The organism is Thiocystis violascens DSM 198 (assembly GCF_000227745.2).
Taxonomy (GTDB): Bacteria; Pseudomonadota; Gammaproteobacteria; order Chromatiales; family Chromatiaceae; genus Chromatium; species Chromatium violascens.
Genome location: NC_018012.1, coordinates 4,114,224 through 4,171,894, shown reverse-complemented (window position 1 = coordinate 4,171,894; position 57,671 = coordinate 4,114,224). Strand labels below are relative to the sequence as shown.

Annotated in this window: 47 protein-coding genes and 1 tRNA gene (2 of these 48 cut by a window edge); 23 read left to right on the top strand and 25 right to left on the bottom strand. The window is 63.0% G+C overall.

What is annotated here, in order from left to right:
• The 3 genes in view from mreD to THIVI_RS18520 are tightly spaced (at most 17 nt apart) and all read right to left on the bottom strand, a layout consistent with a single transcriptional unit that may run on beyond the window.
• Positions 1-15, bottom strand: the start of a protein-coding gene (mreD, locus tag THIVI_RS18530; protein ID WP_014780060.1) for a rod shape-determining protein MreD. The gene continues 474 nt to the left of window position 1, outside the view; only the first 15 of its 489 coding nucleotides appear in the window; the start codon lies at positions 13-15; its stop codon lies beyond the left edge, outside the window.
• Positions 15-983, bottom strand: a complete 969-nt coding sequence (gene mreC, locus THIVI_RS18525; protein WP_014780059.1) for a rod shape-determining protein MreC — start codon at positions 981-983, stop codon at positions 15-17. The genes mreD and mreC overlap by 1 nt, the downstream gene beginning before the upstream one ends.
• Positions 984-1,000: 17 nt before the next feature.
• On the bottom strand, positions 1,001-2,047 hold the full coding sequence (locus THIVI_RS18520) for a rod shape-determining protein (protein ID WP_041447755.1): 1,047 nt from the start codon (positions 2,045-2,047) through the stop codon (positions 1,001-1,003).
• Between the two features lie 305 nt (positions 2,048-2,352).
• On the opposite strand from THIVI_RS18520, the gene gatC reads away from it, so the two are divergent.
• The 4 genes from gatC (at position 2,353) to THIVI_RS18500 (ending at position 7,389) form a co-directional block, all read left to right on the top strand.
• On the top strand, positions 2,353-2,640 hold the full coding sequence (gene gatC, locus THIVI_RS18515) for an Asp-tRNA(Asn)/Glu-tRNA(Gln) amidotransferase subunit GatC (protein ID WP_014780057.1): 288 nt from the start codon (positions 2,353-2,355) through the stop codon (positions 2,638-2,640).
• Positions 2,640-4,094, top strand: a complete 1,455-nt coding sequence (gene gatA, locus THIVI_RS18510) for an Asp-tRNA(Asn)/Glu-tRNA(Gln) amidotransferase subunit GatA (RefSeq protein ID WP_014780056.1) — start codon at positions 2,640-2,642, stop codon at positions 4,092-4,094. Before gatC ends, gatA begins: the two co-directional genes overlap by 1 nt.
• A gap of 10 nt (positions 4,095-4,104) precedes the next feature.
• Positions 4,105-5,112, top strand: a complete 1,008-nt coding sequence (locus tag THIVI_RS18505; RefSeq protein WP_014780055.1) for a TIGR00341 family protein — start codon at positions 4,105-4,107, stop codon at positions 5,110-5,112.
• 258 nt (positions 5,113-5,370) lie between these two features.
• Entirely contained in the window at positions 5,371-7,389 is a 2,019-nt protein-coding gene (locus THIVI_RS18500; RefSeq protein ID WP_052315066.1) for a diguanylate cyclase domain-containing protein, read from the top strand.
• Here the strand turns inward: THIVI_RS18500 and THIVI_RS18495 are convergent.
• The 3 genes from THIVI_RS18495 to THIVI_RS18485 form a co-directional block, all read right to left on the bottom strand.
• A complete protein-coding gene (locus THIVI_RS18495) occupies positions 7,337-8,527 on the bottom strand; it encodes a PQQ-dependent sugar dehydrogenase (RefSeq protein ID WP_014780053.1) in 1,191 nt (396 codons plus the stop codon). The two genes, THIVI_RS18500 and THIVI_RS18495, sit on opposite strands and share 53 nt — an antisense overlap.
• A gap of 37 nt (positions 8,528-8,564) precedes the next feature.
• The gene (locus tag THIVI_RS18490; RefSeq protein ID WP_014780052.1) at positions 8,565-8,999 is read right to left on the bottom strand and encodes a gamma-butyrobetaine hydroxylase family protein; all 435 of its coding nucleotides are present in this window, start codon (positions 8,997-8,999) and stop codon (positions 8,565-8,567) included.
• A gap of 255 nt (positions 9,000-9,254) precedes the next feature.
• On the bottom strand, positions 9,255-9,482 hold the full coding sequence (locus THIVI_RS18485) for a YMGG-like glycine zipper-containing protein (protein ID WP_245537309.1): 228 nt from the start codon (positions 9,480-9,482) through the stop codon (positions 9,255-9,257).
• A 326-nt stretch (positions 9,483-9,808) separates the two neighbouring features.
• On the opposite strand from THIVI_RS18485, the gene hcp reads away from it, so the two are divergent.
• Entirely contained in the window at positions 9,809-11,098 is a 1,290-nt protein-coding gene (hcp, locus tag THIVI_RS18480) for a hydroxylamine reductase (RefSeq protein WP_014780050.1), read from the top strand.
• 182 nt (positions 11,099-11,280) lie between these two features.
• Here hcp and THIVI_RS18475 read toward each other — a convergent pair whose 3' ends face one another.
• On the bottom strand, positions 11,281-12,390 hold the full coding sequence (locus THIVI_RS18475; RefSeq protein ID WP_041447215.1) for an IS5 family transposase: 1,110 nt from the start codon (positions 12,388-12,390) through the stop codon (positions 11,281-11,283).
• Positions 12,391-12,530: 140 nt separating this feature from the next.
• Positions 12,531-12,911: a Rieske (2Fe-2S) protein gene (locus THIVI_RS18470; protein WP_014780049.1), complete on the bottom strand. Its 381-nt coding sequence runs from the start codon at positions 12,909-12,911 to the stop codon at positions 12,531-12,533.
• A 78-nt stretch (positions 12,912-12,989) separates the two neighbouring features.
• Here THIVI_RS18470 and THIVI_RS18465 point away from each other — a divergent pair, with 78 nt between their 5' ends.
• Positions 12,990-13,352: a hypothetical protein gene (locus tag THIVI_RS18465; RefSeq protein ID WP_014780048.1), complete on the top strand. Its 363-nt coding sequence runs from the start codon at positions 12,990-12,992 to the stop codon at positions 13,350-13,352.
• A gap of 101 nt (positions 13,353-13,453) precedes the next feature.
• Here the strand turns inward: THIVI_RS18465 and rimI are convergent, their stop codons facing one another.
• Positions 13,454-13,945: a ribosomal protein S18-alanine N-acetyltransferase gene (rimI, locus tag THIVI_RS18460; protein ID WP_014780047.1), complete on the bottom strand. Its 492-nt coding sequence runs from the start codon at positions 13,943-13,945 to the stop codon at positions 13,454-13,456.
• Positions 13,946-14,195: 250 nt separating this feature from the next.
• Here rimI and nifJ point away from each other — a divergent pair, with 250 nt between their 5' ends.
• From nifJ to THIVI_RS18440, 4 genes are all read left to right on the top strand, one after another.
• Positions 14,196-17,783 carry a pyruvate:ferredoxin (flavodoxin) oxidoreductase gene (gene nifJ, locus THIVI_RS18455; RefSeq protein WP_014780046.1) on the top strand — a complete coding sequence of 1,196 codons (3,588 nt, stop codon included), beginning with the start codon at positions 14,196-14,198 and terminating at the stop codon, positions 17,781-17,783.
• Between the two features lie 200 nt (positions 17,784-17,983).
• Positions 17,984-19,000 carry a dihydroorotate dehydrogenase-like protein gene (locus THIVI_RS18450; RefSeq protein ID WP_014780045.1) on the top strand — a complete coding sequence of 339 codons (1,017 nt, stop codon included), beginning with the start codon at positions 17,984-17,986 and terminating at the stop codon, positions 18,998-19,000.
• 402 nt (positions 19,001-19,402) lie between these two features.
• Positions 19,403-19,711: a DUF485 domain-containing protein gene (locus THIVI_RS18445; RefSeq protein ID WP_014780044.1), complete on the top strand. Its 309-nt coding sequence runs from the start codon at positions 19,403-19,405 to the stop codon at positions 19,709-19,711.
• On the top strand, positions 19,708-21,429 hold the full coding sequence (locus THIVI_RS18440; protein ID WP_014780043.1) for a cation acetate symporter: 1,722 nt from the start codon (positions 19,708-19,710) through the stop codon (positions 21,427-21,429). Before THIVI_RS18445 ends, THIVI_RS18440 begins: the two co-directional genes overlap by 4 nt.
• A 190-nt stretch (positions 21,430-21,619) precedes the next feature.
• Here the strand turns inward: THIVI_RS18440 and kdsB are convergent, their stop codons facing one another.
• From kdsB to THIVI_RS18415, 5 genes are all read right to left on the bottom strand, one after another.
• Positions 21,620-22,390 (bottom strand): 3-deoxy-manno-octulosonate cytidylyltransferase, encoded by a 771-nt coding sequence (gene kdsB / locus THIVI_RS18435; protein ID WP_014780042.1) that lies wholly within the window; start codon positions 22,388-22,390, stop codon positions 21,620-21,622.
• Positions 22,383-23,405, bottom strand: coding sequence for a tetraacyldisaccharide 4'-kinase (gene lpxK, locus THIVI_RS18430; protein ID WP_014780041.1), 1,023 nt, complete (start codon positions 23,403-23,405; stop codon positions 22,383-22,385). Before lpxK ends, kdsB begins: the two co-directional genes overlap by 8 nt.
• Before the next feature lie 262 nt (positions 23,406-23,667).
• Positions 23,668-25,431 carry a lipid A export permease/ATP-binding protein MsbA gene (gene msbA / locus THIVI_RS18425; protein WP_014780040.1) on the bottom strand — a complete coding sequence of 588 codons (1,764 nt, stop codon included), beginning with the start codon at positions 25,429-25,431 and terminating at the stop codon, positions 23,668-23,670.
• Entirely contained in the window at positions 25,428-25,904 is a 477-nt protein-coding gene (locus THIVI_RS18420; protein WP_014780039.1) for an ExbD/TolR family protein, read from the bottom strand. Before THIVI_RS18420 ends, msbA begins: the two co-directional genes overlap by 4 nt.
• On the bottom strand, positions 25,901-26,530 hold the full coding sequence (locus THIVI_RS18415) for a MotA/TolQ/ExbB proton channel family protein (RefSeq protein WP_014780038.1): 630 nt from the start codon (positions 26,528-26,530) through the stop codon (positions 25,901-25,903). Before THIVI_RS18415 ends, THIVI_RS18420 begins: the two co-directional genes overlap by 4 nt.
• A gap of 363 nt (positions 26,531-26,893) precedes the next feature.
• Here THIVI_RS18415 and soxX point away from each other — a divergent pair, with 363 nt between their 5' ends.
• From soxX to THIVI_RS18395, 4 genes are all read left to right on the top strand, one after another.
• Positions 26,894-27,277: a sulfur oxidation c-type cytochrome SoxX gene (gene soxX, locus THIVI_RS18410; protein WP_014780037.1), complete on the top strand. Its 384-nt coding sequence runs from the start codon at positions 26,894-26,896 to the stop codon at positions 27,275-27,277.
• 26 nt (positions 27,278-27,303) lie between these two features.
• Positions 27,304-28,143, top strand: a complete 840-nt coding sequence (gene soxA / locus THIVI_RS18405) for a sulfur oxidation c-type cytochrome SoxA (RefSeq protein WP_014780036.1) — start codon at positions 27,304-27,306, stop codon at positions 28,141-28,143.
• Between the two features lie 78 nt (positions 28,144-28,221).
• Positions 28,222-28,770: a hypothetical protein gene (locus THIVI_RS18400; protein WP_014780035.1), complete on the top strand. Its 549-nt coding sequence runs from the start codon at positions 28,222-28,224 to the stop codon at positions 28,768-28,770.
• Positions 28,771-28,827: 57 nt separating this feature from the next.
• Positions 28,828-29,502, top strand: a complete 675-nt coding sequence (locus THIVI_RS18395; protein WP_014780034.1) for a rhodanese-like domain-containing protein — start codon at positions 28,828-28,830, stop codon at positions 29,500-29,502.
• Between the two features lie 61 nt (positions 29,503-29,563).
• Here the strand turns inward: THIVI_RS18395 and THIVI_RS18390 are convergent, their stop codons facing one another.
• Positions 29,564-30,178, bottom strand: coding sequence for a hypothetical protein (locus tag THIVI_RS18390; RefSeq protein ID WP_014780033.1), 615 nt, complete (start codon positions 30,176-30,178; stop codon positions 29,564-29,566).
• Positions 30,179-30,583: 405 nt separating this feature from the next.
• Here THIVI_RS18390 and THIVI_RS18385 point away from each other — a divergent pair.
• Positions 30,584-30,668: transfer RNA gene (locus tag THIVI_RS18385), tRNA-Leu, on the top strand.
• Positions 30,669-30,673: 5 nt separating this feature from the next.
• On the opposite strand, the gene THIVI_RS18380 is transcribed toward THIVI_RS18385, so the two are convergent.
• From THIVI_RS18380 to THIVI_RS18370, 3 genes are all read right to left on the bottom strand, one after another.
• On the bottom strand, positions 30,674-31,207 hold the full coding sequence (locus THIVI_RS18380; protein ID WP_041447752.1) for a SixA phosphatase family protein: 534 nt from the start codon (positions 31,205-31,207) through the stop codon (positions 30,674-30,676).
• Positions 31,208-31,304: 97 nt separating this feature from the next.
• The gene (locus tag THIVI_RS18375; protein ID WP_014780031.1) at positions 31,305-32,180 is read right to left on the bottom strand and encodes a fructosamine kinase family protein; all 876 of its coding nucleotides are present in this window, start codon (positions 32,178-32,180) and stop codon (positions 31,305-31,307) included.
• Complete coding sequence (locus THIVI_RS18370; RefSeq protein WP_014780030.1) at positions 32,177-32,782, bottom strand: HNH endonuclease; 606 nt, start codon at positions 32,780-32,782, stop codon at positions 32,177-32,179. The genes THIVI_RS18375 and THIVI_RS18370 overlap by 4 nt, the downstream gene beginning before the upstream one ends.
• 530 nt (positions 32,783-33,312) lie before the next feature.
• On the opposite strand from THIVI_RS18370, the gene THIVI_RS18365 reads away from it, so the two are divergent.
• From THIVI_RS18365 to msrA, 4 genes are all read left to right on the top strand, one after another.
• Complete coding sequence (locus tag THIVI_RS18365; RefSeq protein WP_014780029.1) at positions 33,313-35,646, top strand: primosomal protein N'; 2,334 nt, start codon at positions 33,313-33,315, stop codon at positions 35,644-35,646.
• Between the two features lie 314 nt (positions 35,647-35,960).
• Positions 35,961-37,745: an arginine--tRNA ligase gene (gene argS, locus THIVI_RS18360; protein ID WP_014780028.1), complete on the top strand. Its 1,785-nt coding sequence runs from the start codon at positions 35,961-35,963 to the stop codon at positions 37,743-37,745.
• Between the two features lies 1 nt (position 37,746).
• The gene (locus tag THIVI_RS18355) at positions 37,747-38,379 is read left to right on the top strand and encodes an SPOR domain-containing protein (protein WP_014780027.1); all 633 of its coding nucleotides are present in this window, start codon (positions 37,747-37,749) and stop codon (positions 38,377-38,379) included.
• A 444-nt stretch (positions 38,380-38,823) separates the two neighbouring features.
• Complete coding sequence (gene msrA, locus THIVI_RS18350; protein WP_245537308.1) at positions 38,824-40,053, top strand: peptide-methionine (S)-S-oxide reductase MsrA; 1,230 nt, start codon at positions 38,824-38,826, stop codon at positions 40,051-40,053.
• A gap of 312 nt (positions 40,054-40,365) precedes the next feature.
• Here msrA and THIVI_RS18345 read toward each other — a convergent pair whose 3' ends face one another.
• Positions 40,366-41,856: a hypothetical protein gene (locus THIVI_RS18345; RefSeq protein ID WP_014780024.1), complete on the bottom strand. Its 1,491-nt coding sequence runs from the start codon at positions 41,854-41,856 to the stop codon at positions 40,366-40,368.
• A 270-nt stretch (positions 41,857-42,126) separates the two neighbouring features.
• On the opposite strand from THIVI_RS18345, the gene murI reads away from it, so the two are divergent.
• Together murI and THIVI_RS18335 are read left to right on the top strand one after the other, a co-directional pair.
• Positions 42,127-43,047, top strand: a complete 921-nt coding sequence (gene murI, locus THIVI_RS18340) for a glutamate racemase (protein ID WP_014780023.1) — start codon at positions 42,127-42,129, stop codon at positions 43,045-43,047.
• Entirely contained in the window at positions 43,029-43,583 is a 555-nt protein-coding gene (locus tag THIVI_RS18335; protein WP_014780022.1) for a hypothetical protein, read from the top strand. Before murI ends, THIVI_RS18335 begins: the two co-directional genes overlap by 19 nt.
• Before the next feature lie 190 nt (positions 43,584-43,773).
• On the opposite strand, the gene THIVI_RS18330 is transcribed toward THIVI_RS18335, so the two are convergent.
• Positions 43,774-44,376: a PEP-CTERM sorting domain-containing protein gene (locus THIVI_RS18330; RefSeq protein WP_014780021.1), complete on the bottom strand. Its 603-nt coding sequence runs from the start codon at positions 44,374-44,376 to the stop codon at positions 43,774-43,776.
• Between the two features lie 226 nt (positions 44,377-44,602).
• The gene (locus THIVI_RS23035; RefSeq protein ID WP_014780020.1) at positions 44,603-52,903 is read right to left on the bottom strand and encodes an ExeM/NucH family extracellular endonuclease; all 8,301 of its coding nucleotides are present in this window, start codon (positions 52,901-52,903) and stop codon (positions 44,603-44,605) included.
• A 580-nt stretch (positions 52,904-53,483) separates the two neighbouring features.
• Here THIVI_RS23035 and THIVI_RS18315 point away from each other — a divergent pair.
• On the top strand, positions 53,484-53,807 hold the full coding sequence (locus tag THIVI_RS18315; RefSeq protein ID WP_014780019.1) for a hypothetical protein: 324 nt from the start codon (positions 53,484-53,486) through the stop codon (positions 53,805-53,807).
• Positions 53,808-54,194: 387 nt separating this feature from the next.
• Here THIVI_RS18315 and mtaB read toward each other — a convergent pair whose 3' ends face one another.
• From mtaB to THIVI_RS18295, 4 genes are all read right to left on the bottom strand, one after another.
• Positions 54,195-55,493: a tRNA (N(6)-L-threonylcarbamoyladenosine(37)-C(2))-methylthiotransferase MtaB gene (gene mtaB / locus THIVI_RS18310; RefSeq protein WP_014780018.1), complete on the bottom strand. Its 1,299-nt coding sequence runs from the start codon at positions 55,491-55,493 to the stop codon at positions 54,195-54,197.
• Between the two features lie 15 nt (positions 55,494-55,508).
• Positions 55,509-55,928, bottom strand: a complete 420-nt coding sequence (locus THIVI_RS18305) for a YybH family protein (protein ID WP_041447747.1) — start codon at positions 55,926-55,928, stop codon at positions 55,509-55,511.
• Positions 55,929-56,105: 177 nt separating this feature from the next.
• The gene (locus THIVI_RS18300; RefSeq protein ID WP_014780016.1) at positions 56,106-56,669 is read right to left on the bottom strand and encodes an Hsp20/alpha crystallin family protein; all 564 of its coding nucleotides are present in this window, start codon (positions 56,667-56,669) and stop codon (positions 56,106-56,108) included.
• A gap of 63 nt (positions 56,670-56,732) precedes the next feature.
• On the bottom strand, positions 56,733-57,209 hold the full coding sequence (locus THIVI_RS18295) for a hypothetical protein (RefSeq protein ID WP_014780015.1): 477 nt from the start codon (positions 57,207-57,209) through the stop codon (positions 56,733-56,735).
• On the opposite strand from THIVI_RS18295, the gene THIVI_RS18290 reads away from it, so the two are divergent.
• On the top strand, positions 57,208-57,671 hold the 5' portion of the coding sequence (locus tag THIVI_RS18290) for a Mur ligase family protein (protein ID WP_245537307.1). Its footprint extends 1,012 nt past the window's final position; the window shows 464 of its 1,476 coding nt (coding positions 1-464); its start codon is at positions 57,208-57,210; its stop codon lies beyond the right edge, outside the window. The genes THIVI_RS18295 and THIVI_RS18290 overlap by 2 nt on opposite strands.

Here is a 57,671-nt window from a genome sequence, read left to right as displayed (position 1 = left end):
TTCCGTCGCGCCCATCAGGGACGCTCCGCGGGCGCGGGCGTGTCGGCGGCCAGTGCCGACTGGCTCGGTTTCGCGTCCATGGACCAGACCAGCAGCACCTCCCGGCTACGGTCGAGCCGCGCGGTCGGTTTGGCGATGACGGTCGTGAAGGGGTTGTCCGGATCCTGGCGCACCGTTTTGACCCGTGCGACCGGATAACCGGACGGAAACCGCTCGTCCATCCCGGAGGTCACCAACAGGTCGTTTTCGCGAATATCCGCGTTTTTCGGAATATAGAGCAATTCGAGTTCCTGGCTCGGCCCCTTCCCCGCGGCAATGGTGCGCAACCCATTGCGGTTAACCTCTACCGGCAGCGAGTGATTGGCGTCGGTGATCAGCAGCACGGTGGACGAAAAGGGATTGGCACGGATGACCTGACCCATCACGGCCTCGGCATCCAACACCGGCTGGCCGATAAAGACGCCGGAATTGGTGCCCTTGTTGATCATGACCTGCTGGCTGGAGGGAGCCAGATCCACAGTCAGAATCTCGGCGATCAAGACCCGCTCGCCGACATCGAAGGAGGAGCCAAGCAAGTCACGCAGACGCATATTCTCGGCACGTAGCGACTCGAATTGTTGCAGGCGCCCCTTCAGCATCAGGTTTTCATGTTGCAGGCTTTCGTTCGAGAGCCGCAGTTGCGCCTCGCCAACGAGACGGTTCTGCATCTCGCGGAACGCCTGAGCGGGCAGATTGGCGGCGTACTGCAACGGATACACCGCCACCTCGATCACGGAACGCACCGCATTCAGATGATGGTAGCGATGATCCGCAATGATCAGCCCGAGCGCAAGGAACGCCGCGAGGATCACCCGAACGGTTGGAGAGGGGCCATGGACGAACAACGGTTTGATGGCGGCGTTCCTCGGCAAGATCCCGGATGGTGTCGATCTCGCGGGGCGATAGACGGTTGGCGGCGGGAGGGATGCCGTTCCGACGGCCATGGTACGCGCACGCAAACCTATTCGGTTGCAAAGAGCCCGCTTTCCCGCGCATCGAGCATTTCCAATGCCCTGCCGCCGCCGCGCGCGACGCAGGTCAGGGGATCCTCGGCCAGCACGACCGGCAGTCCGGTCTCTTCCTCGATCAGCCGATCGAAATCGCGCAGCAGCGAGCCGCCGCCCGTCAGCACGATACCGCGCTCGGCCACGTCCGAACCCAATTCCGGCGGGGTCTGCTCCAGGGCCATCTTGACCGCGTGGACGATCATCGAGAGCGGTTCCTGCAGCGCCTCCAGGATCTCGTTGCTGTTGAGCGTGAAACTGCGCGGAACCCCCTCGGCGAGACTGCGGCCCCTGACCTCGATCTCCAGCACCTCATTGCCGGGGAAGGCGGTTCCGATGGTGTGCTTGATGCGCTCGGCCGTCGCCTCGCCGATCTGCGTGCCGTAGTTGCGGCGCACATAATTGGTGATCGAATCGTCGAAGGTATCCCCGCCGACCCGGACCGATTCCGAATAGACGATACCGTTGAGCGAGATCACCGCCACCTCGGAGGTGCCGCCGCCGACATCGATCACCATGCACCCGCGCGGCTCGTGCACCATCAATCCGGCGCCGATGGCGGCCAACATGGGCTCCTCCATAAGATAGACCTCGCGCGCGCCCGCGCCGGCGGCGGATTCCTTGATCGCGCGCCGCTCCACCTGGGTCGAGCCGCAGGGGACGCAGATGAGCACCCGCGGACTGGGCTGAAACATCCGCGACTCATGCACCTTGTGAATGAAGTATTGCAGCATCTTTTCGGTGACCGTGAAGTCGGCGATGACGCCATCCTTCAGGGGCCGGATCGCGGTAATGCTCTGCGGAGTACGCCCAAGCATCTGCTTGGCCTCCTCGCCGATCGCGACCACCGATTTGCCTCCTCCCGTGCGCTCGTGACGAATGGCGACCACCGAGGGTTCATTGAGCACGATTCCCTGCCCGCGGGCGAAGATCAATGTGTTGGCGGTTCCAAGATCGATCGACAGATCGTTCGAGAACATCCCGCGAATGCTTCTGAAAAACATCAGGTGGTTACCTTGCAAGGGGGTGAGGAACGCCAACGTTTGTTCGGGCATCCTCAACGATGAGTCGGTCAGGATTCCAGGAATAAAATCCATAAGGGTAATTGGGCGGCTAATCTAGCAATGCAGGCGAGGATCGGCAAGGTATTGGGGAGACTGTTCCCATGACAGGCATCCCGGAGTCACCGGCACCGGGATCCGGCGCCATCGCTGGGGGCGTCGCGTCGGCGATTACCCCGGCGCGGCGAGTTCCACCACCCGCGACCCTATGCTATTTTGCAGAGCTTTCAGCCAACGCTAGGATCGCCATGTCACTGGATCGTTCCGACATCGAAAAGATCGCGCATCTGGCGCGGCTCGCCATCGCCCCCGAACAGACCGAGCGCTACGCAGCCGATCTCTCCAACATCCTCGATCTGGTCGCCCGGATGGACGCCGTCGACACCGCCGGCGTCGAACCCATGGCGCACCCGCTCCACATGACACAGCGGCTGCGGCCGGACGACGCCACCGAGCCCGATCGGCGCGCGTCGTTTCAAGCCATCGCCCCGCTGACCGAGGGCGGGCTCTACCTGGTTCCGAAGGTCATCGAATAATGCAGAACAAGACGATTGCCCAACTCGCCGCCGATCTGCGGCTGCGCGCCTATTCCAGCGTCGAACTGACGCGGCATTATCTAGACCGGATCGCGCGCTTCGATCCGCGTCTAAACAGCTTCGTCACGGTCGCGGCCGAGTCCGCGCTCGCCGCCGCCGAACGGGCCGACCGCGCGCTCAAAGCCGGCGATTCCGGCCCGCTGACCGGTATCCCGATCGCCCATAAGGATATCTTCTGCACCGCCGGGATCAAGACCAGTTGCGGCTCGCGGATGCTCGACAACTTCATTGCGCCCTACGACGCCACCGTGGTCGAGAAACTGGCCGCCGCCGGCGCGGTGGTGCTCGGCAAGACCAACATGGACGAATTCGCCATGGGGTCGAGCAACGAGACCAGCTTTTACGGTCCGGTCCGCAATCCCTGGGACGAGAGCCGGGTGCCCGGCGGATCCTCGGGCGGCTCGGCGGCGGCGGTCGCGGCCCATTTGTGCGCCGCGGCCACCGGCACCGACACCGGCGGTTCCATCCGCCAGCCCGCCGCGCTGTGCGGCATCACCGGGATCAAACCCACCTACGGGCGCTGTTCGCGCTGGGGCATGATCGCCTTTGCATCCTCGCTCGACCAGGCCGGCGTCATGGCCCGCTCCGCCGCCGACGCGGCCTTTATCCTCGACGAGATGGCCGGCTTCGATCCGCGCGACTCGACCAGCGCCGATGTCCCGGTGCCGGACTATGTCGACGCGCTCGACAACGACCTCAAGGGACTGCGCATCGGATTGCCCAAGGAATACTTCGGGGCCGGACTCGATAGCCGCATCGCCGCCTCCATCCAGGATGCCATCCAGGAGTACGAACGCCTGGGCGCGGAGATTCGCGAGATCAGCCTGCCCAACAGCCCGCTGTCGGTGCCGGTCTACTACGTGGTCGCCCCCGCCGAGTGCTCGTCCAATCTCGCCCGTTTCGATGGGGTTCGGTATGGCCATCGCTGCGAAAACCCGAAAGATCTGGAGGATCTCTACAAACGCAGCCGCGCCGAAGGCTTCGGGGCCGAGGTCCAGCGGCGCATCATGATCGGCGCCTATGTGCTCTCCGCCGGCTATTACGACGCCTATTATCTCAAGGCGCAGAAGATTCGTCACCTGATCGCCGACGATTTCAAACGCGCCTTCGAGCAGGTCGACGTCATCATGGGCCCCACCAGCCCCACGACCGCCTTTCCCATCGGCGCCAAGATGGACGATCCGGTCGCCATGTACCTGAACGATATCTATACGATCGCGACCAATCTGGCCGGATTGCCGGGGATGTCGATTCCGGTCGAGCCGGTGGACGGCTTGCCGGTCGGGCTACAGATCGTCGGCAATTATTTCGAGGAGGCGCGGTTGCTCAATGTCGCGCATCGCTTCCAGCATGTGACGCACTGGCATCAGGCGGCGCCACAAGGGTTTGAGTGAGTCACGCTCCATGCGCATCGTCGAAGTCATCGCTGACGCGAAACATGCCAAAACACTCGCCGGAATGGCGAAATTCTATGGCGCCGAGGATTTCTGGTGGGGCGGCGGCGATGGCGCCGACGGCCGCTGCAGCATCCGGATGCTGGTTCCGGACGACAGCCGCCAGGCGCTCATCGATTCGCTACAGGATCTATTCAAGGCGAACGACCGCGCGCGCATCGTCGTGCAGCCGATCGATACCGTCCTGACGCACCAGCGTCCGGACGAGCAGGAGTTAACCGAACGCAAGGCCCGGAAGGTGGCCGCCACGCGCGAGGAGTTATACACCCAGATCGCCAAGGGCGCGCAACTCGACAGCAATTATCTGGTGCTGACCGCGCTCTCGACCCTCGTCGCCGCGATCGGCATGATCGAGAACAATGTCGCGGTCGTGGTCGGCGCCATGGTCATCGCGCCCCTGCTGGGCCCGAACATCGCGTTCGCCTTTGCCACCTCGCTTGGCGATCGGGAATTGAGTTGGCGTGCCCTGAAGACGAGTGGCGCCGGTCTGATGCTGGCGCTCACGCTCTCTTGTGCCATCGCGCTGCTCCTGCCGATCGACCTTGCGAGCCACGAGATCATGACGCGCACGGATGTGGACTTGAGCGGCGTGGTTCTGGCGCTCTCCTCTGGCGCGGCGGCGGTACTCTCGCTCACCACGGGCATGGCCTCGTCGACGCTGGTGGGCGTCATGGTCGCCGTGGCGCTATTGCCACCGGCCTCCACCATGGGAATGATGCTCGGAGCAGGCCACTGGGAGCAGGCACTGGGCTCCTTCTTGCTGCTTACCGTGAATATCGTCTGCGTCCTGCTGGCCGCCAAGCTGGTCTTCCTGGCCAAGGGCGTTCACCCCCGCTCCTGGACCGAACGCAATCGGGCGAAGCAATCGATGGCCTTCTATCTCTCGCTCTGGGCCGTAATGCTGTTAGTCTTGATCGGGGTCATTCTGCTTCGGTCCACCGCTTGGACCTTTGAGTAGGGTGCGTGATCGAGCGGTGGCAACGCCTCCCCAAGTCACCTCTTCTTGACCGAGATGTTTCCTGCGTATGACAGTAGGAGCCCGCTTGCGGGCGACTTGCGGGCTCGCGGGCGAAGGAGGTTGGCAGACCCACAGGTTTTGGCAGGTCATGTCGCCCGCAAGCGGGCTCCTACGATGGCGGATGACACCAGAATGAGAACGGCTGTGGTGAAGTCTCATCATTGGCGCAGGCCGACAGCGGCGCACTGGCGTTTCGGTTTGTCGGTTTTGCTCGCGACCGGCGCCTTGGTTCTGTCGCCACCGCCGGCGTGTGCGCGCGATGCCGTGACCTTGCAACTGAAGTGGACCCATTGCTTTCAGTTTGCCGGTTATTACGCCGCGCAGGAACAGGGGTATTACCGCGAAGCCGGGCTTGACGTGCGGCTCGAGGAAGGTCTGCCAGGAATCGATGTGGTCGGACGGGTGGTGTCGGGCCAGGCGGACTATGGGATTGGCACCAGTAGCCTGTTGCTCGCTCGCGCCGCCGGAAAACCCGTGGTGGCACTCGCGGTGATTCTCCAGCATTCGCCCCTCGTACTGATCGCTCGCCAACGGCAGGCGGCACAAAGCATCCATGATCTCGCCGGCAAGCGCGTGATGGTCGAACCCGACGCCGATGAAATCCTGGCCTATCTCAAGCGCGAGGGCATTCCTCCCGAGCGTTTGATCCAGATCGATCACAGCTTCGAGATACAGGATCTGATCGACGGCAGGGTCGACGCTCTGACCGCCTATCTGTCGAACGAGCCCGAACTGCTCGACCGTCTGCATGTCCCCTATCAAATGTATACGCCACGCTCGGCCGGGATCGATTTCTACGCCGACAATCTGTTCACCTCGGAGCGGGAACTCCACGCCCATCCCGAGCGGGTCCGCGCGTTTCGCGCGGCGAGCCTGCGGGGCTGGGAGTATGCGCTGACGCATCCCGATGAAATCATCGAGCTGATTCTGACGAAATACGCCGGACGCGATACGCGCGAGCACTACGTCTTCGAGGCCGCACAACTGCGTCCGCTGATTCGCGCGGACCTGATCGAGATCGGTTACATGAACCCAGGGCGTTGGGCGCACATGGCCGAAACTTACGCCGAAATCGGATTGTTACCCGCCAACGTTTCCCTTGATGGATTTCTCTACGATCCCTCTCCCGCAGTGGATCTCAGCGGGCTCTACCTGATTCTTGCGGCGGTCCTAGGATTCACGGGTATTGTCGGTGGCGTGACGGTTTATATTTACCGTGTCAACCGTCGCTTGCGCCACAGCTTGAGCGACCTTCAACAGGCTAACGGTCGGCTGGCGGTGTTATCGACGGCCATCGAGAACAGCCCGACCTCCGTCGTGATTACCGGACCGGACACCCTCATCCAGTATGTCAATCCCGCATTCGTGACCGTGACCGGCTATTCGGTCGCCGAAGCGGTCGGCCAAACCCCCAGAATTCTGCGATCCGGGTTAACCGAACCGACGACGTTTCGGGAGATGTGGAGCCATCTGAAACGCGGCGAGCCGTGGAGCGGCGAGCTGATCAATCGTCGCAAATCCGGAGAGGTTTACTGGGAAGAAGCCCATGTCGCCCCAATCAAAGACCGTGCGGGTCAAACCACCCACTACGTTGCGGTGAAGCTCGACATCACCGAGCGTAAACAGGCCCATCAGCAACTGGATTATCTGGCGCACCACGATGCGCTGACCCATCTGCCCAACCGCCTCCTGTTCTTTGAGCGCGTCGCGCAAACGCTGGCGCTGGCCAAACGGAACCAGACCAAATTCGCCCTGCTGTTTATCGACCTCGACAAATTCAAGCCGATCAATGACACCCACGGTCATGCCGTTGGGGATCTGGTCTTGCGGGAAACGGCCAAGCGCCTGTCCGGGTGCGTGCGGGAATCGGACACGGTCGGTCGGATCGGCGGGGACGAGTTCGTGGTGTTGCTGCCCCACGTTGGCGGCGCGGAGCATGCGACCATCGTCGCCAACAAGATTCGCCAGGCGCTGAGGCAGCCGTTGACCGTCGCCGAGACCACGCTCTTCATTTCATCGAGTATTGGCATCGCGATCTATCCGGAACACGGCCATGACCAACTCGCCTTGACCGCGCATGCCGACGGCGCCATTTACGCTGCCAAGGCGAGCGGTCGAGACCGCATCCAGGTTGCCGCTGTTGGCAACCCAGCATCGACCCCGCTCAACCATCCGTCGGCAGAATCCGCAATAGAACCCCCTTATCCTGATCGGTGAGGACATAGAGATAGCCGTCCGGCCCCTGGCGCACGTCGCGTACCCGGCTGCCGATGGTCAGTTTCTCCTCGCCGATCACTTGTTCCCCATCGAGATCGATGTGGCGGATCTGGCCGAATTTAAGCGCACCGCTGAAAAGATCGCCCTTCCAGCGCGGGTAACGGTCGCCGGTATAAAAGGCCAGACCGCTCGGCGCCTTCGAGGGCGTCCAGACGATCCTCGGTTCCGGGATGCCGGGGCGGCTGGTTTCGTTGGAAATGCGCGGCCCCCAGTATTCCTTGCTGTAGGTGACCGCGGGCCAGCCGTAATTCCGGCCCGGCTCGATCAGGTTCAGTTCGTCGCCGCCGCGCGACCCGTGCTCGTTGGCCCAGACCCGTCCGCTGGCTGGGTCCAGGGCCATGCCCTGGATATTGCGGTGACCGAATGTATGGATTTCGGGGCGCGCGCCGGGGCGCCCGAGAAAGGGGTTGCCCGGATGCGGTTGACCATCGGACGTGAGACGCAGGATCTTGCCGAAGTGCGTCCCGAGCCGTTGGGCCTGATTGCGGATGTTCTCGCCCGCGAAGGCGATGGGCGGGTTGCCGCCGTCGCCGATACTGAGCAGCAGGCTGCCATCCGCTAGCCAAAGGATGCGCGATCCGAAGTGCTGACCGTCGTTCTTGGTCTCCGCGTTCCTGAAGATGACGTCCAGATCGTTGAGCCGCGTGCCGTCGAAACGCGCCTTGGCCACGGTCGTGCGGTTGGCGTCCTTGGTACCCGTGGCATAGCTCAGATAGATCAGCCGGTTATCGGCAAAATCCGGATGCGGCGCGACATCGAGCAGACCGCCCTGACCCTGGGCGAAGACATCGGGTACGCCAGCGATGGGCGTTGGGTCGAGCACGCCCTCGCGGACGATTCGCAACCGACCGGGACGTTCGGTGATCAGCGCGGAGCCGTCCGGCAGCCAGGCGATGGACCAGGGATGCTCCAGGCCGGTCACGACCACCTCGGCACGCCAGCCAATCGCTTCCGGCACATCGCCGCTGTGTCTCACGCCAGTCGCCCCAGGATCTGGATCTGGAGAAGGCGCACAGTTGACGAGCGGGAGCCAGGACAGGAGCGCGAGAACGAGAAGAAGAGGGGCCGCGAGTTTCATGAATCTACTCCTCGTGTCGCGTCGCGATCCGGACTGATCAAACCGCCGTGGTGCCGGCGGGCAACTCCGACGGCGCCTCGCCCCGTGCCTTGAGTTCGTCGAAGGGGTCGGGATCGCGTCGGGCATGACCCGCATCCCTGAGCTTGGTCAGATACTCGAACCACAACGGCTGCCAGGCGCGGCCGAGCTTGTAGAGATACTGCCAGTCATAGAGACCGGAGTGGTGCCCGTCGTCGAAAAAGAGCTTGATCGCGTACTGGCCGACCGGCTGGATATCCGTGATTTTTACCCGCTCCTTGCCGACCTGGAGTTTGGCCGTCGCGGGCGAATGACCGCGGACCTCGGCCGAGGGCGAATAGACCCGCAGGTATTCGCACGGCAGCCGGAAACGCGCGCCATCGTCGAAGGCAAGTTCCAGCACCCCGGATTGCTGGTGCAGATGGATGTCGGTGGGGAGTGGATGTTGGTCCATGAGCGGGTTTTATCGCAAACCGTGAGTGATGGATGCCAAATGGGGGGCGATCGACGAACCGCAACGCTGGCGATAGCGGCTTTCTCCTAAACCGGACGGGGTCAAGACCCCGTCACGCTCCGGATCGCCGCCGAAACCGACAGCGATCATCGGTTTCTGGATCTGCCAGCGGCTTCATGAAACATTCGGATTAGGCGCAAGCGGGATTGTGCCAACGGAACCCGGCGTCCGAGGCCGACGGGCTCCGCTGTCCGCCTACCACCGCTGCCGCTCTTTGCTCTTCTCGTTGCGATCGTGAACGTACCCGCCCAGCGCCCCGGCTCCCGCGCCAATGAGCGCGCCCTTCCCGGCGTCGCCGCTCAATGAACCGATCGCCGCGCCGGTGGCCGCCCCGAGCGCGGCACCGCTCCCCGTCCGCGAGGCGGTGGTGGTGCCGCAGGCGGCGATTGAGGCGGCCGCCAGCAGGGTTATCGAAATCGTCATCAGTTTCATCGCTTTAGCTCCTATGGACAGACATTGTCACTGCGTCTCGCCGATCGCGCAGGGCGGTCGCGACGCTGGAAAAGGCTGAAAACGACGTTTTTCGCTCTGGACGCGGTTGAACGCAGGTTCAACGGCCATTCACACGCCTCTTCACCATGATTATAAATGCGGGCGCGCCCTGGCATCTCCAACGCCAAGGATTCGGTTCGAAGCAACACACGCCAGAAGTGACTTGACCTTGGTCAAGGCCATCCAACTCCGCTCCCGCGACACTCTCCCCCGCGCGCCGATTTTCCTTGAGCCATTTTTCAGATCCAGAGGTTTCCATGTATTGCAATCAGTGTGAACAAACCTTCCGCCAGACCGCCTGCGTCAGCTCCCCCGGCGTGTGCGGCAAGGACGCGGATGTCCAGTCGCTTCAGGAAACCCTGCTCTACGGACTCAAGGGCATGGCCGCCTACGCCCATCACGCCCGGAGAATGGGTAAATTCGACGAGCAGGTCTCGTCCTTCATCGAGGAAGCCCTGTTCGCGACCATGACCAACGTCAACTTCGACGTGGAGACCCTGCTGGAACTCTGTCTCAAGTGCGGCGAGATGAATCTGCGGGTCATGGAACTGCTCGACGAGGGCCACGTTGAATCCTTCGGCAAGCCCGCGCCGATCAAGGTCAGGGAAGGCACCCAGGCGGGACCGGGGATTCTGGTCTCGGGGCATGATCTGGTGGATCTCTGGAACCTGCTCGAACAGGTCAAGGGCACCGATATCAAGGTCTACACCCACGGCGAAATGCTGCCGGCCCACATGTACGCGAAGTTCCAGCAGCATCCGAACCTGGCGGGGCATTATGGCGGCGCCTGGCAGAATCAGAAGAAGGAATTCGCGGCCTTCCCCGGCCCCGTGGTCGTGACCACCAACTGCGTGCTGATCCCGCCCGACAGCTACAAAGGCCGGCTCTTCACCATGCGCGCCACGGCGGTGCCGGGCGGTCAGCGTCTGGACGAGGATTTTTCGGCGGTCATTGAGGAAGCGCGTCGCTGCGAGCCTTGCGAGGAACACATCGTGGGAGAATCCACGGTTGGTTTCCATCGCACCGTGCTGCTCGACCGGGCCCAGACCATCGTCGATGCCGTCAAGGCCGGCCAGATCAGCCATTTCTTCGTCATCGGCGGTTGCGACGGTGCCGAGAAGGGCCGCAACTACTTCAGCGACTATGCGCAGGCCACGCCGAAGGATTCATTCATCCTGACGCTCGGCTGCGGCAAGTTCCGCATCCGCGATCACGATTATGGCGAGCATCTGGGCCTGCCGCGTCTAATGGACATGGGTCAGTGCAATGACGCCTATGGCGCGATCGCCGTCGCGGTGGCGCTGGCCAAGGCGTTTAACTGCGGCGTGAACGACCTGCCACTGACGCTGGTCATCAGTTGGTTCGAGCAGAAGGCCGTGGCCGTGTTTTTGACGCTGCTGAGTCTCGGGGTCAAGGGCATCACGCTCGGCCCGAATCCGCCAGCCTTCGTTACGCCCAACGTCTTCGCCATTCTGCAGGAACGCTATGATCTGCGGCTCACCGGCGGCGATGCCGAGGGCGATCTGAAACGCGCCATGGGCGCCTGAACCAGCAACCGTCAGATGGAACCGCACAGGCGCAATACCGTGCGGTTTCGCTTGTCGCCAGTACAGCAGCACCTCAGGCGTTCAGGATCAACACGTATCGACTTCAGATAAACATCGTCAGGCGATCAGACCGCCAAGCGCGCGGAGGATTTCCCGTTCGTCCTGAGAGGGTGTAGACAAAATCAAACCGTTGTGGTCAACCGCCGCAGCAGGATGCGCGCCTCCGCCAGCCAAACCCAGGTTTCGGAGACCGCTGGCAGACGGTCATGATGCATGATCAATCGACGGGCACGCTCATTCCACGCATGGGTGCGCTCGACAACCCAGCGCTTCGGCAGCGGAACGAAGCCGTCGGCGTTGGCGATCACCACTCGGTCAGGCGCCCCGTCCACGTGCCAGGAGCCAACGCTTTTGTTGGCTGGATGGCGCACGACTTCCACGCGGATCGCGTGGGTCTGCTCGGTGGTTTGGGCAAATTGACCGGCGTAGGCGCTATCGACAAACAGCGTGTTGATCTGGGGGTACTTGGCGGCCGCGTCAGCGACGGCGCCCGAGGCGGCATCGCGGTCCTGAAGATTGGCCGCGACCACGCTCACCGCCAACACGAACCCCAAGGTATCGACCACCAGGCTGCGCTTGCGCCCCTTGACCTGCTTGCCCGCATCAAAGCCGCTCGGTCCACCCTGCGGCGAGCCGCGGGTCGATTGCGCATCCAGCACCGCCGCCGTCGGCGCGATCTCACGCCCCTCGCGTTCGCGCCATTGCCCCCGCAGTCGATCATGCATCTGCTCAAACTTCCCAGCCGCACTCCAACGGCGAAACGTCTTGTAGACATTCTGCCAAGGCGCGAAATCGTGCGGCAGCATCCGCCACGCGCACCCCGTGCGCACCACGTAGCAACACGCCTCCAGGATGCTCCGGCGCGACACGCGGGGCGGTTGACCCCGCCCGCCCGGCATCTCAAAGAGAGCGGCGACCAAGTCCCACTCCGCATCGGTCAGACAACTTGGGTAGCTTTGGTCGGGGTCGTGGCGACGATGCGCATCCGTATACCCATACCGACGCGGCGTTGCGCGCGCTTGCGCCTCGAGACCACTCTCGCCCCGGAGGCGCGTGACGCCCGCCTCCCGCAAGGACTTGCGAATCGTGGCTTCATGAGCCTCGATTCCCGTCCGTGCCGCGAGTTCCCGGGCAATCTCTGACAGCGTGGAGGTCGGGCGATCCGTGACAATTTGACGCAATACCGCTTGCTCCGCCTCGTGAATCTTGGGGGGACGACCAGCTTTCGACATCAGCGCACACCAGCTCAGTTGTAGACTGGTATACAAATAGCAGCTCAATTATTTTTGTCTACACCCTCTGAGGCTCTCGAGGCCTGTCATGAGCCCAGTCGAATGGGATGGACGGGAAATCCGGGCTCGGCGCTCCGGCCTCAAACCGTCGCCGGCCGCGGCCTGACCCGACGATCCTTGATCCAGATTCCTTCCGCGTCCTCCATCACCCTGACCGGCGTCAGCCGCTGACCGCTGCAGAGCGTACTGAGCGATTCGCCCGTGAGCGGGTCATAGACGATCCCATGCATCGAACAACGCAAAAGTTGACCGGTCTCGTCAAAAATCATATCGTTTTCGCAATCGAGCTCGCGCGGCATGTGCACGCAGAGATTTCGATACGCAAGACACCGCCCCTTGTAACGAAAGACGAGTAAGGAGGTTGGGTCGCCGGCATAGGTCGCATCGATCCGGAGATAGGCGCCCTCAACCAGTTGCTCGCTGTGACCGATCCAAAATCGTTGATCGCGGAGAGTTGACATATTGATCGCGCTTTCCGTTTAAACCGCGTCCGCACGGACACCCCGACTTTTATCGCAATCCGAATCGAGGAGCCAACCATGACCATCAATCGACTCTTTGGCGGTATCGCCGCCGTCGCGCTGCTGCTGTCGGCCTCCGCCGTGTCCGCCGATAACTTCAATGTCTACGGCAATAGCGCCTATAACGAAGTGCTGCGCAGCCAGGCCGATGTCAACCATGCCGCCGCCGGGGCCATCGATCGCGAATCCCGCGCGCGTTCGCGGCTCATGAACAGCAACGCCGATCTGACGGATAATCGGGTACGGGTCATGAATCGGACCGAGGATACCGAGGTGTTTGGCCGCAATACCTCGAATGTCGCCAATGGCATCGGCTCGATCGGCGATGCGGCGCAAAGCATCGGTCACGGGGCCTCCGCCCTGCGCTGGGGCTTCCGCTAATCCTGATGTCACGCCTCCGCCCTGATCGCTGACTGTCGCCCGATCGGTTTGGGCGGACAGGCGTGAGCCAATGGCTCCAGCGCCCCGAAGCCCAGACCGAGTTACACACCTTCGCCAAAATCAGGACTTCGCAATTCCTTCGCCAGCACCGTGGCGTCCTCGCGGCCCTTGCCCGCCGGATAATACTTGCGGCGGGTGCCGATCTCGCAGAACCCTTCCGAGACATAAAGCGCGCGCGCGCCGCTGTTGGAGGCCCGCACTTCCAAAAAGGCGGTGTCGGCCTTGCGCTTGAGCGCGAGCGACAGCAGATGACGCAACAGTGCGCGGCCCAGACCCTGGCGCTGACAGCGCGGATGCACGCAGAGGTTGAAGATGTGACATTCGCCGACGGCAACCGACATGATCCCGTGCGCGACGATGTCCCGAGCGATCTCGCCGACCCAGCAGCAGTAACCGACCCGTAGACAGTCCTGGAAAATCTCGTCGCTCCAGGGGTACGCGTAGGCCGCGCGCTCGACCGCCCCGACCGCGGCAAGATCCTCGCCGCGCATGGGTCTGAGCGCGAACCCTGGGCCTTGTTCCTGAATTGACATCGTTGATACTCACCACGCGACTGAAAATGACCCGCATCATGCCATGATCGATTTATCCGACAAGCCCGCAAAGAGCATCACCAAAAAGGTTTGGTTTCGGGCTATAGTTGCCGCGATTCCTTGACTCCCGCCTGGCCTGAGTTGCTCCAACCATCCATACGACCGCGTTCGGGCAATGCCACCTTCGCCGTGTCGCGCGGCATTTTCGCCTCGCCGGGATCCTTTTTTCCACTTTTTGCGGGACAGATCGATGTCGCATAAGACAATGGCCACCCTCGACGGCAATGAAGCCGCCGCCTATGTCGCACACATGACCAACGAGGTCATCGCCATTTACCCCATCACGCCCTCCTCGAACATGGGCGAATGGGCGGATGAGTGGTCCTCGCTGGGGGTCAAAAACCTTTGGGGCACGGTCCCCGACGTGGTCGAGATGCAGAGCGAGGCGGGCGCCGCCGGGGCCATTCATGGCGCCCTGCAGGGCGGTTCGCTGGCGACCACCTTCACCGCCTCCCAGGGTCTGCTGCTGATGATCCCGAACATGTACAAGATCGCCGGCGAACTCTCGCCGGTGGTCTTCCATGTCTCGGCCCGTTCGCTGGCGGCGCAAGGTCTGTCGATCTTCGGCGACCACGCGGACGTGATGGCCTGCCGGGCGACCGGCTATGCGATGCTCTGCGGCGCCTCGGTGCAGGAGGCGATGGACTTCGCCCTGATCGCGCAGGCCGCGACCCTGGAGAGCCGCCTGCCCTTCCTGCACTTTTTCGACGGTTTCCGCACCTCGCACGAGGTCGCGAAGATCGAGCGGCTGCCGGTCGAGACGATCCGCGCCATGATCGACGATGACTTGGTCAAGGCTTGCCGGACCCGCGCGCTCAACCCGGATCACCCCATTCTGCGCGGCACCTCGCAGAATCCGGATGTCTATTTCCAGGGACGCGAAACGGTCAATCTCCATTACAGTCGAACCCCCGCCATCGTGCAGGGCGTGATGGATCGTTTCGCCAAGCTGACCGGGCGTCAGTACGGACTCTTCGAGTATGTCGGCGCGCCGGATGCCGAGCGGGTGATCCTGCTGATGGGCTCGGGCATCGGCGCCGCCGAGGAGACCGTCGACCACTTGGTCGCCCATGGCGAGAAGGTCGGCATGCTCAAGGTCCGGCTCTTCCGCCCCTTCGATCCAGCCTATCTGCTCGCTGCGCTGCCGGTCACCGCGACCCGGATCGCGGTGCTCGATCGCACCAAGGAGCCGGGTTCCGATGGCGAACCGCTCTATAAGGATGTGCTCACCGCGCTTGCCCAGGCACACGCCGGGGGCGATCTGGCGACCATGCCGCGCGTGATCGGCGGCCGCTACGGTCTGTCCTCGAAGGAATTCACGCCCGGCATGGTCAAGGGCGTCTTCGACGAACTGACCAAGGAGAAGCCGAAAAATCAGTTCACGATCGGCATCGTCGACGATCTCACGCACACCAGCCTGGACTGGGATCCGACCTTCCGGCCTGACGTGACCAAGGGCGTCACCGCCTGCGTCTTCTACGGCCTGGGCTCGGACGGCACCGTGTCGGCCAACAAGAATTCCATCAAGATCATCGCCGAGGAAACGCCGAACTACGGTCAGGGCTATTTCGAGTACGACTCGAAGAAGGCCGGCGCCATGACCATCAGCCATCTGCGTTTCGGCGCCCATCCGATCAACAGTACCTATCTGATCGGCGACGACGAGGCGAGTTTCGTCGCCTGCCATCAGCCGACTTTCCTGACGCGCTACGACATGCTCGACAAGGCGCGCAAGGGCGGCGTCTTCCTGCTGAACTCGGCTACTCCATCCGACCAGGTCTGGAACGAACTGCCGCGCAAGATGCAGCAGACCATGATCGAGAAGGAATTGTCCTTCTACGTGATCGACGCCTACGGCATCGCGGCGGCGACCGGCATGGGCCGGCGCATCAACACCATCATGCAGACCTGCTTCTTCGCCATCTCCGGCATCCTGCCGCGCGACGAGGCGATCGCCCACATCAAGACCGCGGTCAAGAAGACCTACGGCAAAAAGGGTCAGGCGCTGCTGGAGCGCAACAATCAGGCGATCGACGCCACCCTGGCCGGACTGCACCAGGTCACCCTCAACGGCAGCGTCACCAGCGCCTTCGATCGCCCGCCGGTCGTGCCGGACGATGCGCCCGAGTTCGTGCACAAGGTCACGGCGACCCTGCTGGCGGGGCGCGGCAACCAGCTTCCGGTCAGCCTGATGCCGGTCGACGGCACCTGGCCCACCGGCACCACCCGCTTCGAGAAGCGCAACCTGGCGCTCAAGCTGCCGCTCTGGGACGAGGCGCTCTGTAGTCAGTGCGGCAAATGCCCGCTGGTCTGCCCGCACGCGGCGATCCGCGCCAAGGTGTTTCCGGCCGAACTCGCCGCGGACGCCCCGGCGAGCTTCCGGCACGTCGCGATGAAGGGCAAGGATTTCCCCGAGGGCCATCGCATCGCCTATCAGATCGCCCCCGACGACTGCACCGGTTGCGGACTCTGCGCGGAGGTCTGCCCGATCCGCGATCGCACCAATCCGAGTCACAAGGCGCTCGACATGGTGGAGGCGACCGAGATCCACGACGCGGAACAGGCCAACTGGGACTTCTTCCTGACCCTGCCCGAATTCGACCGCGCCAGCCTTGATCCGAGCAAGATCAAGCACGCCATGATGATGCAGCCGCTGTTCGAGTTCTCCGGCGCCTGCGTGGGCTGCGGCGAGACACCCTATATCAAGCTCGCCACCCAGTTGTTCGGCGATCGCATGCTGGTCGCCAACGCCACCGGCTGTTCCTCCATCTATGGCGGCAACCTGCCGACGACGCCCTACACCACCAACCCCGAGGGGCGCGGTCCGAGCTGGAACAATTCGCTGTTCGAGGACAACGCCGAGTTCGGGCTCGGCATCCGTCTGGCCGTGGACAAACAGACCGAACAGGCACGCGAACTGCTGACCCAACTGGCGAGCCAGATCGGCGGCGAACTGGTCGAGGGGCTGCTGAGCGCCGATCAGTCGAGCGAGGCCGGCATCCATGACCAGCGCGAACGGGTCGCGGCGCTGAAAGAGACGCTTAAGGGTCTCAATACACCGGAAGCACGCACCCTGGCGGCAATCTGCGAGCAACTGGTCAAGCGCAGCGTCTGGATCATCGGCGGCGACGGCTGGGCCTACGACATCGGCTACGGCGGCGTCGACCATGTGCTCGCCAGCGGGCGCAACGTCAACCTGCTGATCCTCGACACCGAGGTCTATTCCAACACCGGCGGACAGAAATCCAAGGCGACCCCGATGGGCGCGGTCGCCAAGTTCGCCGCCGGCGGCAAACCGACCTTCAAGAAGGATCTGGCCATGATGGCCATGGCCTACGAGAACGCCTATGTCGCCCAGGTGTCGTTCGGCGCCAAGGACGTGCAGACCGTGCGCGCCTTCCTGGAGGCCGAGTCCTATGACGGACCCTCGGTCATCATCGCCTACTCGCCCTGTATCGCCCACGGCGTGGACCTGTCGAACAACCTGCGCCAGCAGGACATGGCGGTGAACTCCGGTCACTGGTCGCTGTTCCGTTACGACCCGCGCCGGGCCGCGAAGGGCGAGAATCCGCTGCTGATGGACAGCAAGCCGCCGAGCATTCCCTATCGGGATTTCGTCGCCTCGGAGACCCGTTTCAGCCTGCTGAACCGGACCCATCCCGAGGCCGCCGAACGCTATCTGCAACTGGCGCAGAAGCATGTGCAGACGCACTTCACGCTCTACGAGCAGTTGGCGCATCTGGCTGTCCAGAAGTCGGGCGTGCCCCCGACCGAATAGGCGGGCGGCCCGATGAATGGCCAGTCGATCCTGGCCAAGACACATTCAGGCACCCGGCCAGCCGTCATGCCGACTCACTGTCGACGGCGGCTGGTCGGACGCGCCCGGTCTCTCCCGTCCTCTGGGCAAGGGAAGCTGGAGCGCCCGCCACACGCTTTTTCGCTCACGCTAATTCACGGAACCATGAGGTTTAGCCAGCCATGAACCTGACGACCAAGTATCTCGGACTGACGATCAAGAATCCGCTGGTCCCCTCCGCCTCCCCGCTGTCGAAAAGCGTCAGTATCGCGCGCGAACTGGAGGACAACGGCGCGGCGGCCATCATCATGTGGTCGCTGTTCGAGGAGGCCATCACCGCCGAATCCGAATCCATGGTGCGCTTTCTGCATCAACAGGAGACAGGGTTCGCCGAGATCGGCGAGGGTTTCCTGCCCGCGCATCGGGACTTCGACAATGCGCTCGACCAATATCTGGACCACATCCGCAAGCTCAAGGAAGCGCTGGAGATTCCGGTCATCGCCAGCCTCAACGGCGTCACCCCCAGCGGCTGGATCAAGCACGCCACCGACCTTCAGCAGGCCGGGGCCGACGCGCTGGAATTGAATGTCTACTATGTCGCCGGCGATATCGGACAGACCGGCGCGCAGGTCGAGGAGCGTTATCTGAGCCTGCTGCGCGAGCTGCGCGGCCATGTGCAGATCCCGATCAACATGAAACTCTCCTCCGCCTTCAGCTCGGTCGGTAACATGGTCAGCCGACTGGCCGCGGCCGGCGCCAACGGCGTGGCACTCTTCAACCGTTTCTATCAACCGGATATCGACATTCAGGGCTTGCGGCTGCAATCGACCCTGCGTCCCTCGACCTCGGCGGAGATCCTGCTCGCGATGCGCTGGATCGCCATCCTCCACGGACGTCACGAAGGTCTTTCGCTCGGCGCCACCGGTGGCATTCATACCGCCGAGGACGCCATCAAGCTGCTGCTCGCCGGTGCCGACGTGGTGCATCTGTGTAGCGTCCTGCTGCAGAAGGGGCCGGCGTATACCGCCCTGATTCTGACCGGAATCCAGGACTGGATGTCCGAACAGGGGTTCGAGTCCGTCGACGATTTCCGTGGCCGCGTCAGCGCGCTGACGGTGCCCAATCCGGCCGAATTCGAGCGGGCCAACTATCTCAACGTCCTGGATAGCTACAGTGTCGCCGCGGGCGTGCGAGTTTAGAGACTCATCGCTTTGGGAGCGAAGGCGGAACGCCCCGCTCCCAAGGGGACGAAAGTGACGATCGAAGAATCAGTTCGACAACGATGCTGCTCAGAAATCGGGAACGGAGAATGAGCAGTTGCCAAGCGCCGATCCCGGCGCGCGCGACGAAACCAATACAACGGATAGATAAATAGAAGCGCTCCACCCATTGACTCTTTGCACGACGCACCAACACAATCGCCCCCTGCCCGGATCGCGCGTGCGCAATCAACAATAACATCACAGAGAGGCGTCGTACTCGTCTCACGAGTACGCGGGGCGACACTGCGCGCGCGTGTTTTTCAGCGGAATCCCAGGCCGGGATCCCGTTGCGCCGCCTGACTCTCGATCATCCCATTCACTTCATTTTAGGACTACCCAATGCAGCAAGCCTCGGTCGACGCCATCAAGGCGCATCCTCGCTATCAGGAGCTGGTGTGTTCACGCAAGTGTTTCGCCTGGAACCTGACGGTCCTCATGTTGGCGATGTATTACGGTTTTATCCTGGTCATCGCCTTCGCGCCTAGCCTGCTGGGCACCCCGATCTCCGAGGGCGCCGTGACCACGGTCGGCATCCCGGTCGGCGTCATCATCATCGTTGCCTCGTTCATCCTGACCGGACTCTACGTCTCCAAGGCCAACGGCAAGTTCGATGCCCTGACCAAAGCCATCCGCGAGGATCTCCAATGAAGCGCTTCGCGATCTGGGGCGTCCTGCTCGCCCTGCTGACCCCCTTCATGCTCGTGGCCGCGCCAGCACTTTCCGGCGCCGTCGAGCAACAGTCGGTGAACATGACGGCCATCTACATGTTCGTCGCGTTCGTCGCGGCAACCCTGGGCATCACCTACTGGGCGGCCAAGCGCACCCGTACCGCCAAGGAGTTCTATACCGCGGGCGGCGGCATCACCGGCTTCCAGAACGGTCTGGCCATCGCCGGCGACTACATGTCCGCCGCCTCCTTCCTGGGCATCTCCGGCCTGGTGTTCGCCTCCGGCTACGACGGTCTGATCTACTCCATCGGCTTCCTGGTCGGCTGGCCGATCATCATGTTCCTGATCGCCGAGCAGATCCGTAACCTGGGCAAGTTCACCTTCGCCGACGTCTCCTCCTACCGCTTCGGTCAGACCCAGATCCGCACCATGGCGGCGATCTCCTCGCTGGTCGTGGTCGCCTTCTACCTGATTGCGCAGATGGTCGGCGCCGGTAAGCTGATCCAGCTTCTGTTCGGTCTGGAGTATTGGATGGCCGTGGTCATCGTCGGCGTCCTGATGATGGTCTATGTGATCTTCGGCGGCATGACCGCCACCACCTGGGTGCAGATCATCAAGGCGGTGCTGCTGCTGTGCGGCGCGACCTTCATGGCGGTCGCGGCGCTGTCAGCCTTCAATTTCTCCCCCGAGGAGATGTTCCGGCAGGCGGTCGAGACGCATCCCAAGGCTGGCGCCATCATGTCGCCCGGCTCGCTGGTGACGGACCCGATCAACGCCATCTCGCTCGGCCTGGCGCTCATGTTCGGCACCGCCGGTCTGCCGCATATCCTGATGCGCTTCTTCACCGTGCCGGATGCCAAGGAGGCGCGTAAATCGGTCTTCTACGCCACCGGTTTCATCGGCTATTTCTACATCCTGACCTTCATCATCGGCTTCGCGGCCATCGTGCTGCTAGCTCAAAACCCAGAGTTCTTCAAGCCGGCGGCGCTAGCGGCGGATGGCTCGGTCATCCAGGGTCAGCTTGTCAGCGGAATCAATGGCGGAACCAATATGGTCGCCATCCATCTGGCCAAAGCGGTCGGCGGCGATCTCTTCCTCGGCTTCATCTCGGCCGTGGCCTTCGCCACCATCCTCGCCGTGGTCTCGGGTTTGACTTTGGCCGGCGCCTCCGCCATCTCGCATGACCTCTACGCCAGCGTGATCGCGCGCGGTCGCAGCAACGAGACCACCGAAATCCGCGTCTCCAAGTTCGCCACCTTCGGTCTGGGACTGGTCGCCATTGGGCTGGGCATCGCCTTCGAGAGTCAGAACGTCGCCTTCATGGTGGGTCTGGCCTTCGCGATCGCGGCGAGCGCCAACTTCCCGGTGCTGGTCGCCTCCATCTTCTGGAGCAAGATGACCACGCGCGGCGCGCTGATCGGCGGTTTCGCCGGACTCATCAGCGCCTTTGTGTTGACGGTCATGTCGAAAGCGGTGTGGGGCGACGTGCTCGGCCACGTGGGCGAGGACGGCAAGTCGGTCGGCCTGATCATGCTGAACAACCCGGCGATCGTCTCGATCCCGATCTCCTTCGCCTGTATCTGGCTGTTCTCGATTTTCGACAACTCCGAGCGCGCCAAAATCGATCGGGCCGCTTTCGATGCACAGCGGATCCGTTGCGAGACGGGTATTGGTGCCGAGGGAGGCGCAAGCCACTAAAGGCCGAGACCATTCGGGACAGGGATGTCCCGTGTTAGTGGTCAGTGTATGGACCGATCACTGGGGTTTTAACATTTCATTAAATATCTAATCACATGTTGATATTTATCTATAAATTACAGAGATGACTGCGATCCATTCAGTACGGTCGCCTTGCGCAACGTAAAGTGGCCTCATGTCCACTTCTCCATCAACTCACACCCATCCTCTTCACTACCCGCGCCAGATCCTCGACCGTATCCACCCCCTGCCCCGGCTCCTCGGCGGCCAGACCGACATGGATCCGTTCGCCATGCCAGAGCACGCGAAGCTGTTCAAGCGATTCGGCCTGTTCCAGCGGCGCGGGCGGCCAGGCGACATAGCGCTTCAGGAAGCCCGCGCGGTAGGCATAGAGACCGATGTGCCGCAGAAAAACCATCGACGACGGCAGAACGAACTGCCTGCTGCCCAGAAACTCGTCGCGGTGCCAGGGGATTGGCGCGCGGGAGAAATAGAGCGCGAAACCGGCGGCATCGGTCACGACTTTCACCACATGAGGATCGAACAGGTGACTGCTGTCGCGGATGGGATAGGCCAGGGTGGCCATTCCGGTTCCGGTCAATTCCGCCAGGTTGGCGGCAACCTGGTCGATCAGCGCGGCGGGCATGCAGGGCTCGTCGCCCTGGAGATTGACCACGATGGTGTCGTCGTCCCAGCCAAGCCACCCGATCGCCTCGGCGATGCGGTCGCTGCCGCTGCAATGCTCGACGCTGGTCATGACCGCTTCGACGCCCAACCCGGCGCAGGCCGCGACGATACGCTGGTCATCGGTCGCCACCACCACCTCGGCGGCTGTGCTCGCTAGTGCCCGCTCCACGACATGCTGGATCATGGGCTTGCCGGCGAGTTCGATCAGCGGCTTGCCGGGCAGTCGGGTGGAACCGTTACGGGCCGGGATGACGATTTTGAAGCGGTTAGACATGCGCGTGTCCTGAACAGAGTTGAAGGGCGAATGCCGCAAGTTTAGCCTCGAAACGCGCCAGAAACGTCTCGTCCAGACTCGCTTCCACGGGGAGATACCAGTGGTTATCGCCGGCAAAGGCCGCGCACTTGACGGCATCCTTTTCGGTCATGAGCACCGGACCATCGGGCCACCGCGCCAGATCGCTGGCCGTGAACTTGTGATGATCCGGGTAGGGTCGCGCTTCGATGTCGAGTCCGGTATCCGCCAGCAGCGCGAAATAACGCTCCGGATGACCGATGCCGGCGACCGCGAGTACTCGCAGTCCGCGAAAGTCGGCGAGCGGACGGGTCAGCTCGGGGCGGCGCAGATTCACCGCCGCGCCGGGAACCAGCCGCATCCGGGGATCGGGTCCGGTCCCGCCGTGATAGAGCACCAGATCGACGCTTCTCAGTCGGCTCGGCGGCTCGCGCAACGGACCGGCGGGCAGACAGCGGCCGTTGCCGAAGCCGCGTTCGCCATCGACCAACGCGATCTCCAGATCCCGTGCCATCCGACTGTGCTGGAGCCCGTCGTCGGTGAGCAGAATGTCGCAGCCACCCAGACGCAGCGCCAGCGCGCCGGCCTCGGCACGATCCGGTCCCGCCACCACGGTGCAGCCGCTGCGACGCGCCAGCAGGACGGCTTCATCGCCGACCATGGCCGGGTCGCTCTCCGCATGCACCGGTTGCGGCCAGGTCGCGGACAGACCGCCATAGCCGCGGGTGACGATGCTGGGTGTCCAGCCGCGCTCGCGCAGCAGGGACGCGAGCCGCAACGTTAGCGGCGTCTTGCCGGTCCCGCCGACAGTCAGATTGCCGACCACGATGACCGGAACCGGCAGGCGCCGGCTGGTCAGCCAGCCGAGCCGATAACCGAGCCGCCGCAGCCGCACGACCGTGCAATAGAGCCAGGACAGGGGCAGGAGAAGCAGCGAGAGCGCGTTCCAGAGCAAGGGCTTGTCCTTGCCATACCAGATCGGGGTGGGATCCATCATCGTGGACAGCCTCTAAATACAGCGGGGCTTAAGGTACGTTGTGTGGGATTCGCACGGAGATCAAGGCCATCACCATCCCTTGAGCAGGATGCTGGCCTGTAGGGGCGAATGAATTCGCCCCTACGGCGATGCCGCTCGTGACACCGCTCTGCGGTGTCACGAGATCCAAAATAAATCATTTAAACCGCGTCGACGCCGACGCATCAGAGAGATGCCAAATTCGCTGCCCACTCAAAACGACGCATGCCATTGCGGACGCGGTTTAAGCGGCATCATGAAACTGAAGCCGATGCAGCCGGGCGTAATAGCCGCCCAGCTCCAGCAGTTCTGAATGCCGCCCCTGCTCGACGATCCGCCCGTCCTGGAGCACCAGAATCCGGTCGGCGTTCTCGATGGTGGACAGCCGATGGGCGATCACCAGCGTGGTGCGGCGCGCCATCAACTCTTGCAGGGCGGCCTGGATATGGCGCTCGGCCTCGGTATCCAGGGCGGAGGTGGCCTCGTCGAGGATGAGGATCGGCGCATCCTTGAGCATGGCCCGCGCGATCGCGAGCCGCTGACGCTGGCCGCCCGAGAGCATCACGCCCCGGTCGCCGACAAGGGTGTCGAAGCCCTGGGGCAAGGTTTCGATGAACTCCAGCGCATGGGCGCTCTGCGCCACGCGCTCCAGTTCGGCCAGGGTCGGCGGTTCGTCGCGGCCATAGGCGATGTTGTTGGCGATGCTGTCGTTGAACAGCACCACGTCCTGACTCACCAGCGAGATCTGGGCGCGCAGGCTGGCCAGGGTCAGTTCGCGGATCGGGATGCCGTCGATCAGAATCTCGCCCGCCGTGGCGTCATAGAAACGCGGCAGCAGGCTCGCGACCGTGCTCTTGCCGCTCCCGGAACGGCCCACCAGCGCGACCTTTTCGCCAGGCATCACGAGCAGATCCAGCGCCTGGATCGCCGGCAGCTTATCGTCCGCGTAGAGGTGGCTGACGCCGCGATAGTCGATCCGGCCCTCGGCCCGGTCAAGCGTGCGCGTCCCCCGGTCGGATTCTTCTTCCGAATCCAGCAGCTCGAACAGGCTCTCGGCGGCGATGATGCCCTGCTGCAATTTGGCGTTGACCGAGGTCAGTCGCTTGACCGGCGGCAACAGCAGACCCATGGCGACCACGAAGGACATGAAGGTGCCGACCGAGATGTTTTCCTTGAGTCCCTGCATGGTGGACAGATAGACCACCACGCCGATCGCCGCCGCCGAGATCAACTGCACCAGCGGCACGCTGGCCGCCTCGGTCGCGATCATCTTCATCTGGAGCGAGCGGGTCTTTTCGTTGATGAGATTGAACCGCCGCGCCTCGCGCGCCTGACCGCCGAACGCCTTGACCACCCGATGGGCCTCGATCGCCTCCTGCGCGACCTGGGTGAGGTCGCCGACCCGATTCTGGATGCGCCGGCTGTGCCGGCGGAAACGCTTGGTCGCGTATTTGACTGCGCCGGCCATGACCGGGCCGATCACCAGGAAGATCGCCGAGAGCGCGGCGTTGATGTAGAGCATGAAGCCCATCAGACCGATGACGGTGAAACCGTCGCGCACCAGGGTCGTGATCGCGGAGGTCGCGGCGCTGGCCACGTTCTCCACGTTATAGGTGAGCTTGGCCAGGATATGACCGGAACCCTGGTTGTCGAAATAACGCGTCGGCGCCCGCAGCAGATGCCCGAACATTTCCCGACGCAGATCGGCGACCACCCGCCGCCCGACCCAGCTCAGACAATAGGTGTTGATAAAGCCCGCAATGCCGCGCACCACAAAGAGGCCGACCAGAAAGAGCGGCATGGCGCGCACCATGTCCTCGTTGCGCTCCACGAAACTGCCATCGATCAGCGGCTTCATCATGGCCGCGAACAAGGGCTCGGTGGCAGCAAAGATCAGCATGCCGACGATGGAGAGCGAAAAGATCCGCCAGTAGGGTTTGACGTATTGCAGCAGGCGACGATAGACCTGCCGGGCGTCGGCGTTGGTGAGCACGGGATCCTTGCTCATGGGGCCGCGCCGTCCGGCTGACCGGCCTCGGCCGAAGCCGGCAGAGTCGCGGCGAAGGCGATCCGGTTCAGCCCCGCCTGACTGGCCGCGTCCATAGCCGTGATGACGGCCTGATGCGGGGTACTGGCATCCGCCTGGATCAGCACCGGCGGCGGTTGCGCATCGCCCGGGACCATCTGTCTGCGTTCGCCGAGCGCGCCGGTCAGCGCCCGGGTGAGCGTCAGCGGTTTCTCGTCGACCAGCGCCTGATCGTTCACATAAAAGCGTCCGGCCCGATCGATGACGATGCGGATCATCTCCGGCGCCTGCGCTGGTATCGACTCGCCCTGGGCCTCGGGCAACTGCACGCGCAGACGCGCCTCGTCCTTGAAGGTGGTCGAGACCATGAAAAAGATCAGCAGCAGGAACACCACATCGAGCAGTGGCGTCAGATTGATGTCGGCCGGCTCGCGCCGGTGCGGACGCAGGTTCATGCGGTCGGATCCTCGCGGGCTTCACGCTCGCCCTGCATGACCTCCACCAGACGCAGCGCCTGTTCCTCCATCTCGATGGCGAACTGGCCGACCCGATTATCGAAGAAACGATGGAAAAGGAGCGCCGGGATCGCCACGCACAATCCGGCGGCGGTGGTGATGAGCGCCTTGGAAATGCCGCCGGCCAGAATCCCGGCATTGCCGACCCCGGCCTCCATGATGACGCCGAAGACATCGATCATGCCCAACACGGTGCCGAGCAATCCCAGCAGCGGCGCCACCGAGGCGATGGTTCCCAGGGTGTTGAGAAAGCGCTCCAGTTCGGCCACCACATGTCGGCCGCTGTCGTTGATCGCCTCCTTCATCACCTCGCGGGAGTGATGACGGTTGACCAGTCCGGCGGCGAGCATGCGCCCGAGCGGCGATGCCTCGCGGATCGCTTCGACGCTCTCGTCGGTCAGTTGATTCACGCGGTGCAACTGCCAGATCCGCGTGACCAGATTCGCCGGCATGATGCGCCGGCGCCGCAGGGTCCAGGCGCGTTCGATCACGACCGCGGTGGCGATGACGGAACAGGCAAGGATCGGCGCCATCAGCCAGCCGCCGGCATACATCAATTCAAGCACGGGATAACTCCTCGGGGTGACCCACCGAATCTTAAACCCAATGCAGGGTCCAGGGTCTTGCGCCAGCATGATACTCGAAGCGGCGCGCGGACGGCATCGCGAGTACGAACGCGCGGGAATTCCCGGCATGGCCCGATGTGGAGCGCCTGCAGCGACTTTCAGGGCAAAAGACCCATCGCCGGAGTCGTGCATTCACCTGAGCCCGTGCTAGGATTCGGCCACGACGATTCCACGCATAGCGTTGCCCGCCACCGGCGCGACGTCATCTTGGAGCGGCTGTGCAGACCAATAACAATCGCCGGGGATCGGAGCCATCCGCCCCCACGGCTTCGACCTCGGTAGAGCTTTAAGGAGGCTTTTGTCATGTCTTTGATGCGTTTATCCCGTCCACGCCTGCTCGCCCTGTCGCTGGGTCTCTCGGCCCTGACGACCGGCGCGGCATTCGCGGAACTGCCGGCGGATCTGGAACTCTCCGGCGACACTGCCGCCGGAAAACTCGTGGCGAACGACCGTGCCAAGGGCAATTGCGTCGCCTGTCACGCGATGCCGGGCGCCAACGGACCCGGCGCGATCGGTCCGGTGCTGATCGCCATGCAGACCCGTTACCCGAGCAAACAGGCGCTCGCGACCCAGATCTGGGACGCCACCGTCAAGAACCCGGAGGTGGTGATGCCGCCCTTTGGCAAGCATGAGATCCTGACCCGAAAAGAGTTCGTCGATGTCGTCGAGTACATCTGGTCTCTCTAAGCCATCATCACCGGAGGCAGCACGACATGAATAAAACAAGTCTTTCGCTGATTGCCGCGACCCTGGTCTGCACCATCGCAACCCCGACCATCGCCACCACCCCGGAAGAGGACAAGGCCACCTTCCAGTCCTATTTCAAGCAACGATTTCCGAATGTTCCCGAAGATGACTTCAAGAACGGCGCCTATGCCATCGACGCCGTCGGGCGCGAAAACTGGGAGGCGATCGAGGAATTCCCACCCTACGAGAACGCCATCAGCAGCGGCGAAACGATGTGGAATACGCCATTCGCCAATGGCAAGCGCTACCAGGATTGTTTCTCGGACGGCCCGGCGATCGCGAACAAATACCCGCATTGGGATCGGAAGCTTGGTCAGGTCATGACCCTGCCGCTGGCAATCAACCAGTGCCGCGAGACCAATGGCGAAAAGCCGCTGTCTTATAAAAAGGGTCCGATCGCCGACTTGCTCGCGTACATCGCCTTCGAGTCGCGTGGCCAGATCACCAACGTCGAGATTCCGAGCGATGACCCGCGCGCCATCGCGGCCTATGAAAAAGGCAGGGAATTCTATTTCGCCCGTCGCGGCCAGTTGAATTTTTCCTGTGCCCACTGTCACTTCGGCAACTCGGGCACCACGCTGCGCACCGAGATTCTAAGCCCGGCCCTCGGCCACACGACACACTGGCCGGTCTATCGCTCGAAATGGGGCGAGATGGGTACCCTGCACCGACGCTTCTCGGGCTGTAACGAACAGGTACGTGCCAAGGCGTTTCCGGCCCAGGGCGAGGAATATCGGAACCTCGAATTTTTCCTTACCTACGTCAACAATGGACTGGAACTCAACGGCCCCGCCGCGCGTAAATAATTCGGCCAGTCCACATTCGCCGGGAGGCGCTTGTGTTCCTCCCGCACGCATAAGAGACGAGAAAGGAGTGTTAACCAAATGAAAAATCGTAGTCTTCCAGTGGGCGCCCTGATCGCGGCCCTGATGATAGCCGTGCCCAATGCCTGGGCAACCCACCGCTCCGATGCCGAGCAGGCCATCGCCGCGGCCAGGGCCGCCCATGAACAGGCGGCGTCCGTCCAGGCGACCTCGCCCGACACCGCCGCCATGATCGAGGAAGCCGAGGGGCTGCTTCCCTCGCGCCAATACACCAAGGCGGTCGAACTTGCCGACAAGGCCGCCCGGCAGGATCGCTTCGCCTACGAACAGGCGTCCAGCGGCAAGGTTGCGGATACCGACGCGGCCAGCAAGGCCAAGCAAGCGATCACGGCGGCGGAGGCAGCGCGCAAGCAAGCCGATTCCGTTGGCGGCGAGTGGCGCGATACCGCGCAGCTGATCAAGGATGCCGAGGGACTCGCCAAGTCCGGCCAGTATGACGAGGCCATCCAACTGGCCAATCAGGCGGCACGGCAAGGTGCACTGGGGTATGAGCAGGCGCTGAAGGAAAAAGGCGCGAGTTTCCCATCCTATGTTGCGAAGAAGCCGTGACCGGCTAGCGTCGCCGAGCCCTTGCCCCCCTATCACCTCGTTCAGGAGAACCGCATCATGCAACTGAAAACGCCGTTGGCCGCCGCCATGCTGATTGTCTGTTTCGCCGCCGCATCGAATGCGCTTGCCGCGGAGAACAAGATCACCCCAACACTCGAAAGCGTCGATGTCATTCACAATGGCGCGACCGTGACCATCCAGCGCGGACATGACCGCCACGCCACCCTACCGGAGATTTTCCAGAAGACCGATCGCGGCTGCCCCCCATTCTGCGTGGAGCCCATGCTCGCCGCCCCCGGAATCGAGACCGTGGGCGAACTTGAGGTGCTCGATTACTTGCACCGGATCAACCAGGGCGAGTCCGACATCCTGATCGTCGACTCGCGCACCCCGGACTGGGTCATGCGTGGCACCATCCCCGGCTCGGTCAACATCCCCTGGAACAAGATCAATCGAGACACCGCCGGCACCTTCGAGACCCCAACCGAGTCGGATAGCTTCCATCATATTCTGGAAGACGAATTCGGCGTCAACCGGAACGCCGCCACCGGGGCCTGGAATTTCAGCAACGCCAAGACGCTGGTGCTCTTCTGCAACGGCATCTGGTGTCCGCAATCCACCGCCAATCTCAAGACCCTGGTCGGAATCGGCTACCCCGTGCACAAACTGAAGTGGTATCGCGGCGGCATGCAGGACTGGGTCAGCGTGGGGCTCACCACCGTCACGCCCTGAGCGGTTCGGAACGAATCGCGGAAAATGGTGCGGGGCCAGCGGACCCGCACCATTTTCTGGTCTATTCGATTCTCTTGTCAGTCGTTTGCCACGCTTCGCGCGAGGCATGCAGTTTCTGACGATAGGCTTGAGCATCGCCATACTCGAAAAATTGCAACGTGCGCCGATGCGGATCCAGGGTGCGCCGCGCATGCTTGATCGGGCACCAGTATTGCTCGGTTCGAGCGGCGATCTCGCGAACGTATTCGATCAATTGATTGCCGTAACCGCAGTAGACGCAGTTCAGCTTTTCGATCCAGTTGAGATACGCCAGGTGATGCCGATCGATGATCAGGTAATCCGCGCGGCGTACACGCGGGATGCCGTAGATACGAAAGCAGACATGCTGAAACAGCGTGAAGGACACATCCATGATTACCAAGGGCACGATCATGCCGTAGATCAGTGGGGCCGACAGAAGATAGGCGATCGGAGCCCGCCGGAGATAGCGCCAGACACCGGTGCGATGGCGCAGATACAACAGCCGCGTGCCACGTGCGAAGACGACTTTCCCGTAGTCCAGCGAATAACGAAACTGCTCCCGGCTTTCCGTGAGCAGACGATCGATTTCCTGATCCAATTCCTGCTGGGTCGCTCGCAAACGCTCCAGGATATCGTCGATCACGGTTCCGGCCATCGTCTTCCCCTGAAATAAAGATCGAAACCCACATCGCTGGAGAGGATATGGCGTGGCCGATAGCCGGAGCACGGGCGAGGTCCGTCCATCAGATCGACCGTGATTAGGGCATGCCTGAATGGTATGCCTTCGGCAGGAGGCTCGGCAAGGCATGAGACACCGACGATCCATCGCATCGCACCGACGGTTTTGCGACGATAAACCGGCGCCTGAAAGACATGGCGAGCCGCAGCTCCGAACAATGAAAGCGGGTTCGCCAAATGCGCTCCCCCACCCCTGCCCTTTCCCAGCAGGAGAGGTGGAGCACGCATGGCGCGACTTTCACGGTAACGCCTCAAGGAAAGATCGACGACCGCTCACAAGACATACCGCTTTTCAGCAATCCATTGTAATATCCCCCGACTTGCGCGGGTGGCGGAACTGGTAGACGCGCTGGATTTAGGTTCCAGTGGAGCACTCCGTGGGGGTTCGAGTCCCCCCTCGCGCACCAACGACTTACCGACTTTTTTGTATGCCGTCAGAGAGACTGCGCGGGCGCGTAATCGAGACCAGTTGCGCGCTGCCCGCCGCGAGTGCGCGCCAGTCGTCCGGCATTTCCAGTCGGGCGACGGTAGCGGTCGGGAGCAGCTTGCCATCTTCGGGGATGTCCAGATCCTCGCCGACCAGATGCCTGACCAGTTCCTCCAGTCCGGGGTTATGCCCGACGATCAGGACTGTGGCGGCATTGGCGGGACAGCGTTCGAGCACATCGAGCAGTTCCGGGACGCCAGCCTCGTAGATTCCGGACTCCAGCACGATCTTCTTTTTTTTGTAATCCAGCCGTTTGCAAACGATCTCGGCGGTTTGGCGGGCGCGTTCGGCGGGCGAACAGATGACATGATCCGGCACCAGCCCCTCGCGGTAGAGCCAGGCGCCGACCTTGGGCGCGTCATGCTTGCCGCGCTTGGCGAGCGGACGCCGAAAATCGGCGGCATCGCCCGCGCTCCAATCCGACTTGGCGTGCCGGAGGATTAAGAGTTCTCGTGACATATAAAAAAAGGGGCCGGCGTACTTCAAACTGAGATAAAAACCTGGGCATCAGGCACGATCCCGGAGTTTTAACATATTCGTCATTTTTGCGTCACCTTCAGCCGGTCTCGGCGAGCAGTCGGTCGATCATGCCCTGGGCCTGACTGAGATAGCCGCCGCCGAACAGATTCAGATGGTTGAGGATGTGATAGAGGTTGTAGAGAATCTTGCGGACGGCATAGCCGGAATCGAGCGGCCAGGCCTCGCGATAGGCGGACTGGAAGCGTGCGTCGAAACCGCCGAAGAGTTCGGTCATGGCCAGGTCCGCCTCGCGGTCGCCATGATAGACGGCGGGATCGAAGATGACCGGCTGTCCGTCGGGCGTCGCGCCGATATTGCCGCCCCAGAGGTCGCCGTGCAGCAACGAGGACGGCGGGCGGTGCCCGATCAGCGCGTCGAGCGCGCCGAGCAGGCGTTCGCCGGACGACCGCAGACGGCCGCCGTAGCCCTTGGCGGCGGCGAGTTCGAGTTGATACCCCAGCCGGTGCTCGCGCCAGAAGTCGATCCAGTCCGCGCGGGGCGTATTCGGTTGCGGGGTGGCGCCGATGGTGTTGTCGCGATGCCAGCCGAAAGTCTGCGCAGTGGCGCGATGCAGTTGGGCGAGTTGGCGACCGGCGAGCGCGCCATCCAGCCGTCCGCCGAGATCGAGCGTTTCCATGGCCAGATAGCTTTGGTCGCCGGCGAGACCCGCGCAGACCGGCGCTGGAACGCGCATGGCTCCGGTCGCGGCGAGTGCGTCCAAACCCTCGGCCTCGGCCTCGAACATCGCCAGGCGCTCGGCCGCGTTGAGCTTGACGAAAAACCCGCGCCGACCGTCGCCGATCAGACAGGCCGTATTGATGCAGCCGCCGCCGATCGGACGCTGGTGCCGGATCTGGAAGGGTTCGCCGGTGACCGTGCCGATGCGCGCGGCGATCACGTCCCAGGCGGTCATGCGGGCGTCTCGCGAGCGAGCCGGCGATGCAGTGGGCTGGAGCGGGGAAAGTGGGCGCGCAGGAATTCCATCTGATCCGCCAGAACATTGCGACCCATCAGAAAGATGTACTCGGCATGGGTGGGTGCAAAGGGCACGGCGAGCAGTTCCATGCCCGCGTCCTCCGGCGAGCGCCCGGCCTTGTAGTTGTTACAGCGGACGCAGGCGGTCACGACATTGTTCCAATGGTCCGCGCCGCCCTTGCTGGAAGGACGAACGTGGTCGCGTGACAGATGACGGTCGGAAAAATGCTGGCCGCAGTACATGCACATGTGGTTGTCCCGCTGGAACAGGGTACGGTTCGAGAGCGGCGGCATATAATCGTCCTGAAGTTTGTTCAGGGCGTGATGGATGCCGTAGGTGGCGATGATCGAGTGGATTTCGAGCCGGCTCTGGACGCGGGTGAGCGCATTGGTTCCGCCACGCAGCAGGAAGAGCGGATCCCCGCAGGCGTAGGCGACCTGGTGGAGAAAATAGAGTCGGGCAGCCACCCGGTAGTCGATCCACTCCAGAGGCATGCCTGCCAGATCCGTTCGCAGTACCTGTTGATTGAGTTGCAACATAGCGAAAACACGGCTCGGTATTTGCGCGAATAATACACACTTGTCTCTCTCGTGCAACCTGAGAAATCCGTTTCCCGTGCGTCCGGTCATCGGCTTGCCAGGGCGCCGATTCCCGTGACCCCAGTCTGAACGAGGATCCCGCCCGATCTCCAGGCGGCAGGGTCGGACGTCTCGTGGCCGAATCATTCACAGTCCGGAATGGAGGTGCGGGAATCCGCGAATTTGTCAAGGCACTCTTTCGGTCAACGGTCGGTCAATTCAGTAACGCATTGAATCCTATAAGAAGTCATGAACTGGTCAAAGCCTTGCCAAAACCGCGCAACCCTCGTATCGACGCCATCCGGAGAGCGATTCCCAGCGCCTGTCCACAGATTTATCCACAGACTTTGTGAGCAGTTCGTCTTTCGCCTTGCGGCACAACCGGTTGCCTTCTTCACGCGCGAATTCATCCGCCGGGGCACCGCCTTGTTCCGTCGATGGCGCGAAGTGTCAAGCATGATTTTTTTCAATCTGGTTGCCGCGGATGCCGAATGCAATCGAATGCCGGCCGTCCAGGCGCGCGGCAATCCGGTCGGATCGATGGTCCTGTCGTGGATCGCTCCGCGCTCGTGAGTCGCGCACCGACCCCGTCCGAGTCCGGCCCGGCGATCCTGCGGGTCGCCGTAGCGGCGCCGCTGGCGGAGCTGTTCGACTATCTGCCGCCGGTGTCGCCCGCTCCCGTGACGCTGACGCCGGGCCTGCGTCTCCTGGTGCCCTTCGGACGCGGCCGCCGGGTCGGGATGCTGCTGCGCATCGCCTCCCACACCGAGCAGGATCCCGCGCGTCTCAAACGCGTCGAGTCGGTGCTGGATGCGCGCCCGCTGCTGTCGCCCGCGGATCTGCGGCTGATCGAGTGGGCCGCAGCCTATTATCGGCAGCCGATCGGTGAGGCGCTCTTTACCGCGTTGCCGGCCCGTCTGCGCGATCCGGCGCCCGTGCTCGACGAGCGGATTCCGGGGATTCAGGCCACGCCCGCGGGTCTGACCGTCGCGCTGGACGCGCTGAACCGCGCGCCCCGGCAGCGCGATCTGCTCGCCCTGGCGCGCGCCGCTCCGGCGGGTCTGGCCTTGGCCGATCTGAGAGCGAGCCAGGGAGACTGCGCCGCGACCCTGCGCGCGCTGCGCGCGAAGGGATTGATCGAGACCTGCCATCTGGCTCCGGGCCTGACGCCCTCCCTGCCGCCGCCGGTCTCGGCGCTCGCCGGTCCCGCGCTTAATGCCGACCAGCAGGCGGCGGTGAACGCGATCCTGGGCGCGCTCGGCGGTTTCCGCGCCTTCCTGCTCGACGGCGTGACCGGCAGCGGCAAGACCGAGGTCTATATCCGTCTGATCGAGGCGGTCATCGCCGCCGGCGGTCAGGCGCTGGTGGTGGTGCCGGAGATCGGTCTGACGCCGCAACTGCGCGCGCGTTTCATCCAGCGCCTGCCGGGGCCGGTGGCTGTGCTGCATTCGGCGCTCAACGCGCGCGAACGCGAACGCAACTGGCATCGCGCCGCGCTCGGCGAGGCCACGCTGGTGCTCGGAACCCGCTCGGCGGTCTTCGTGCCCCTGCCACGACTGGCGCTGATCCTGGTCGACGAGGAACACGACGCCTCGCTCAAACAGCAGGAGGGATTCCGCTACTCGGCGCGGGATCTGGCGGTGCGCCGCGCCCAATTGACCGGCTGTCCGGTCGTGCTCGGTTCGGCGACGCCCGCGCTGGAGACCCTGCACAATGCGCGGCTCGACCGTTACGGCTGGTTGAAACTGCCCGAGCGCGCCGGTCTCGCCCGCCCGCCGACCATCTCGCTGCTCGATATTCGCGATCAGCCCCTGCAGGCCGGGCTGTCGTCCGTGCTGCGCGCCGACATGCGGACCGAACTCGCGGCCGGCAATCAGGTGTTGCTGTTTCTCAACCGGCGCGGTTATGCGCCGATTCTCACCTGTCACGCCTGCGGCTGGGTCGGCGGCTGTCCGCACTGCGACGCCCGCCTGACCCTGCATCTGAATCCGCGCAAACTCTGGTGCCACCATTGCGGCTGGTCGCAACCCGTGCCGAGTCTCTGCCCCGCCTGTCAGGGCAGCGATCTGCGTCGGCTGGGACAGGGGACCGAGCGTCTGGAAGACAATCTGCGCCCCCTGTTTCCGGAGGTCGGCATCGCCCGCATCGATCGCGACAGCACCCGGCGCAAGGGCGAACTGGACCGGCTGCTCGGAGCGGTCTCGCGTGGCGAGATCCAGATCCTGCTTGGGACGCAGATGTTGGCCAAGGGGCATGATTTTCCGGGCGTCACCCTGGTCGGTATCCTGGATCTGGACCACGCGCTCTACGCCAGCGATTTCCGCGCCCCGGAACGCACCGCGCAACTCATCGTGCAGGTCGCCGGGCGGGCGGGACGGGCGGAGCGGCCCGGTCGGGTCGTGCTGCAGACCCGTCATCCGGAACACCCCCTGCTGCAATCGCTACTGCGCGAGGGCTATGGCGGTTTCGCGACCGTGGCGCTGGGGGAGCGACGCGATGCCGAACTGCCGCCCTTCGCCCATCTCGCCCTGGTCCGCGCCGAGGCGCCCGGAGCGTCGGAGCCGCTCGCCTTTTTGCGCGCGGCCCGCGTCCTGGCTGAAGGGCTGATCGAGGCTGCGGATGCGCCTGGAGTTCACTTGCTCGGTCCGATCCCGGCGCCGATGGAGCGGCGCGCCGGCCGCTATCGCGCCCAGCTTCTGGTGCAATGCGGCGAGCGGTCGCGGCTCCAGCGTTTTCTGGCACACTGGAGCCCGGCCCTGCGCGGTTTGTCCCGAACCAAGGGACTGCGCTGGTCGCTGGACGTGGATCCGCAGGAGATGCTTTAGGCGAATTCCGGAAATGACTTGACCAGGCGTCACCCCCCGTAGGAGCCTGCTTGCGGGCGACTGCTGGGCGCATGGAAGACCTTCTAGCGGGTCACGTCGCCCGCAAGCTGAGAATTGCCGAACCTTCGGAGCCTGCGCGGTGTAAACGCGCGGATTCAGGTATCCTTACGCAACGGATCAAGGCCATCCGGCCTTGATGAGTTACTGTTGAATCATCCTTTGCGGCCGATGTCGGCGGCGAGCGGTACCCCCGAATCCAGCACGGATTCTGTCGGCGCCCTTGACCGCGCGACTCTGCCGAGTTGTCAATCCGAATGAAGCAAGACATCAAAGATCTCATCCGCGCCGCACTGACGGCCCTCGTGTCCAACGGCCAGCTCGACGCCCCGGAACTGCCCGAGCCGATGCTGGAGCGTACCCGCGACACTGCTCACGGCGATTTCGCCACCAACGTCGCGATGGTGCTCGCCAAGCTCGCTCGCGCCAAGCCGCGCGATCTGGCGCAACGGCTGGTGGAGGCGCTGCCGCCCTCGCCGCTGGTCACGCGGGTGGAGATCGCCGGGCCGGGCTTCATCAACTTCTTTTTGGCCGACGCCGCCTATCGGGCGGAGATTCCCCGCATCCTGGCGGCCGGTCACGACTTTGGCCGGAGCCAGCTCGGCGCCGGTCAACGGGTGCAGGTCGAATTCGTCTCGGCCAACCCGACCGGCCCGCTGCATGTCGGACACGGACGTGGCGCCGCCTATGGCGCGGTGGTCGCGGATCTGCTGGCGGCGGTCGGCTTCAACGTCCATCGCGAGTATTACGTCAACGACGCCGGGCGTCAGATGGATATCCTCTGCGCCTCGGTCTGGCTGCGCTATCTGGAACTCTGCGGCGAGGATCTGCGTTTTCCGAGCAACGGTTACAAGGGCGACTATGTCTGGGACATCGCCGCGACCCTGCACCGCGAGCATGGCGATGCCTATCGGGTGGATGCCGCACAGGTGTTCGCCGGTCTGCCGCCGGACATCCCGCGGGAGGGCGAACCGCCGGAGCAAAATGGCGGCGACAAAGAGGCGCATATCGACGGTCTGATCGTCGCCGCCAAGCGTCTGTTGGGCGACAACCGTTATCGCTATGTCTTCGAGTTGGGGCTGAACACCATCCTCGACGATATTCGCGACGATCTGTCCGGGTTCGGCGTCGACTATCAGGAGTGGTATTCGGAGCGCTCGCTGACCGAGAGCGGCGCGGTCAACCGGGCCATCGAGCGCCTGCGTGCGGGCGGTTATCTCGACGAACGCAACGGCGCGCTCTGGTTCCGCTCGACCGCCTTCGGCGACGAGAAGGACCGCGTGGTGGTGCGCGAGAACGGCCAGAGCACCTATTTCGCCTCCGACATCGCCTATCACATGGACAAGCTCGAACGCGGTTTCGATCGCGTCATCGACATCTGGGGCGCGGACCATCACGGCTATATTCCGCGCGTCAAGGCGGCGATCCAGGCGCTCGGCGACGACGCCGACCGGCTCGACGTGCTGCTGGTGCAGTTCGCGATTCTCTATCGCGGCGGCGAGAAGGCGCAAATGTCCACCCGCTCCGGCGAGTTCGTCACCCTGCGCGCGTTGCGCCAGGAAGTCGGACGCGACGCCGCGCGCTTTTTCTATGTCATGCGCCGCTGCGAGCAGCACCTGGATTTCGACCTGGATCTGGCCAAGTCCGAGTCCTCGGATAACCCGGTCTACTATGTGCAGTACGCCCATGCCCGCGTCTGTAGCGTGCTGCGTCAGGCCGCCGAGAAGGGCATGGTGGTCGACCCAAGCCCAGGCACGACCAACCTGGAGCGTCTCGTCGAGGATCACGAGCAGGCGCTGCTGCGCAGCCTGACCCGCTATCCCGAGGTGGTCGAGACGGCCGCGCTCAAGGCCGAGCCGCATCAGCTCACCCAGTATCTGCGCGAGTTGGCCAACGATTTTCACACCTACTACAACGCCCATCAGTTTCTGGTGGAGGACGCCGTCCTGCGCGACGCGCGCATCAAGTTGATCCTGGCCGCGCGGCAGGTGTTGCGCAACGGTCTTGGTTTGCTCGGCGTTTCGGCACCGGAGAATATGTAAGATGGTCAAGGCAACGCGACGCGGCGCACCCGCGCAACCGCTGGCGAAACGCAAGCAGAGCCGCTCCTGTGTCTGGTGGTTCCTGCTGGGCATCGCGCTGGGCGTGATCGCCGGCAATTTCATGTCGACGCGGCGGGACGTGACGACTCCGCAACCCGCGGCATCGCCGACTCCCAACCTCGAGTCGAAAGCCGCGCCCGTACAACCGACCTTCCACTTTCCGCAGCTCCTCAATGAGGCGACGGTCGAGGTCGGCGACAAGGCCCCGCCGCCTCCACCCCCGGCGCCTCGTCCGCAACCGCCGGTCGCGCAACCGCCGCCGCCAGTGACGCCCACGCCGGCGTCCCCCAAACAGGCGGCACCCCCGCCGCCAGCCGAACCTGTGACCGCGCCGCGTAGCGGAACCTTTGTGGTGCAGGCGGGCTCCTTCACCAGCGCGGCCGATGCCGAACGCCGCAAGGCCGAGCTGGCCCTGCTCGGGATTTCCAGTAGCATCCAAACCGCGACCCTCGCGAGCGGGAGGACCGCCTATCGCGTGCGAACCGGCTCTTATCCCAGCAAGCAGTCCGCGGAGCAGGTCCGCGCCAAGCTCCAGCGCAACGGTAAGGAAGGCATGACGATTCCCATCAAATGATGGAGAGACCGAACCGCTTTCCAGCAATGCTCAGTTTGAACGTCACTGTATGAGCAGTGGCGTTTCTGAAGCAGCTCGTGTGTTCCCTGAAGCCGTTCGTGGTATCCCTGAAGCCGTTCGTGGCGAGGCCCTCGAACCATGAACGGCTTCATGCGCCGAGGCCCGGATTTCCCGTTCATCCTTCGAGAGCCTCAGGACGAACGGGAAATCCTCCGGGTGTTCGCGCCTCGCCTAAAGCTGCTCACGGTGATCCTAAAGCCGTTCGTGGTGAATCCTGAGCCTGTCGAAGGATCGAACCATGAACGGCTTCACGCGCCGAGGCCCGGATTTCCCACTCCTGATCGGCATGAAACATTTCCGCGCCTGCTCCGGTCATAGCTGTGAACCTCAATGCGAAAACTGGAGCCAAAGATGGTTTCGATCGGGAGAATTTTACTGGGGGGCATGCTGATCGCGATGCCCATGCACGCCTTGGCCGACGTCGAGTCCATCGTGCTCGGCATGGGCTGCTTCTGGGGCGCGGAGAAGCGGATGTCCGAGATCCCCGGCGTGATCGATGTCGAATCGGGCTATGCCGGCGGCGATGTCGAGACCGTGAGCTATCGCGAGGTGCTGGATCTGGAGGCCGCGCGTCGGCGTGGCAAGACCGATCTGCGCAACCATGCCGAGGTGATTCGGGTTCGCTTTGATCCTGATCGGGTGAGTCTCGAAACCGTCCTGAAGAAATTCTGGGAGAACCATGACCCTACGCAGGGCGATCGCCAGGGCAACGACCGGGGCAGCAATTATCGCAGCGCGATCTACACCAGCGACGACGCGCAGCAGGCGGTGGCGATCGCCACCCGAGAGGCGTACCAACAAGCGTTGAGCGCGGCCGGCCATGGCCAGATCACCACCGAGATCGCGCCGCTGCGTCATTACAATCGCGCCGAGGACGATCACCAGGATTACCTGAAGAAGAACCCGAACGGCTATTGCGGTTTGGGCGGCACGGGCGTGGCCTTTCCTGGCGGGATGACCAAGACGGTACCGCCCCCGCTGACGGCGGATCGACTCAATTTCGCGCGACAGTTGATCGTGTTCGAGGCGGAGGATTGCCCCTTCTGCAAGCGCTTCCGTGCCGAGGTGCTGGATCACTGGACATCCGATCTTCCCATTGCCACCACCCTCAACCCGCGACCGCCCACGGATTGGACGCTGGAGAAAAGTCTGTTCGCCACACCGACCGTCGTGCTGTTCGAGCAGGGCCGGGAGGTCTCCCGCTACACCGGCTACCAGGGCGACAAGGATCGCTTCTGGAAGTGGCTAGGTTTTCGGATCCTGACCCCGAAGCAACAGCGGATCGCGTTCGAGGAGGGCACCGAACCGGCGTTCACCGGCTCCCATCTTGACGAGAAGCGACCTGGCGTCTTCGTGGATCCGATCACCGGCGCGCCACTGTTTCGCAGCGATGCCAAGTTCAACAGCGGCACCGGCTGGCCCAGCTTCTTCAACCCCGTCGAGGGCGCGATCACCCTGCACGAGGACAACTCGCACGGCATGCGCCGGATGGAAGTGCGTAGCGCGAGTTCCGGCATCCATCTGGGACATCGGTTCGACGATGGCCCGCCGCCCTCGGGCAAGCGCTATTGCATCAACGGCAACGTGTTGAGCTTTGTGCCAGATGCCGAATGAATACATTCCCGATTTGATCGGCACGCGACCGGCCACACCCGGAGCGAGGACTGGACGCCCTCGTTCCCAAAAGGATTAAACGGTTAAGGTGATTTACGGGAATGACTTTACCGATTTCCGTTCGTCCTGAGCTTGTCGAAGGACGGGCGGAAATCGCGCTCCGAGGTCGACATTGCATCCGTTCATGGTTCGACCAGCTCACCACGAACGGATGCAATGTCACCACGAAAGTGGGTATGAGCTTTTCCGGAAATCGCCTAAACCGACAACTGACAACTAAAACCGCCCGAGATCATGGAGCGATCCGATGACTCAGCGCACCCCGGCAACCGGCCGCATTTCCTTGTCGCAGACCCCGCCCACTTCTACGGTTTTCGTCGCGCCGCCGCCCTGGCAGGATTCGCCCCGATCGGAGAGCCGGCAGGTGATGCCCAACGGCTTGCCGTCGTTCAGCCAGTTCGGGGTCTTGCGATAACGCCCGACCGTCCCCGAGCGGCAGCCGCTGGGGATGCCGTAGGCGGGACAGAAACCCGGCGCGCGCAGCGAGACCTTGCGGGCGTCGACCAGAAAGCCGGGATAGTTATCCTCGATTCGCACGAGATCCCGCTCCGGCGTCTCCTCGAAGCGGAACTCCTCGAAGGCGTAGCCATCGCCGGACTTGGCGCCGACCTGGATGCGGGTATTAGCGATCAACGCGAAATCGTCGCCCTTGCGGGCCACCGCGCCGCTCATGTATTCCACCCGGTCATGGTTCGGGAAACACTTGCCCATGGCCGGCGCGTGATAGTAGTGGCGCATCGAGGTGAGGTCGGCCAGCGAGTTCTCGGGGAACACTGTGCGCAAATCGGCATCGTCGCCAAACAGAATCCGCTCGACATCGGGCAGACTCTGGGCGTACATCGCCTGGAGCTTGGCGTAGCGTTCGTCGCTGGCCAGATCCGGGCGCAGGAAACAGGAGGTCAGACCCGAGATCTGGGTCAGATATTCGTCCCAGATGTTGTACTGCGAGACCGACGAAGCGGCACCCTGAAAATCGCCCGGAAAGGAGCAACCCTGATTCTTTTGGCATTGCCCGACGGCGCGGTTACGGATGGAGAGTGCGATGATGTTACGCTCGCAGGCGCCATAGGCATTGCAGCCGCGCCCCAGGTGGCCCTCGTAGATCGCCGTGCGCATGACATAATCCAGATGCTTGGCGCGGGCGAGCGTGGTCGGCGAGCCCAAGTCCGCATGGTCGCGGATGAAGTCATCCCAGGCGCGTTTCAGGGCGGGACGCCGACCCGTCAGTTTGACATTCGCCCCCTCGCAGTCGCTGGAGGCATGGAAGGCGCGCACGATGCGATCGAGTTCGCTGACGCCCGACTCCGCGCGTCCGCCACCCGCGCGGGGCGGATCGAAGGACGGCGCCTTCTCCAGTGCGTAGAGATCGCGGATGCCGATGACGGACCGGACGCTCGCCGGACAATGGTGGTTCTTGACCTTGAGTGCCTTGCGCGCGGCGACCGCGCGCTTGAAGTCCTCGGTCGACGAGCGGGACGCCTTGCGCGGATCCACCACGATCTCGAAGCCGACATAGGGCGTTCCGCTTTGATCCGTCAATGGCTTGCCATCGCGGATCGGCAGACAGGGGATCAGCGAGGTGCCCTGGGTCAGGGTTCCCGCGCGGGACAGATCGCTGGCGTTGAAATAGGGCACCTCCAGGGGACCATTGAATTCGTAGACCGTCATCACGGGCGTGGCGGGGATCGCGGCCTGGACAATGCCGGTGGCGAGGAGCGCGAGCGCGCCCAAGAGTTTGCGCATGAGTGGGTTTCCTTCTTGGCTGGAATGTCTGTGACAGACCGCCTAGGCTAGGCCATGTCCGAGGTCGAATCCAGCCATGCGCGCGGTTGCGAAGCCACGGCCCGCGGAACGGTCGCGCATCGTTGTCATTCCCGGCCCTGGCTTTTACACTTCCGCCGGTCGTCGCGCGGCGCTTCCGCGCCCGCTGACCGGTCGCTCGCCCCGTTTCCTCATACAACCCCTGTTCATCGCCGGGCGTTCCCGCCGGATCGCCGTTCGCAAAGGATGTCCATGTCCCGCCATCAACCCATCGGCGTTTTCGATTCCGGCGTCGGGGGGCTCTCGGTGCTGCGCGAGATCCGCCGCGAGTTGCCCCATGAGGATCTGTTTTACGTGGCGGATTGCGGCCATGCGCCCTATGGCGACAAACCGCTGGCGGCCATCGAGTCGCGCGCGGCGGCCGTCACCGAATTCCTGCTCGCCCAAGGCGTCAAAACGGTTGTGGTGGCCTGCAACACCGCGACCGGAGCCGCGGCCCGCCTGCTGCGCAGCCGCTATCCGGTGCCGATCGTGGCCATGGAACCGGCGGTCAAGCCGGCGGTGGCGCGGACACGATCCGGCGTGGTGGGCGTGCTCGCCACCCGTCAGACGCTCGCCAGCCAAACCTTCGCGCTTCTGCTAGAGCGGCTTGACCGGAATGCCCTCATCCTGCCGCAACCCTGTCCCGGTCTGGTCGAACGGATCGAATCCGGCGACCTGGACGGCGCGCCAACCCGCGCGCTCCTGGCGGGGTTTCTCGCGCCCCTGCTGGCGCGCGGCGCCGATACCCTGGTGTTGGGTTGCACCCACTATCCGCATTTGACCCCCTTGATCGAGGAACTGGCCGGTCCGAACGTGGCGGTGCTGGACTCGGGGGCGGCGGTTGCCCGTCAGGTTCGACGGCGTCTGGCCGAGTCCGGGTTGCTGGCGCCGTCGGACAGCGTTGGCCGCGAACGTTTCTGGACCAGCGGCGATCCGGCCGCGACCCAGGGGTTGATCGCCCGGCTGTGGCGCCCGGATGCGGTGCTGGAACGCCTCAGCGCGGACGCCGGTCTTGAACGACGCGCGCCCGGTTCTGAATCCGCGCACTCTCCGCACTCCGACCAGGATGATCGGTTATCCTCCTCCGATCTCTCCAAACGAGGCCGTGTGTCATGGGTGGATCACTGGTAGGCAGGATCGCCGCGGTTGCGCTGACGATCGGATCGATGGTTTGCGCCAGGATCGCTCTAGCGGAGGATCCCTGTCTCAAGCAGGTCTTCGGGCGGTACTGTCTGGGGGGCGAGGTTGATCCGCTGCTGCAATCCGTGCCGGCCCCGGCGGTCTCTCAGGCGGCGGCGGACAGTCTTGCCCTGATCTTTCCGGATGGAGAAAACCAGTTGTACGTACTCGCCTTCTCCCGGCGCATCTATAAAGTCGTGCGTGCCTACGGGGTCTCGACCCAACTGCGTTTCGATGACACCTACCGGCTCTTGCGCGAGAAATATGGTCCGGGCGAGGACCGGAGCCAATTCCCCGAGTATGCATCGACCCCGGCGGCACGCCTCGCCGCGATCCGGCGCGGCGAGGGCCGCGCGGTACATCAGTGGATGCCATCTCCGACATGGCACATCGAACTCTCCTGGACGCGCGAATTGGGGATCTCGCTGAGCTACGTGGCAAACGCGCTGAGCGCCTCACGGGCCGCGCGGATCGAGAGCGGGCTTTAGGCGATTTCCGGAAAATCACGCTCCGAGGAGGGCTGTACCGATCTGTTCGATGAAGCGAATCGTCGGCTGGAGCAAGTCCGACAGCGCACCGCGGTTCGACCTGACCGCTCCTACTCTGGCGGATGAAGCCCGGCAAGCTGCCCGGGCTTCGTCCTAACTACACATGAGGTGAATCCGATGGAATGGAGGGTCAGAGACTCCGCTTGCGTCGCCGGATCAGGGGACCGCCAAGCAAGGCAATCGCAAGTAGGGACAGGGTCGCCGGCTCGGAGACGTTGTTGAGGGCCGCGGCGTTGATGCGGAGCGATCCCATTTCAGGAAAGACGATATCTGACGGAGATGCGTAGGTATTTCTCAAGCTGCTCGTAAATGTCGCGACAAAATACCCGCCGAATTCAGAGGCGGCCGATCCGCCGGTCGTTTGGAACAACAGCGCAAATGAATCACTGGCATCGAACGCCGTATCGAGCAGATTGCCGCCGAGCATCTGGTCAAAGTTAACATCATAGACAGAGATGTCTGGAGACGAGTCAAGGATTGCATGTCCAGAAATGTCGACGCGTGCGAACAACCAAATCTCGCTCCCAATCCCTCGAGAGACATTGTTCATACTGTCAATGGGTGCGAAAAGGCTTCCAATTTGCTCGGAAGATGAATCGTAATCGATCATTGCGGAAGAGGCTTCCACATAGGTATCGATATCGACGGTAACGTCGGAAAGCAAAACGGCATGCGCCGGGTTAACCATGGCAATACCGAGCAGACATAAACCAAACAAGGCTTGGTTCTTCATGACATAGCTCCTGATCAATGCGAAAAGCTGTGGGATGACAAAAAATAACCGATACAAAACAGACCCTTTTTCCTCTCCCAACCCTTTCCCCCGCGAGGGAGAAAGGCTCTGGAGGAGATCGTGTCAGTTGTTGAACCGTGACTGGGGTTTCAGGTCGTTGAGGCTTGTGTGTCACGGGTCGCCGCGCACGGGTATGACCCATGACACACAACGATTTCTTGCCGGGTTAGCCGGGAACTCCGTTAGAAGTAAACTCGACGTCGGCGAAATCGCTCACTCCAATGAATTGCAGCATGTCGCCATTGTCGAGGTACGCCAGCGTGCGATCGCCGAACGATAGCGCGCGGGTGATGTTGCCGGAGGAGATCCCGTCCAGTTGGTCCTGGGTCGGATCGAAGTCCGCCAGCAAAATGGCTTCGCGCAGTCCATTTTGGTAGTAATTCGACAGGTCCACGATGTCATGGCCCCCGCCGGTCAGGATGACATCCGAGCCGCCGTTGCCATCGAACAACTCGGCCGCGTCAGTGCCCACCAACTTATCGCGTGCCGAGGTGCCGCTGATCGTGATGACAGGAGTCTGGCTGCTCAGGTCCAGACCCACGATGACCGGGTCATGGTCGGAGGTGCGGTAGGGCAATGTCCCGTCGAAGATGTCAAAGTCGCGTCCGAAGTCCAGGTTGTAGTCCAGGGCATCGGCTTCGTCGGCATTGATGTGCCACTCGGTGGCGTCGGTCACTTGCGAGAACAGGGTCTCGCTGGCAAAGGCGTAATCGAGGGTGCCGATCTGGCCGTCGAAGACGTAGGAATAGGCGTCGGGGCCGACGAAATGTTGGGCGAGATCGGTAAATCCACGGTCCCGCAAGACGACGATGGGGTCTTCCATGGCATAGGCATTGAAGTCGCCAAGCAAGAGGAAATCGCGATCGCCGCTGTCGGTGGGATCGGTGGCCAGCCAGTCGGCCAAGGCCTCCGCCGCCTCGGTGCGGGTGGCGTTCCAGTAGCCTTGTCCATCGCCTTGATCCAGGTCCGGATTGGTTTGCGGGTCGCCGGTGAGACCGGAATCGCCTTTGGATTTCAGATGATTCACGACTGCGGTGAAGGTCTCGCCGCTTGCGGTGTCCTCGAAGGTCTGGGCCAGGGAGGCACGGTTGCGCGGCATACCGCTGTCCATTGGATCGAGGAAAGACGGATCGTCCAGAATCGCGGCAGCACCAACCGGCTGCACCCTTTCGGTGTTATAGATGAATCCGACGGCGATGGCGTCACTGCCAACGAATTGAGTGCCTGGATCGACCCAGTCATAAACCCCATCGCCGACAATCGCGTTCAATTCGCCAACCAGGTAGTCGATGGCATTGCCAGTGGAACCGGCCAGAAAGTCGTTTTCCAGTTCGACCAGTCCATAGATGTCCGCGTCCATGGTGAGGATCGCGGTCACCAGCTTCTCGGTTTGGCGTGCGAATTCATCCGAGGAATTGGCACCGCGCGGGGCTAGAGCATTGGCCGTTTGGTTTCCACCTTCATTGATGGTGGCGAAGTAATTCAGGACATTGAGACTGACCGCTTTCAGCGAACCGCCGACCGGTTCATGATCGGCCGGACGCGCGTTGCCTTCGTCGAAGGTATTTTCATCATCCTGGGTCGCGCGTACCCGCCAGGTGGACCCGCTAGCGGAATTGCCCGCCCACTTGTAATCCAGCACCCCGGTCAGGTTTGCAAGGGTGTCGCCGATGCGAATGTCGGTGGCGGTGTCGAAGGTGGGGCCAAATCCATCCAGATTGCCGATGAGCGCATTCTGAACATTGAGGCCATCGTCATAGACGATGGTGCGGGCACCGATGTCTTGCAGGTGCTGCTGGTATCCAGCCGCATCGGGGGCATTGCTTTGGGTGAACTGCTCCAGACGACCCTCGGCGCTCAGTTTGATCTCGTTGAAGCGGTCGAGCTGGAACATTTCCGTGATGGTCAGCGTCTCGGAGAAACTGACCAACATGCCCTCGTAGGCCTCCAGATCCGGCTGGAAGTCACCGCCCTGAGCGGTGGAGACTGCAGCGCTGGGCAGATCAATTGCGGCGGCCGTGGGTAATGGATTGCCGGAGCCGATCAGGGTGACGCCGCTGGCTTGCAGTTGGGTCTCCCCGAAGTACTCCGTGACGATACCCGTCACCTGAACGCGGTCGCCCACGCTCACATCGGTCAGAAAGGTATTCCCTTCAAAGACAAACAATCCTTCCGAAGTGAGGGGGTTGCCGTCTGCATCCGGATCCTCTTCCTGCAGATAGAACCCGCCCAAATTCCGTCCGGCATCCACATCGCCATTCTGGAAGTCGCCCACCACGATGGCTTCGACGGTAAGGGTCTGACCAGCGAACGGGCTTGCCGTACCGCTGCCCTGCACACTGCCGATCCGGGTCAGTTCCACCGGGATGATGGGAGCGCCATTGCCGGGAGAACCGACCGCTGGAACATCGCCATCGCCGCCGCCCAGTTCCAGGGTCGCGACCGATCCGTTTTCTCCCGCGACGCTGTAAGCATTGGCCGTGACATCGAAGGATTGACCGTCAAAGACGTCGGAGTCGGCGTAGGCTTCGGAATCCGCGATCGTCTCAACGGTGGGGCCGCCGACAAACAGGGTGACGGCATCGCCGCCATTGCCCAGCCCAGCGCCATCGGTATAGCCGACCGCGACGCCATCCAGGGAGATGACATCGCCCCAAACGTCGATGAAGGTCGCGACATCGACACTGTCGCCGATGACCACGATGGCGGACTCGCCGGGGGCAATGGCACTAATGCCCCGAATCGGATCGGCCACGGTGGGATCGGCGGAGTCGTCATCGTAGTAGAGATCGGGATCGTCGGCGGACACCCAGGCCGCGGCGCCAACATTCGTGATCTCGAACCAGTCCGCGGTGACATCCGCCCCGTCCTGACCAGGCCAGATTTCGGTGATTTGCAGGTCAAAGTCGCTGCCCGTGGCGGTGTTCACCTGGCCTTTACTCGCGGCGGCGGGATCCGTCCACACCCCATTGATGAGCTGTAGGGATTGTCCCACGGGGGTATCAGAAAGCTCTAAAACCCCAACATCCGTGCTGGTCATGCCGGCGGCGGGACCACCGTTAGCAGTGAACATCCCTTCGTAGCTGAGGAATTCAACGACGTTGCCATCGGCGTCCACCAGGGCCATGCCATCGGGGGAGCCGTTCTGCAAACCGGAGGTGCTAACCACCATTGTGCCTTGACCGCTGGCTTGGTCGGTTACGCTGCCGCTAAGCGCATAGGTGGCGTAAGAAGCCCCGCCATTGCCGTTGTAGAGGACGATGCTGTAACCCGTGAGATCAGCCCCCGCGTCGGCGGTGACTTCGACGAATTCGCCTTCATCAGTTCCGTCGTTGTCGTAGTGGAACTCGCTGATGAAGACCTTGATCTCGGGCAGAACCGTATCGTCGCGGAAATCCAGGTTTTGGATGCGTTCGTCGAGATCACGTCCGGTGTCTTCCTGGTCGAACACGCTCTCCGGGGTGTTGAAGCGATCGAGCAGGTATTCGGCGAGGGCGTCCTGCTCGCTTCCATTGTCAACGAAGGTGGCGTCACCCGTGAAATTCCTATCCGGCTCGTCATTGTCATCAAGGTCGGTCAGGTCAACCCGATTGGCTTCGGGCCCGGTCGGGAAAGGATAACCATCGCCGCCACCCGCCAGGAAATTGAGGGTAACGATCCGAAAGGTCTCGGTCGCATCGCCGACGATTTCACCGTCGCGCACCAGTTCAGCGATGAGGCTGTCGTTCTCATCGAAGATTCCGGCGCTAACGATGCGATCACCGACAACCAAATCGGGATCGTAGGAGAACTTAACGCCAGAGACCTGCGGGAAACGTCCGCCCCCGATGTCACCGACCCCATGTTCAAGAATCGCGACCAATTCCGCCTTGGTCAAGGTCAACAAGGTCAAACCATTGTTGAAGGCCAGCGAGGTTTGGATATCGTTCTGGCTGATCCCGCCCGCGGGCTTCACGACATTGCCGTCGCCATCGACGATCTCCTCGTTGGGAATGCGCGCATAGTCGCCGCCGCCCGGCGGCACGACGGTCTGGCCGATCGATGCGCGGATGCCGCCGCCGTTCTTGATCGAGATCACCACCGTCGGGTCGACCGACTGTGCCGCAGCGAGGTTGGCATCCGCGGTCAGGTCGCCGAGATTGGTCTCCTGGCTGCGCACGCCGTCGGGGTCATCCGCCGTGTCGGTCCCGGTCCGGTTGCCGTTCAGGAACACGTCGGACACGCCGAACACGTTACTTTCGGTCGCGATGATCTGCGCCTGGATCGCGTCGGCGATGGCCTGGATCTCGGGGTCGATCAGCCCCTCGGCATCCAGTGCCGCCACGCCCGTGTCGTCGGTGGCGTAGGCGCCGGAGACCGTCTCGTCGTAGCTGTCGGCGATGATGTGGCCGTCGGCGTCGAAGTCGATTACCAGCCTGCCGACATACTTGTAGCTGCCGTCGGTGTTCACCACGGCGGTGGTCGTGCCGCCAGCGTTAGTCACGAACTGCGGATACTGACCTTGGTCACTGTCGCCCGGACGGATGGCGTCATTGTCGTCAAACAGGCGGGTGTTGGAGCCGCCGGCGACGATGATATCGACGTCCGTGAGCCGCTCCGCCAGCGCAAGCTCGACGTCGAGCTTCTGCATGTGGGCCAGCAGGATGACCTTGTTCATCCCTGGATTGGCCGCCAGCAGCGCGTCGACCTCAAGCTGGATGCCCGCGGCCAGCGCGTCGAGTTCGGCGTCGGTCGGGGTGGTGTTGACCCATTCCGGCGAACTCGTGACGTCGCCCGGACTCGAGATCGTCCCAAGGGCCGGCGTGGTCGCACCGACGACCCCAACGTTCTCGCCATTGACATCGATGACCGTGGAAGAAGTCACGGCGTTTGCCTGGGGAGCCTGGCCACCGGCAACCTCCAGCGGCGCAAGGTTGGCGTCGGCGGAAAAGTCGAGGTTCGTAGATAGATAGGGGAAGGCAGTACCCGCAAAATCCAACCCTTCGAGTGCCGAACCACTCAGCTTGGAGAAACCGCCAGGGGCGGAACCGTCAATCAATTTAGCCAGTGTAGAAGTCCCAAAGTCGAACTCATGGTTACCGAAGGCGATCGCCTGGAAACCAAGCTCGTTTTGGATCTGGATGTCCGCGATACCGGCAGAGCCAAACACGGCTTTAGAGGCACCGTAGAACAGGCCCGGGATAAAGGCATCGCCGGAGGAGAGTGTCAGTGTATTGTCAGGCTCGCCATCGTTACCCAAGTCCTGAGCCCGCAGAGCATTCAGAACAGCCGAGAAGTTGGGGGCATCCTGAACGGCAGCCGCGCCTGCTTCCTGGTCAGCCGCATGGAGCAATTCCAGGGTGAATACCCCAAGGTTACCGTCGCCACCCTCATTATCAGCAATGCCGGGGGAACCGACGGCGGACTCGTTGGCATCGTTCGGCGCGGTCGCGACGGCACCGTTCTGGCCGGCCACGCTGAAGGCTGCCAGATCCACGTCATAGGACCGACCCTCCGAGCCAGTGGTGTTGGGATATTCCTCAAAGTCAGCGGGGGTGTCGGTTGGTGCGGGCAGGCCCACGAACAGGCTGACGCCATCGCCACCAGCACCTAGGCCAGCCCCATCGGTGTAGCCGATGTCGATGCCGGCCAGGTCAATGACCGAACCCCACACCGTGGCAAAGGTTTGGGCATCGGCGGCATTGCCGACGACCACGATGACGGAGTTTCCAGGAGCAATTTGACTGATACCGTTGATCAAGTCAGCCGTGGTCGGATCTTGGGAACCATCGTCGTAGTACAGATTAGGGGCGACGCCAGAGACCCAGGCTTCGGTGCCGGTGTTGGTGATTTCAAACCAATCCGCGGTCAGGTCGGAACCCTCGGCGTTACCGGGCCACATTTCGGAAATTTGCAGGTTGAAGTCGGCCGCCGCCGTATCGTTGTCGGCGATCGTCACCGTGGCGCTGGCGGCATTGGCTACGACATCGTAAGCCGCGCTGTCCACCAGGGTCAGGGTGAGGGATTCGTTCGTCTCGGCGAGGTCATCGTCCACCGGAGTCACGACGATGATAGCCTCGGATGCACCGGCGGGAATCGTGACCGTGGTCGGCAGGCTGGGGGTATAGTCGGCCGCTTCCGCATCGCCGCCGATGCTGTAGGTCACTTCCAGCGGGGCCGTGGTGTCCCCCGTGCGCAGCACCGCGAAGGCTCCAGGATTTTGGACTTCTTCGGCGGCGGCAGCATCGGTGGCGGTGATCGCGACCAGCGTCGCGGAAACCGGCGCGCCGGAAATGGCCCCTGGAGAACCGATCAGGATCGCGGCCTGATCAATCACGCTAAAGGCCCCGTTGACGCCGGCCTCGCTCAGGGTCGAGACCGTCGGCTGGCCCGTCGCGTTGTCGAAGGTCGCAAAGGGCGAGGCCGATGGAGAGGCGCCAAAGGAAACGCCCGTGACCAACGTGCCCGTCGCGTCAAACAGGTTCACCGCGTCGCCGCCAGTGCCCAGCCCCGGCCCATCGTAGGTGCCGATGGTCACGCCGCTGGGCAGGATGCCCCCAAACCAGGTATTCACAAAGGCCGTGACCGTATTTGCGTCACCATCCACGAAAACGACCGATTGCCCCGACCCAATGCTGGTCACGCCACCGAGATCCGACCCGTTGGCCGCGACGCTGGAATCATCGTCGAAGCGCCAGCCGCTGATATCGACGGCACTGGTCCCCGTATTGGTCACCTCGAACCAGTCCGCACCCAGGGAACTGTTGCCGCTGGACCAGGGCGCCACCTCGGAGATCATCAGGGAAGAGGCGTTGTCCGAGGTATCCGTGATCGGCAAGGTAAAGGCGGCAGCGGCATCCGAGATGCCCCCCAGGCTCGCGTCATCGACGTTGACGGTGACTTGAAGGCTGGGCTTGATCCCGAAGTCGAGGGTCGTCCCGGCTTTGAGGAACAATTCAGTGCCCACGATTTCGAAGGCGGCGGCATCGGTCCCCGTCAGACTGAGTGTATTGGTGCCCAAAGCATCATCGCTGACGATGATATCGCCAACCTTGACGGCGGCAGTGGTATCGCTATTTTCAGCCAAACTGCTGAGCGCGTTGCTCAGGCTGACGGCAACCGGAGCGGCATTCTCATAGGTGTATGAAGCTGGTGCGTAAACCCAGAGCTGCGGATGATCGCCATCGCCGCCGCCCTGCTCGCTGGTGACATAGAGCAGGCCGTCGCTGTCCATGGTCAGACCTTCAAAGCCCTGACCGGAAACCGCTAACGGATTCTCGGGGTCGGCGGCGATTTGCAGAGAATTGGAAATCGTGCCCGTGCCGCGATCGATATTGACGATCCGGCCATCTTCCTGGCCCAGCAGCAGCAGATTGGCGTCCGTAGGCTGAAGATTGGAGAGGGCGTAAACGTCCGCAAAATCCGTGAGGCCTGCGAGCGCCGGATCGAAGAGATTGGTGGCATTCTCCGTACTGGCGGAACCGTTGGTTGCCGTGCCCGCGGTAAAATCGATGCCCGTCTGGAAGATCCCCTGCGGCCCGGTTTCCTTGACCAGCACATACCCATCCGTCAGGGGATCGTAGGACATCCCCTCCAGGCCAATGTTGCCGATCGTGGTACCCAGTTTGACGGTTTGGACATCGGCGCGGGTCAATGTGGTGTCTGGGGTGTAGGTGAAGAGGTTGACCTGGCGGAGACGTTCCTCCACCAGCGCAAACTTCCCCGCGCCCAAGTAGGTCAACCCTTCGGTATCCTCAAAGGCGCCGGATTCCAGGGTCATCGAGTCGATCAATTGCCCGGTCTTGGTGACCTGAATGATCGAGGTTCCCTCGTCGCCGACGACGAAGAGCGTGTCCGTGGTGGGGTTGTAGGTCACCGCCGAGACTTCCAGCGCCAGTTGACTGCCATTCGGCGCGGCGGTGCGGGTCGGCTCGGGCAGATCGTAGCGGCCAATGCGAACGTAGGTTGACAAGTCCACCGAATTATCCGCGGGAGCGACAAACGTTTGCCCCACGTTGACATCACCGCTTGTATTGGCAGTCGGCCCGCTCCAGGTGAAATCCTCGTAAAGGGAGCCCGTCCCCGTCAGTTGCAAGGAATTTCCGACTGGCGTGGTATTGGGCTCAACAACCCCGACATTCGTGCTGAGAAGACCGTCAGCAGCCCCGCCAACGGCGGTGAAGGTTCCTTCGTAACTGAGGAACTGCACCACGGCACCGTTGTGATCCACCAAGGCAATGCCATCGGGAGCCCCGTTCTGAATTCCATCAACGGGGTAATTGACAATCACCGTGCCAAAGCCATTGCCTTGGTCGGGAATGGTTCCAGATAGGCCTTCGGTATCGTAGAACGCTCCACCATTCCCATTGTAAAGAACAATGGACCAACCCGTCAGATCCGTTCCGGCAGGACCAGCAATTTCGATAAATTCTCCTGCATCGGTGCTTAAGTTGTCATAATGAAACTCGTTGATAAAGACTCTAGCCACGTCGAAACCCCCACTTGATTATTTGCAAAAGAATTTAGATTCAGCCTTACGCATATAAACGAACGTTAGAATGGAGCTTCTCTCTGAACTCCCGTCGGATAGAGATCGAGAGACATCACGGACTCCTAAAACTCTGCAAGTGACGCAAGGGATTTGGCAATCCTATTAACGCGGCAATGATATAGATCAATTATTACGATCTGTTGAGCGTCACTGCTCAGGCGAATCGACCAAGCAACAATCCCCGCCAGACCGCCCCATCGACCTGGATGCTCTCCACCCAGATCCGCTGGAGGCGGCCCATCCGTACCTCATCGCGTTGCGTCCGCACTGATCGCAGAGTTGGATCAGCGTTCCGGGCGACATGCCGGTCGTCGGTCGACGGGGCGATCGACGTTTTATCGGATGCGCCTACGGGTCGATTTTGTGGCCAAAATTGGATCGGTTCCGGCGGCGGCCATGGATTGGAGAGCCAGATCCCTGCCGGCAGCCGTTAGAATCGCTTCTGCCCGGCGTTCGCCGAGCCGGCCACGGTCGGTAACCCGATCGACAACGACGGTGCTCAATTGAGGAAACGACGATGGATGACTCTCAACCCGCCCTGAAGATCATCAGCGGCACGCTGCTCTTGTTCGCACTCGCCCTTTCCGCGGCGCCGGCTCGCGCGCAGTTGGCCCTGCAAGCGTTTCAGATCGTGATCAACCGGTCAGGGGAGAACTGCAAGACGATCGAGACGACCCAACCGATCGGAACCAGTTCGGGCGGTGACACGCTGGTGGCCGTTGCCTGCGCCAATGGTGGGCGTCATGTGGTGCGCATCCATCAGGACAACAGCGTCTCCTACATGACCCTGTGCGACGAGTTTAAGACGCGGACAGGGATCCGCTGCTTCGACGACAAATAGTCGAATCGGCAAAGACGCGAGGCTGAAGCGGGGCTCGATTTCCCGTGCCGTCCACCGGGCCGAGCCGAGAACGGCTCCGACCGGAACGGGGCAGAAAGGCAGGCAGATGCCGTGACGCGACGATCCCAACGCTGGGACGGAACGCGCGACGACGAAGGGTTTTGGCATCGGCGCCGCGGCCGTGCGGGACGCTGACCAGCGGCATTTGATCCATGGAGAGCGCCGTGGCGGACCTGTGAAGCCAGTATTGGCGATCCAGGCTCGGCCTCCCCAACTCGACAGGACCGAACTGGCGATCAGTTTCTAACGGCAAGATCGTATGGATTGCGTCATTCCGAGCGGTCGGCTCGATTAGCCCGCGCGCATGACTGTCCGAACGGACGCGGTTTACTCCGAGCGGCGGACGGGCTGACCCACCATGGCCTCGCCGCTTGCGGCAAGACCGGTTAGGGTGACATCGATCAGTCGATTGCCTGTCATCCAGGGGGCGTCCGCCACCACTTGCACCGGCAGATAGTTGGGCGTATAGCCGAAACGGCTTGCGCGTTGCGCGCCATCGTCCGGGCCTTCGCAAAGCACCCATGCCTGTTGGCCGATCTGCGCGCGCAGAACCTCCCCTTTCATCCGGACCGCGAGCACCTGCAATTCCTGACAGCGCTGTCGTTTCGTCCCCGCGTCCACTTGGTCCGGCAGCGTAGCCGCCAGGGTTCCCGCCCGTGGCGAGTAGCTGAAGACATGGATGTGTCCGAATCGCATCGCCTCGACGAACGCCAGGGTGCGCCGCCAGTCGTCCCTGTCCTCGCCCGGAAAACCGACGATGATGTCGGTCGTGAGGTTGAGACTCGGAACCAGGGCGCGACCGTATTCGACCAGCCGTGCAAACTCGTCGGTCTTGCAACGGCGCGCCATGCGCCGCAGAACGGCGTCCGAGCCGCTTTGCAGCGGCAGATGCAGATGGGGCATCAGCCGCGAATCGGCGAATAGCGGCCAGAAGGTATCGGGGAGATCCCAGGGTTCCAGCGATCCCAGACGCAGACGCGGAATCTCAGTCTCGGCGAGGATCCTGCTCACAAGCACGGCCAGATCGCCGCCGGTGTCGCTGCCGTAACCGCCCAGATGCACGCCGGTCAGCACGACTTCCTGAATGCCGGCACGGTGCAGACGCCCGACCGTCGCCACGACCTCGCCGACCGGACGGCTACGCTCCTCGCCGCGCGCCTGCGTCGTGATGCAGAAGGTGCAGCGATAACGGCAGCCGTCCTGGACCTTGACGAAGGCGCGCTGACGACCGCGGGTGAACAGCGGGCTGGCGTCATTGGCGATCGCCAGTTCCGGCATGGACGGGATGTCGAGCGCGTCGAGCGCGATCTCGACCAACCGATCCTTATCCTGGTTGCCGACCACCAGATCGACGCCGCTCTCCCCCGCCAGCGACTCCGCCTCCAGCGCGGCCAGGCAGCCGCTGACGATCAGCCGCGCCCCTGGATTGACACGATGGCTGCGGCGCAGGATCTGGCGCGATTTGCGCACCGCCTGTTGGGTGACGGCACAGGTATTGATCACGATCAGGTCGGCCGGATCCTCATGGCCGACGACCTGACATCCCCGCGCTTGAAAGCGGTCGGCCCAGCCCTCCAGTTCCGCCTCGTTGAGACGACAGCCCAGCGTCAGGAGCTTTACGCGCATTCAGTCGCACCCAACTCAGGCAAGCGCCGTGCGCTGGCTGGACGCCGCGCCCGGCGGCGGGAGCGGTGCCGGCGAGTTCTGATGCAACAAAAGACGCCAACCATCGGGGCCCAAGCGGAACACATTGGTGCCGTAGATGGCTGGCGGCGGCGATCCGTCGTTCCGGGCGCCGGTACGCTCCTCGATCAGATGGATCGCGAGATCGCCGTTTTCGATCCAGAGATGATGCCGCACCTCGATCTCGAATCTGGCGCCCTGCTCGAAGATGGCGCGCCATAAACGCCGGACCTCCGGCCCGGTGGCCAACGGGGTCATGGGTAACAGACAGGCGATCTTGTCGGATGCCTCCCAGACCTCGTCCATGGCCACCGCGTCGCCCGCATCGAGCGCGTCGTAATAGGCGTCCTCGGCATCTTGTGGGGTTTCATAGTGCATGCGTTGGGATTCCTCGACGCTGAATTTCAATCTGAATCTCGCGTGACACCGCTCTGCGGTGTCACGCATGGAGCGGCGCTCCGCGCCACGCGACGAACAAGTGCCCGTCTTCGTGGCAAAAAGCGCCTGGACTACCCGTGACCAATGACAAGTTATTGGGACTTCGGCGCAGTTGCACTAGCGGACGGGCAACGGCCAGCGCCCACCCGCCGCGCGCGGGATCCGCAGTCGGATGCGGTTGTCGCTGATCTCGCGGGAAAGGTTGGCCAGATCGGCGTCTGGTGGCAGCGCGATACGGCGGCTCGCCGCGCCGCGCGCGACACGGTAACTCCGCCGGAACCCCTCGCCACGGGGCAGGGTCTCTTCCTCGCTGGTCTGCATCCGGGTGCTGTAGGAAATCGTCAGGCCCCGGCCCGCAGGCCGGATCTCAACCTGCTCGGAATCGATGTTCTCCAGCGCGATGTCGATCAGATAGGCGTCATTGGTGGACTGACGCGAGATTCGCATCCGGCTGGCGGGCGGCATCTGACGGCTCTCACTGTCCATGGGCGCCAAGGCACCGAATGGGCTAGATGGTGGCATGACGGGCCAGGCGCCCGGATCGCCTGGGGCCATCGGACCGAAGGGCGCACCGAGCGGCCGGCCGTCGGGGAGCGGGTAACCTGGATAAGGCGTCCAGGCGAAGGTCAGTGCGGGCAGGATAGCGGTCAAGGCGACAGTAGTCAGTGAGAACTTGCGCATGGAGAACTCCCGCGAGTGTCGCGACAGAATGAGGCAGACCCACGAAGTATAGTGCGCGAGATTTCAAAGACGCACCCGCCAGGTTGGACGATTGTCCCGGTCGATCAACCCTTGCCCGAGCAGCCAGTCGCGCGCGTCCGCGGCATCCCGCTCGAACCAGGCCAGCGCCGATCCCAGCCGGAAGCTGTACCCCCAGGCGTCCATATCCGCGCATAGAGGCTCATGCCCGACGCCGGGAATGGCGTCGGCCAGCAGCAGTTGCAGATAACAGACCGCGTTCTCCTCGGCATCGTCGCCCCCCGCGTCCGTCTGCAGCGCGTCGCGACGGCGCTGATCCATGCAGATCCAGTGACAGGCCTCGTGCAGGATCGAATGCAGCGGCGTCGTGGGGAGCGCGTACAGCCGATCGCCAACCAGCCCGGCCTCGGGATCGCCCCAGTAGGAGCCGGGGATGGAGTTCCCGGCGGCGAGCAGTCGATAATTCAGCCCGAAGCGGCCCAAAAGTTCGACGATCACGCCTTCCTCGGCGAGAATGTGCATGCAACCTCTCCTCACTGATCCGACATCCGCCACCATGCCAACCGATCCGCTCTCCCAACTGCTGGACACCCTGGACTTCGCCTGGCGGCGCGCACCGGCGACGCGGCGCGCGCTCACCAACATCCAGTGGCGCGCGGACGCCTGCGATGCCGGCTCGATCCTCTTTTTCCAGCGCTTCGACGATGGACGCAGCGATGACGAACTCTACCGCCGCTATCTGGCCGATGGCGCCTTTTCGGTGCTGGTCGTCAACCGCCCGCTCGATTGCTTCGAGCGCCTGACGGACAAAGCCATTTATGTCGCCCGGTCCGATGACTGGCCGCAAGTGGTCGCGCGCTTCTGCGACCTCTGTTATCCACTGGGCAGCAGCCGCCTCACCTTCATCGGGGTCACCGGAACCAACGGCAAGACCACGACCGTCAAATATCTGGAGTCGATCCTCGCCGCCCACGGCCAGCGGGT

What these genes read in the sequence shown, in the direction of transcription:
- mreC (WP_014780059.1), bottom strand. Translation starts at nt 983, where the DNA reads ATGGCCGTCGGAACGGCATCCCTCCCGCCGCCAACCGTCTATCGCCCC.
- THIVI_RS18520 (WP_041447755.1), bottom strand. Translation starts at nt 2,047, where the DNA reads ATGTTTTTCAGAAGCATTCGCGGGATGTTCTCGAACGATCTGTCGATC.
- gatC (WP_014780057.1), top strand. Translation starts at nt 2,353, where the DNA reads ATGTCACTGGATCGTTCCGACATCGAAAAGATCGCGCATCTGGCGCGG.
- gatA (WP_014780056.1), top strand. Translation starts at nt 2,640, where the DNA reads ATGCAGAACAAGACGATTGCCCAACTCGCCGCCGATCTGCGGCTGCGC.
- THIVI_RS18505 (WP_014780055.1), top strand. Translation starts at nt 4,105, where the DNA reads ATGCGCATCGTCGAAGTCATCGCTGACGCGAAACATGCCAAAACACTC.
- THIVI_RS18495 (WP_014780053.1), bottom strand. Translation starts at nt 8,527, where the DNA reads ATGAAACTCGCGGCCCCTCTTCTTCTCGTTCTCGCGCTCCTGTCCTGG.
- THIVI_RS18490 (WP_014780052.1), bottom strand. Translation starts at nt 8,999, where the DNA reads ATGGACCAACATCCACTCCCCACCGACATCCATCTGCACCAGCAATCC.
- THIVI_RS18485 (WP_245537309.1), bottom strand. Translation starts at nt 9,482, where the DNA reads ATGACGATTTCGATAACCCTGCTGGCGGCCGCCTCAATCGCCGCCTGC.
- hcp (WP_014780050.1), top strand. Translation starts at nt 9,809, where the DNA reads ATGTATTGCAATCAGTGTGAACAAACCTTCCGCCAGACCGCCTGCGTC.
- THIVI_RS18475 (WP_041447215.1), bottom strand. Translation starts at nt 12,390, where the DNA reads ATGTCGAAAGCTGGTCGTCCCCCCAAGATTCACGAGGCGGAGCAAGCG.
- THIVI_RS18470 (WP_014780049.1), bottom strand. Translation starts at nt 12,911, where the DNA reads ATGTCAACTCTCCGCGATCAACGATTTTGGATCGGTCACAGCGAGCAA.
- THIVI_RS18465 (WP_014780048.1), top strand. Translation starts at nt 12,990, where the DNA reads ATGACCATCAATCGACTCTTTGGCGGTATCGCCGCCGTCGCGCTGCTG.
- rimI (WP_014780047.1), bottom strand. Translation starts at nt 13,945, where the DNA reads ATGTCAATTCAGGAACAAGGCCCAGGGTTCGCGCTCAGACCCATGCGC.
- nifJ (WP_014780046.1), top strand. Translation starts at nt 14,196, where the DNA reads ATGTCGCATAAGACAATGGCCACCCTCGACGGCAATGAAGCCGCCGCC.
- THIVI_RS18450 (WP_014780045.1), top strand. Translation starts at nt 17,984, where the DNA reads ATGAACCTGACGACCAAGTATCTCGGACTGACGATCAAGAATCCGCTG.
- THIVI_RS18445 (WP_014780044.1), top strand. Translation starts at nt 19,403, where the DNA reads ATGCAGCAAGCCTCGGTCGACGCCATCAAGGCGCATCCTCGCTATCAG.
- THIVI_RS18440 (WP_014780043.1), top strand. Translation starts at nt 19,708, where the DNA reads ATGAAGCGCTTCGCGATCTGGGGCGTCCTGCTCGCCCTGCTGACCCCC.
- kdsB (WP_014780042.1), bottom strand. Translation starts at nt 22,390, where the DNA reads ATGTCTAACCGCTTCAAAATCGTCATCCCGGCCCGTAACGGTTCCACC.
- lpxK (WP_014780041.1), bottom strand. Translation starts at nt 23,405, where the DNA reads ATGATGGATCCCACCCCGATCTGGTATGGCAAGGACAAGCCCTTGCTC.
- msbA (WP_014780040.1), bottom strand. Translation starts at nt 25,431, where the DNA reads ATGAGCAAGGATCCCGTGCTCACCAACGCCGACGCCCGGCAGGTCTAT.
- THIVI_RS18420 (WP_014780039.1), bottom strand. Translation starts at nt 25,904, where the DNA reads ATGAACCTGCGTCCGCACCGGCGCGAGCCGGCCGACATCAATCTGACG.
- soxX (WP_014780037.1), top strand. Translation starts at nt 26,894, where the DNA reads ATGTCTTTGATGCGTTTATCCCGTCCACGCCTGCTCGCCCTGTCGCTG.
- soxA (WP_014780036.1), top strand. Translation starts at nt 27,304, where the DNA reads ATGAATAAAACAAGTCTTTCGCTGATTGCCGCGACCCTGGTCTGCACC.
- THIVI_RS18400 (WP_014780035.1), top strand. Translation starts at nt 28,222, where the DNA reads ATGAAAAATCGTAGTCTTCCAGTGGGCGCCCTGATCGCGGCCCTGATG.
- THIVI_RS18395 (WP_014780034.1), top strand. Translation starts at nt 28,828, where the DNA reads ATGCAACTGAAAACGCCGTTGGCCGCCGCCATGCTGATTGTCTGTTTC.
- THIVI_RS18390 (WP_014780033.1), bottom strand. Translation starts at nt 30,178, where the DNA reads ATGGCCGGAACCGTGATCGACGATATCCTGGAGCGTTTGCGAGCGACC.
- THIVI_RS18380 (WP_041447752.1), bottom strand. Translation starts at nt 31,207, where the DNA reads ATGTCACGAGAACTCTTAATCCTCCGGCACGCCAAGTCGGATTGGAGC.
- THIVI_RS18375 (WP_014780031.1), bottom strand. Translation starts at nt 32,180, where the DNA reads ATGACCGCCTGGGACGTGATCGCCGCGCGCATCGGCACGGTCACCGGC.
- THIVI_RS18370 (WP_014780030.1), bottom strand. Translation starts at nt 32,782, where the DNA reads ATGTTGCAACTCAATCAACAGGTACTGCGAACGGATCTGGCAGGCATG.
- THIVI_RS18365 (WP_014780029.1), top strand. Translation starts at nt 33,313, where the DNA reads ATGCAATCGAATGCCGGCCGTCCAGGCGCGCGGCAATCCGGTCGGATC.
- argS (WP_014780028.1), top strand. Translation starts at nt 35,961, where the DNA reads ATGAAGCAAGACATCAAAGATCTCATCCGCGCCGCACTGACGGCCCTC.
- THIVI_RS18355 (WP_014780027.1), top strand. Translation starts at nt 37,747, where the DNA reads ATGGTCAAGGCAACGCGACGCGGCGCACCCGCGCAACCGCTGGCGAAA.
- msrA (WP_245537308.1), top strand. Translation starts at nt 38,824, where the DNA reads ATGCTGATCGCGATGCCCATGCACGCCTTGGCCGACGTCGAGTCCATC.
- THIVI_RS18345 (WP_014780024.1), bottom strand. Translation starts at nt 41,856, where the DNA reads ATGCGCAAACTCTTGGGCGCGCTCGCGCTCCTCGCCACCGGCATTGTC.
- murI (WP_014780023.1), top strand. Translation starts at nt 42,127, where the DNA reads ATGTCCCGCCATCAACCCATCGGCGTTTTCGATTCCGGCGTCGGGGGG.
- THIVI_RS18335 (WP_014780022.1), top strand. Translation starts at nt 43,029, where the DNA reads ATGGGTGGATCACTGGTAGGCAGGATCGCCGCGGTTGCGCTGACGATC.
- THIVI_RS18330 (WP_014780021.1), bottom strand. Translation starts at nt 44,376, where the DNA reads ATGAAGAACCAAGCCTTGTTTGGTTTATGTCTGCTCGGTATTGCCATG.
- THIVI_RS18315 (WP_014780019.1), top strand. Translation starts at nt 53,484, where the DNA reads ATGGATGACTCTCAACCCGCCCTGAAGATCATCAGCGGCACGCTGCTC.
- mtaB (WP_014780018.1), bottom strand. Translation starts at nt 55,493, where the DNA reads ATGCGCGTAAAGCTCCTGACGCTGGGCTGTCGTCTCAACGAGGCGGAA.
- THIVI_RS18305 (WP_041447747.1), bottom strand. Translation starts at nt 55,928, where the DNA reads ATGCACTATGAAACCCCACAAGATGCCGAGGACGCCTATTACGACGCG.
- THIVI_RS18300 (WP_014780016.1), bottom strand. Translation starts at nt 56,669, where the DNA reads ATGCGCAAGTTCTCACTGACTACTGTCGCCTTGACCGCTATCCTGCCC.
- THIVI_RS18295 (WP_014780015.1), bottom strand. Translation starts at nt 57,209, where the DNA reads ATGCACATTCTCGCCGAGGAAGGCGTGATCGTCGAACTTTTGGGCCGC.